This window comes from Bacillus marasmi (assembly GCF_902168435.1).
Lineage (GTDB): Bacteria > Bacillota > Bacilli > Bacillales > Cytobacillaceae > Bacillus_BU > Bacillus_BU marasmi.
Genome location: NZ_LR656170.1, coordinates 173,015 through 230,685 on the forward strand (window position 1 = coordinate 173,015; position 57,671 = coordinate 230,685).

Consider the following 57,671-nt stretch of genomic DNA (forward strand, 5'->3'; position numbering starts at 1 on the left):
TGATAGTGTTGTTTACCCTTTTCGTATAAATTATATCGATAACATAAAGATAACCTAGCGAAAACACACAAAAAACACATAAAAATGGCAGATAGGAAACAAATATGTTTACACTGTGTGAACTTTGTTACAGAATTTCGAAAAACTCTTTATGTAGCTAATACTACGAATCCAATCTCTCAATTTATATTGAAATAATACTAAAAAAGGAAGGTGGCAATCCTTTTCATCAAGATTACCACCTTCATAACTTATTTAGCTCAATCGCATTAACTCTTAAACCACGGTTATTTTGTAAATATCTAAGTATAATTCAACTGATATTTCCAAATCCTCGAATCATTATTCTTTTTACTCGGAATAAGAATTCACAAACTTCTTATTATTTCGTGATCATCTGTCTTTCTAAGATGGACTACAGAGATTCACCTTTGAAGCCTGTTCTGTGACAGTATTGGCAGTACACTTCATTTTGAGCTTTTACGTTTTCTTCCTTACCTTTGTCCTTGGTGCTCTCTACGGTTTGATCTCTGTCGTGACAAACGAAGCACTTCGCTTTATCATCATCTGTACGCGCTTGATCTGCGTGGTTGCCTGTCATCCATGTGTAACTATCAAGGTGACTTTCAGGACGTTTTTCATGGCAAGAGCTACAATATTTATTTTCACGCGCTTCTTTTTTCACAACAGTAACGTTTGGTGAATATTTTTCTTTTTCAGCGCTACCATTTAATAGGCTCTCAATGCTTTGTTTACCAAGTACCTTAATCCATTTTGAATCACTGTGACAGTTAATACACTGGTCAAGCTCTTGGATTGCTGCGCCGCCGTGGTTTTGTCCCCAATCGCCATTAGCATGGTTAGTAGGCGTATCTACTTCTTTATGACAAAGGCTACATTCCTGCGTAAGCTTAACATCAGTTTTTTGTGCATTTACTTTCTTAAGGACGATTTGCTGTTGATCATCCTTTTTCTCTTTCTTTTCTTCAGCTTTAGCTACGTTTTCGTCTTTCTTTTTACCATGTCCCTCATTAGGATTTTCTGGTAAAGCGTAATTTGGATCTTTCCAAGGCTTTTTACCCTCGTTCACTTGCGTATGGCAGTCAATACATGTACCCATATTTGGATTCATGTTTTCTTTGCCCATCAATTTATCTGCGTTAGCCGTTGTCCATGAATCATATGTTGTGGAATCATTAATGCCACGCTCAACTACTTTTGCGTGAGCCACACCACTATGACATGTGATACATGAAATACCTTCTTTTATGTGGTCATTATGAGCAACAATCAGGTCTCCATTTGGTGAAACTTCGCGTTCCATAGAGTGACACTGCTGACAGTTCACATCCAATACCGCAACAGTTTGGACGATTGGATCTGGTGGTCCAACAATATGGTAATATACTTCTTTAAGTGATTCCATTTTATGAAGAACCATCTCAACATTACCTGGTGCTATATGACAGGATACACAAGTTTGTTCACTGTGCGCACTGTTTACGAAGGTAACGTGTTCAGGCGCCATCTCGTGACACATTTTACAGAAGGATGGATTATTCGTGTACGCAATTGCTCCACCAACAAAGCCAATTCCACCAATAAATACAAAAAGTAATATTACAACTAACTTCCAGCGATTGACTGGATTCTTCCAATCGATATTCTTAATTCTTCGCCACAATCCTGGTTTTTTACCCTCTGGATTATCCTCAGACGGACCCTTCTTTCCTTTTTTCCAAAAAGCCATTTTACTCACCCCTCTTAATAAAAAATATTATCTCTCTATAACAATAGTATCTTACAAGATATGGTTACATATCCAATGGATATTTTGTGAAAACTTTCTCAATTCAGATAATTACATTATATGCACATTAAATACGTTGCAAAAATAGGAATAATTTTGGATTCTCATAACCTTTCACTTTTCTCAAATGAAACATTGTCAGGTACTCTGTAGTTCTAAATGTGAAAAGAATTTGAATCTTAGGTCAAACAAAACAAGATTCATCTATTCTTTATACAATCAATGCAGTCGTTAAGTTGTCACCCTATTTCGGAAGTGATAATATTAGTAAGAAATTACTCGATTTATTTTGAGAGGATTTAGCTCACTTTAAGCGAATCCTACAATGAATAACGGTTTTATTGAATTGAATCGAATAAAGGAGCGTACTAAATGCTTGGAATTTTAAATAAAGTATTTGATCAGAACAAACGTGACCTAAAGCGTTTAACTAAAATGTCAGCAAAAATTGAAGAATTGGCTGGTGTAACTGAAAAACTGACAGACGACCAACTTCGAGAAAAGACAGCTGAATTTCAGGCGCGTTATCAAAAGGGTGAAACGGTAGATGATTTGCTTGTCGAAGCTTTTGCGGTTGTACGTGAGGCTGCCCGTCGAGTCCTAGGCTTATATCCGTATCCTGTACAGCTCATGGGGGGCATTGCGCTTCATGAAGGAAATATTTCCGAAATGAAGACAGGTGAAGGTAAAACATTAACAGCTACCATGCCAGTTTATTTAAATGCCTTAACTGGAAAAGGTGTTCACGTTGTTACTGTCAATGAATACTTAGCTAGTCGTGATGCGACAGAAATGGGAAAACTTTATGAGTTCCTAGGTTTAACTGTTGGATTGAATCTAAATGGAATGTCTAAAGAGGAAAAGCAAGAAGCATACGCTTGCGATATCACTTACGGAACGAATAATGAATACGGATTTGATTACTTGCGTGACAATATGGTGCTCTATACTGAGCAAAAGGTTCAGCGCCCGCTTCATTATGCTGTAATTGATGAGGTTGACTCCATCTTAATTGATGAAGCCCGGACTCCGTTAATTATTTCAGGATCGGCGCAAAAATCAACTGCTCTATATATTCAAGCAAACGCCTTTGTCCGCACTTTAAAAAATGAAGCCGACTATACTTATGATGAAAAAACAAAGGGTGTTATGCTAACCGAAGAAGGAATCACCAAGGCTGAAAAGGCATTTGGAATTGATAACTTATTTGATTATTCTCATGTAACTTTAAACCACCATATTAATCAAGCGTTAAAAGCAAATGTTAGCATGCATTTAGATGTTGATTACGTCGTGCAAGAAGGCGAAATCATCATTGTTGACCAGTTTACTGGCCGTTTAATGAAGGGACGCCGCTACAGTGAAGGATTGCACCAGGCAATCGAAGCGAAGGAAGGCTTGGAAATTCAAAACGAAAGCATGACGTTAGCAACAATTACCTTCCAAAACTATTTCCGGATGTACGAAAAGCTTTCTGGAATGACTGGTACTGCTAAAACGGAAGAAGAAGAATTCCGTAACATTTATAATATGAACGTTGTCGTGATTCCAACCAATCGTCCGATTATTCGTGATGATCGCCCAGATTTAATCTATGCTTCTATGACAGGTAAATTCAATGCGGTTGTTGAGGATATTGCCGAGCGTCACAAAAAAGGGCAGCCTGTTCTTGTTGGTACAGTAGCAATCGAAACATCTGAATTAATTTCACAACTGTTAACGAAAAAAGGCATTCGTCACAATGTCTTAAATGCGAAAAATCACGGACGTGAAGCAGAAATCATTGCAGAAGCTGGTCATAAAGGCTCGGTAACGATTGCAACTAACATGGCTGGACGCGGTACCGATATTAAGCTTGGTGAAGGCGTACTTGAGCTTGGCGGCCTAGCCGTTGTTGGTACTGAGCGCCATGAATCGCGCCGTATTGATAATCAGCTTCGCGGACGTTCTGGTCGTCAAGGAGACCCAGGTGTAACGCAATTTTATCTTTCGATGGAAGATGAACTGATGCGTCGCTTTGGTTCAGACAATATGAAAAATATGATGGCCAAGCTTGGAATGGATGATTCACAGCCAATTCAAAGCAAGATGGTTTCTCGTGCTGTCGAGTCTGCGCAAAAACGTGTTGAAGGAAACAACTTTGATGCCCGGAAGCAGCTATTGCAATACGATGATGTCCTACGTCAACAACGTGAAATTATTTATAAACAGCGTAATGATGTATTGGAATCTGAAAACCTTCGTGATATCGTCCAAAACATGATTATCGCCACTATTTCTCGAAATGTAGATGCCCATACTCCGGAAACAGAAGATGAAGAAGCTTGGAACCTACAAGGTATTGTGGACTACTGTCATGCGAACTTGCTACGTGAGGGAGACATTACTGTAGCTGACTTACAAGGCAAAGATCCACAAGAGATGAAAGATACTATTTTTGAAAAAATCAAGCTGCGTTACGCTGAAAAAGAAGAGATGCTTTCAGTGGAACAAATGCGTGAATTCGAAAAAGTTATCGTGCTTCGCGCGGTTGACTCTAAATGGATGGACCACATCGATGCGATGGATCAGCTTCGTCAAGGAATCCATCTTCGTGCATATGGACAAATCAATCCATTAAACGAGTATCAAAAAGAAGGCTTTGCGATGTTCGAGGCAATGGTTGAGTCTATCGAAGAAGAAGCCGCTAAGTACATTATGAAGGCTGAAATTCGCAACAATCTTCAACGACAAGAGGTAGCACAAGGCCATGCCGTTAATCCTAAGGAGGATGGCGAGGCAGTTAAGAAAAAACCTGTCGTGAAGAAAAACACGATTGGCCGCAACGACCCATGTCATTGTGGAAGCGGGAAAAAATATAAAAACTGTCATGGTAAGTTTGAGTAATAGGTTTGGAAATTTTAGAAGCGGACTGTTCGGATAATCTCCCTACAGTCCGTTTTTTTGTTTAATTTTTGCCATTAGTGCCCTATTTTTGATGGAGACCTGAAAATAGGGTACTTATGTGGTCCATAAGTACCCTAATTAGTGTTACCCCGATGAATTGAGGGCACTTAGCCCACATATAAGTACACTATTTTCATTGTATATCCAAAAAGAGGACACTTATGATCTTGAATGAAAATTTCTAATTGAAATACACTATGAGGAAATGACGTTAGTAATGGAATACAGGAGCGTGATTTCATGGATACTGGATTATTACTGGAATATGGGTGGGTTTTATTAGTGCTAATCGGCCTTGAAGGCATATTAGCTGCAGATAATGCTTTAGTCATCGCTATCATGGTAAAGCATTTACCGCCAGTAACAAGAAAGAAAGCCCTATTTTACGGCTTGGCCGGGGCTTTCGTGTTTCGCTTTTTGTCGCTGTTTATCATATCTTTTCTTGCCGATGTGTGGCAGGTTCAGGCAATTGGAGCTGTTTATTTAATCTTCATCTCCGTGAATCATGTGGTGAAACGCTTTGTCCTAAGACAGGAAAAGTCTGAAAAAAACGCCAAACCGGTGAAAGAAAGTAGTTTCTGGATGACAGTTCTTAAGGTGGAATTAGCTGATTTGGCCTTTGCGGTTGATTCGATTTTAGCAGCAGTAGCTCTTGCTGTGGCATTACCAGCATCAGGACTACCTAATATTGGTGGACTGGACGGTGGCCAATTTTTAGTTATTTTTGCCGGAGGGGTCATTGGGTTGGTCATCATGCGATTTGCCGCAACCTTTTTCACAAAATTGCTCCATACTCGCCCTGGGTTGGAGACAGCAGCATTTCTAATTGTAGGCTGGGTGGGAGTAAAGTTAGCTGTCTATACTTTAGCTCATCCCGATATCGGAATGCTTGAGGAAAGCTTTCCAAAAAACCCGGCATGGAAGCTTAGTTTTTGGTTAGTCCTCTTATTAATTGCCATTGGTGGCTGGTTTTTATCTTCAGGGAAAAATGCACCAGCACTTGAGGGCCATTAATTATATTAGGATAGTTATTTCGAGCAAGTTATTTTCCACTACTGAAGTTTTATTTGCCGTTTCAGGCTGTTTATTTGCCGATTTTTAGTTTTATTTGCCAATTCCAGCTGTTTATTTGCCGATTTCGAGTTTTATTTGCCGTTTCAGCTGTTTTATTTGCCGATTACACAATTTGGACACAAATGCGAGTCAAACTCCACCCTCTTCTACCGCCCAAATTCATTAATACATTTCTAGCATTTGATGTTTTTGGGCATATTCGAGCCAATCGCGTTTATTGGTAGTGCCAAGCTTCTTACTGATGCTTCTTCGGTGGTTTTCAACTGTACGAATACTAATATTCATCGTTGCAGCTATATCCTTTTGGGTATAGCCTTTTAGCGTTAAGATAAAGGTTTCCTGTTCGCGCGGTGAAAATGGTGTTTCCCAAGCATCCGCTTCGACCTTTTTACCCCAAACCTGTTCATTGGCCACCTTTTTGCCATGGAGAATCTGTTCAATTGACTTTATAATCGCATCACTTTTTTGATTTTTCACAAGAAATCCATCTGCACCAAGGTCAAAAGCTTTCTTTTGATAAGCAATTTCATCATACATTGAAAAAACGATAATTTTGCCCTTCGGCACAAGCTTTCTCATTTCAGGCAACGCCAAAAACCCATCAAGTCCGTTTGGCATTGAAAGGTCCATTAACACTAAGTCCACATCGAAATTTGTTGCTTTTTGAATCGCCTCACGACCATCAGCCGCAAATAAAATAGACTCTATCGGAAATGCATCCTTAAGCAACAATGCCATGCCATCGCGAACAATTTCATGATCATCAACGATTAATACATTCATGCTTTTTTCCTCCTCCTCTGAGGTTTTTGAACAGAACCTATCTTTCTTTTATTAAAAATCATTCCTTACTTACTGCTCTTTATCGTAATATATCCTTCCACTCTGTTTGCTCCGTTATCTTTGCTGATCCATTTAATATCACCGTTCAGCATGTTTACTCTTTCCTTCATATGTTTTATCCCTAGTCCAGTTCCAGTAAGTTTTTTGAAGTTAAAACTCAAGCCGTTATTCGAGATTTGGAAATAGACTTCTTCATCTACCTTAAAAATATCGATGATAATAGCGGTAGCCTTTCCATGTCGGACAGCATTATTTACCGCCTCCTGAATGATGCGATACAGGTGTAAACCCTCGTCGTTATCAAACTTCAGGTCGTTTGGTAAATGAATATTTAAGGAGCATTGGATGTTATAAAGGGAGCACCAATCTTCAACCGAAGATCGCAAAGCTGATTCAAACCCCAAATTGTCATAAAGCTGCGGGCGTAATTCTTTTGTTAAACGTTTCAAGCACTGAAGTGTGTCCTCCATTACGACATTCATTTTCTCTAGTCGCTCTGCATATTCCGGACTATCGACGTGACGTTTGATTCCATCAAGCCCCAAATAGATGCTATAGACGCTTTGACCAATATGATCATGAAGTTCTCTTGCAATCCGTTTGCGTTCGCTTTCCTGAGCGAGCATCGTTTCGTGAATCAGCAGTTCCTGGGTTTTTACCTTTTCGACTTGATTCATTAAACTCGGATTCCGAATGATAAGCACTCTGTAATTTCCACCATCCATTTCGATTTTATTCATCGACATCTCAAAATCCGTTTCCGTATCAACGTAATTTGGCATATGAGAACGGAAACTTGGCAGAGCATTATCATTGGCGAGAATACAGCGCTCTTCATGCTCTGATACTTCACGAAGCTGGCAGTAGCTACAGTATGGTACCGATTCGCCAATTTTCCATCCAGTGATTTGATAGGCCTTTTTATTTATGTATTGTACTGTTCGATACTCATCCATGATGACAATTCCTTCAGCACACTCTTCAACAACCTTTTTAAAATGTTCATCTCTCACAAATATCACCATCCTAAAAAGACATAAATTTCCGATGTCACAACTATGTCACACTTTATTCACAACTTCAACTAAACAACGTTTACATAGGGGTAATAACGCATGGGGAATTTCTGCTTCAGTTATTAAAATTAGGATTAAGTTGAGGGGGCCACTTAACTTAAATATACACCTAAACTTTTGGCCAAGCGAAATATAATACTTATTTTTATGGAGGGATATAAATGGATGAGGTATTGTTGTTGAGCAGACTTCAGTTTGCAATCACAGTTATCTACCACTTCTTATTTGTACCGTTAACAATTGGATTAGTCATTTTAGTGGCAGTAATGGAGACAAAGTATGCTCGGACACTTGATCCACTATACCGCAGGATGGCAAATTTCTGGGGTAAATTGTTTACGATTAACTTTGTCTTAGGGATTGTCACTGGGATCACGATGGAATTCCAATTCGGAACAAACTGGTCCGAATACTCAAAGTACATGGGAGACATTTTCGGTTCTCCACTTGCAATTGAAGCATTAGTTGCCTTCTTCTTGGAATCTACGTTTATTGGAATTTGGATTTTTGGTAAAGATAAGGTTTCTCCAAAAATGAGAGCCTTCTCGATGTGGATGGTTGCGATTGGTACAAATATTTCAGCACTTTGGATTATTACCGCTAATGGCTTTATGCAAAATCCAGTCGGATATGTAATCCGAAACGGAAGAGCAGAATTGCAGGATTTCTTGGCTCTAGTTACCAATCCTTATGCTTGGCATATGTTTTTCCATACTGTAGTAGGTAGTTATATCGTTGGTTCATTCTTTGTAATGGCGATCAGCGCATACCATTTATTACGTAAAAACGAAGTACCATTTTTCAAAAAATCATTCAAATTTGCACTCATTCTAGGTTTAATCGCTGCAACTGCAACACCATTTATCGGTCATAAGAGTGGTACATTTGCTGCAGAAAAGCAACCAGCAAAGGCTGCAGCATTAGAAGCTGTTTGGGAAACTGAAAAGGGCGCACCTTTCCATCTTCTCCAAATTCCTGACCCTGAAAATGAGAAAAACAGCATTGAATGGTTAACCATTCCTAAACTAGGAAGCTTTATGTACACAGAAAGCTTTGATGGTGAAATTACAGGTTTAAAAGATATCCCAGAAGATGAAAGACCGAATGTAAATATGGTATTTTACAGTTTCAGAATTATGGTAGCACTCGGGATTTATTTCATGGCATTAACATGGTATGGAGTGTACTTATATAAAAAAGGTAAACTAGAAAACTCCAAAAAGTTCTTGAAAACCGTGCTATATTCAATGCTCCTCCCTTATGTAGCGATTAATGCTGGATGGGTGGTTGCTGAGGTTGGGCGTCAACCATGGGCTGTATATGGATTAATGAAAACGGAGGATGCCGTGTCACCAATCGCACTTTCACAAATTATCTTCTCAATTGGCGGACTCGTCTTGTTCTACACTGTGCTCATTATTGCGGATGTGTACTTGTTAAAGAAATACGCAAAACACGGACCAGCTCCTGAACTACAATCTGAGGAGGTTGTAACACATGTCTCATGATTTATTGGCAGTCATTTGGTTTGGCTTATGGGGATTGATTTGGACCGTCTATTTTGTTCTCGATGGATATGCACTTGGAACTGGAATGCTATTCCCGTTTATTACGAAAAATCGCCAGGAGCGCAATCAACTCCAAGAAGCAATCGGGCCATTTTGGGGAGGGAATGAGGTTTGGCTGATTACAGCGGGCGGTGCAACTTTTGCCGCCTTCCCGGAAGTATACGCCAACATGTTCAGTTATCTATATACACCATTTATGTTAATCTTATTTGCTTTATTTTTCCGAGCAGCCGGGCTAGAATTCATGCATAAAGACGATTCCCCTTTATGGCAAAAAAGCTGGAAATGGGCATTCTTTGTTGGAAGCTTTCTAGTCGCACTGCTGATCGGCGTCGCCTTTACAAATCTATATTACGGTCTATTGATCGGAGCCGATGGCTATGAAGGTAACCTATTATCATTATTGCATCCATACGGCATTTTAGGTGGGCTACTGTTTATTACGATGTTTATCGTGTCTGGGTCGCTTTGGCTTAGCTTAAAAGTCACAGGAATTGTAAAATCACGCGCGTTAGCGATTGCTAAAAAGGCAAGTGTTGTGAATATTTTACTGTTAGCTATTTTCCTATTAGCTACCAATAATCGCACTAATTTATTTGTTAATTTCGTCGAGCAGCCGCTATACTGGCTTGTTCCATCATTATCAGTTGTGTTTGCACTGCTAGTGTTCCCACTCATTTCGAAAAATCGAAACGGATTTGCGTTCGCATCACTTTCACTGTCAATCGCAACGCTTTCAGCAACCGGCTTTATCGGCTTGTTCCCGAATATGCTGCCTTCACGACTCGATGAAAGCTTTAGCACAACGCTTTATGCCGCTGCTGGTAGCGAACTAAACTTAAAAATCATGCTGATTGTCGCACTCATCTTTGTCCCAATCGTCATCGGCTATCAAATTTGGAGCTACACCGTATTTAAAGACAAAATCACAAAAGAAACCGCACAAGGATATCATTAACACTTTAACGCAGTGGGGGACTGTCCCCCACTGCGTTAATGTTATACCGTGTTAAAGGCAATAATTACGGAAGAAACAGTGAACGGCTCTATATGATATTGTTGTTGCACTGCTTACTGAGTGGGGGGAATGTCCCTCACTCAGTTTTTTGTTGTGGTGGTGTGTGCGGGTATGCGTGTGTGCGGCAAGGGGATTTGGAATGAGGGAGATAAGAGTCCTATTTTTCTGCCTTCCGTGAAACTAGGGTAGTTAGCCTTAAGAATATAGTTTAAGTACCCTAGTTTTCTGTCTTCCGTAAAACTAGGGTAGTTAGAGACCGTTTAAGTACCCTAGTTTCTGTACGCCTGTGAAACTAGGGTAGTTAGAGACCATTTAAGTACCCTAGTTTCTGTACACCTGTGAAACTAGGGTAGTTAGCCGTAAGAATATAGTTTAAGTACCCTAGTTTTTCTGTCTCCCGTAAAACTAGGGTACTTAGAGACCATTTAAGTACCCTAGTTTCTGTACACCTGTGAAACTAGGGCAGTTAGCCTTAAGAATATAGTTTAAGTACCCTAGTTTTCTGTCTCCCGTGAAACTAGGGTAGTTAGAGAGCGTTTAACTACCCTACTTTTCTACACACTCATGAAACTAGGGTACTTAGAGGTCTTATAAGCGTCCTATTTCTCTGCCTCCCGAAAAATTAGGGTAGTTAATACGAAAAATGGTGTTGCCTCACCCTCTCCTCCCGCCTACCTTAACTAATTAAGCACGCAAAAAAGAGACTCAAACACTTTTGAGTCTCTCGTCACCATTTACTATTAGTGCTTTGGCGGGAATAATGCTGCCTTTGCGATTTTAATATTTAAATAGACAAATCGAAGGAATTGGTAGCTATAGCATCGTCTAGCAAAAATTGTTCTCTTTGTCGGTTTCATTTCTTTACATAGTTCCATATCATTCACTCCTCAAATATTATTCAGGGATTACACTCCAACCTGGATTACCTTTCATTTTGTAAATGAACATGGTGTGCAGTGTACGCTTAATCCAAGCACCAGCAAGACCAACTTCCATGTCAGTAATTTTTAAATCACGACCAGTTTCTGGATAGCGCTCGAAATCAGGAACAACAGGATACATCACAATTGATGCCGCCGCACCGTTGGCAATTGATTTACCAATTGACGCGATACAAGCGCCTGGCATTGCTGCCATTGATTCGTGATGAGATGGTTTCTTACCATTAATCATATCGACGACATTTAACGCCGCAATTTTACCGATGATACCAGACGCCATACCAGTACGCGGTGCTGTTGCCGTAATCACAGTCCCATTTTTCGTCACATGCGGCTTAGAAATTGTACCTGGTGTCGCAAAAGCGATACCTGCCGCATAAATATTTTCATAGATTGGAGATTGATAAGTTGAAGGCCAATCAGAAGCCTTCAAGTCGTCCCATTTTTTACCGTATACGCCATCAACAAGGGTGAATCCACCAGGATTCGTCATTTTTGACGTAATATCATTGCCATCGCGGTCAACGTATTTAATTTTTGTACCAAGGAATTGAGGAATCAGCATAGCAAAATCAAACTCTGTTTCGCCTTTTTCCCCTTCATAATTTTCCCAGTAAGCTTTACCCTTCTCTACCTTTTGCACAGCTGTTTGTACTTGATAGTAGATTTCCTGCTCAGAAAACAATGATTTCATAAATGCTTCTGATTGCATGATATAGCCGTACTTAGAAGCTTGAAGTCCACCAACACCAAAATCACCTAGTTTAGGCTCGTTTGAAATCCACATGATTTTAGCTTTATCACGTAAACCACGCTTTTTAAGATCATTGTGGATATTAGTAATATATTCAAGTGCTGCTCCTTGACAAGTAGCTTGACCATGACCAGTACCAATAAGAAGTTTCACGTGCTCTCCATTTTCCATGCGCTTGACTTGTTCCAAATACGCATCGCGTGCCATTTTAGCATGGTGAATATTACAGATAGAATGAGAATTACCTGCATCTGGTCCAAGTCCTTCAGTTCCTTCAAAATTAAGATGTGGACCTGTTGCGTTAATAAGGTAATCATAAATGACTTTTTTCTTTTCGCCGTCTTTTGATTCTACTAATACAAATTGTTCCTCTGGGTGAATTTCTCTTGCCCAAGCTTGAATGAAGTTAATTTTATGTTTCTTTAGTACTGGTTCAAGCTCAAACATCGTTTTTTCTGGTTCCATTGCTCCAATCCCAACCCATACTAGAGATGGAATGTAAGTAAATCTAGGCCATGGATTAATAACAGTAATTTCGTGTTCTCGACCCAATTTCTTTCTTAAATAAAGTGCAGCTGTTTGTCCTGAAAATCCCGCACCAATTACAACTACATTGGCCATGAAAATTTCCCCTTTCATTATTAAATACCATTATGGGTATATAGGTGTATAAAAAATTTTTGATTGCCTTCTATCTATCTATTGGTCTTTCTAGTTCTAAGATACCATGTTTTTATTAATATAAAAGTGGTTAACTCGCAAATAGGGGTTAAACCCTAAATAGAATTTCTTTCGTGAAAAAATCGTGAATAACTATTGAAAATTTTGTTAAGGACATTGTAGAATGATGGTACAAAATACCCATAAGGGTATCAAACAAAGGGGGATTAATTTGAGAAAAAATTTAGGGGAAAATTATAATCCATTATATTTTCTGTCGGCATTAGGAAGTGGTGGATTAGGTATTTCATTTTTTATGTATTTAATGTTTATGGTAAAGCATCCAGGCAGACCAATGGCCAACTTCGAACATGTATATCCTGTTTTAACAGGAGATTTCTCGTTCTTACAAATTACTGTAGCGATCGCTTTAATCGGTATTTTATTTTTCAGCATTAAACATTTCCAATTGTTGTTTTGGAATATTAGCGAATTCAAGCTTTATAAACAAACAGCTGCTTATGCCAAATTAAAGAAATCAAACGCTGAGGTTACTTTAATGGCCATTCCGCTAACATTAGGAATGACCGTAAATGCAGTCTTTATTTTAGCAGGCGTCTTTATTCCTAATCTTTGGGATATCGTTGAGTATCTATTCCCATTTTCGTTACTTGCCTATGGTGCTGTCGGAGTTTATGCATTGGTTATTTTCAAAGGCTACTTTACACGGTTCCTGATTCATGGAGACTTCGATTATGCAAGCAATAGCAACCTAAGCCAAATGCTTGGTGTATTTGCCTTTTCAATGGTAGCCGTAGGCTTTGCGGCACCTGCAGCAATGAGTCATACCCTTATCGTATCGGCAATTGGAACTGTGTTAGCCGTCTTTTTCGGTAGTGTTGCCGTATTACTTCTAATAGTAACAATGGTTCTAGGTTTCAAATCAATGTTGAAACAAGGAATTGATAAAGCAGGTAGCCCATCAATTTGGATGATCATTCCAATCCTAACCTTACTAGGTATTACTGTTGTTCGACTTTATTCAGGCATCAACCACAATATTCTTCATGTCGCAGAACCAGCAGCTATTCATTTATTCATTCCATTAACTGTGTTCGTATCAATTCAAGTACTGTTTGGTTTCCTAGGTTACAGCGTGTTGAAAAAGCTTAATTATTTTCAGGATATGATTCATGGTTCCGAAAAAAGCCCAGGAAGCTTCTCATTAATTTGTCCTGGAGTTGCCTTCTTCGTACTTGGCATGTTCTTCGTCCACTGGGGCTTTGTGAAAACAGGTATCATTACCCAATTCTCAGCTACTTACTTTGCTGTACTCTTACCGTTCATTATCGTTCAAATGATTTCGGTTAAAACGATCTTAAAGTTAAACAAAAAATTATTAAGCGCATCTGGAAATCCTTCAGTTTCCACTAAAGCAATGTAAGAACACGCATGTAGGAAAACGCCAGCTTCAATAAATGAGGCTGGCGTTTTTTATTTGGCTGATTTGTTTTTTTAGCGGACACTGAATACCTTATTTTCATTCAAAATTCTTCATTTGCGAGGTTTACGGACACTAGGAACCTTATTTGGTCAAAAACCTAAAAGTTTGACCACTTTTTGGGCAAATAACGGCTTCTATGTCCGATTACGCCTCAAAAATGCTTGTTTTATTACAAATAACGGATTGGATGTCCGCTATCGGATGATGCCGGTGATTAAGCGGACACTGAATACCTTATATGTAGTCAAATGCTTTGATATAAAAATTTTGCGGACACTAGGGTCCTTATTTGGTCAAAAATCTAAAAGTTTCAACGCATTTTGGGCAAATAGCGGCTTTTATGTCCGATTACGCTTCGAAAATGAATGTTTTAGCAAAAATAACGGATTGGATGTCCGCAAAACTTGGGCAAAAATTAAGCCAAGAACACGGCCCCGTAAACTAGCGCGCCTGCAATGACTATAGCGGGATGAACCTTCAGTTTTTCCATTAATACAAAACTCAGCGCTGCAAGAAAGAGGGTTTGAATCCAGCCTGAGCTATCATACGCCGAGAAAAACATTTCATACGTCATAATTCCTAATAAAACAGCAATTACCGGACGCACAAACATCGTCATTCTTTGAACTTGCGGTGAGTTCTTGAACTTCATTAATAAACTCAGTAGCGCAATCATCAAGATAAGCGACGGTGCTACAGTTGCAAATACAGCCACAATCGAACCTAGCACACCCGCAACGTCATAGCCGATATAACCAGCCATTTTGGTGGCAATCGGCCCCGGCAGCGAGTTCCCTAACGCAAGCACTTCACTAAATTCACTCACGGTCAGCCAATGATTGCGGTCAACCACCTCTGCCTCAATGAGTGGTATTGACGCTGGACCACCGCCATAGCCTAGGATTCCAGGAAGGAAGAAAGCCCAAAATATATTAATATAGATCATTTGCTGTGCACCTTCTTCATTGTATCGGTAGGGGCTTTTTTATTTTTATAAACGAGCGCGCCGAATAATAACGCAAAAATTATGATTGCTGGATGCAGACCTATTACCTGTAGGAGAATTGTACTGACTACAATAAAGCCCATTGTCCAGCCCCAACCTAGCTTCGATTTGGAAGACTTCTTCACAAAATCCCATGTTAATGTCGCTAGCATCACGGCGACGACTGGTACTACTGCTTTCGACATCCCACTAACCCATGGTCGATCCTTATAGGCATTGAGTACAGTTAATAATAAAATCATTAAAATAATACTTGGAACCATTGTGGCAAATAGCGCGTTAATCATACCGAAAACGCCGCCAACACGAAAGCCAATATAACCTGACATTTTCGTGTTTATCGGGCCTGGCAGTGCGTTCCCAAGCGCCAAGACATCGCTAAATTCATCAGAACTCATCCATTTATATCGTTCTACAACTTCCTTATGTACAAGCGGAATAGAGGATGGTCCCCCTCCGTACCCAAGTATTCCCACTCTAAAAAAAGCTAAAAATATGTCTACTTGCTTCATAATAGCTTACTCATCCCTTCTTTTCCTTGGCGGGAATTCTGTGTTGCTTTGCCATCTATACAATATATTACTAAAAGATACCATTATTATTATAATGACTATTGTCCCAGATAACCATGTTGATTTGTTGAAATTATGGTATGGTGGGAAGTTGCTTGTTTAGTTTTGCAATAGGAGGCGCTTTTTATTAGAGTTGTTATTTAGTACACAAAAAGACACAGCCCTCAAAATTCAGGGCTGTGTCCTCTTATTCGAATTATTTTATTGAGCTTCAATTAACCCATAACGTCCGTCTTTACGCTTGTAAACTACGTTTGTATTGTGAGTTTCCGCGTTTGTGAATACGTAGAAGCTGTGCCCCAATAAGTTCATTTGAAGAATTGCTTCCTCACTGTCCATTGGCTTAAGGTCGAAGTGTTTTGTACGAACTACCTCTAAATCCTGGTCATCTTCTTCAACAGGAACTCCTTTGTTCTCTTCAAGAACAGTGAACATTGAAGTAAGTCCGCCTTTTTCACGGAATTTTCTGTTAACTTTAGTTTTATGCTTGCGAATTTGACGTTCTAATTTATCTGCAATTAAGTCAATCCCTGCATACATATCTTCATTAGCTTCTTCAGCGCGTAAGACTAATTGAGTCATTGGGATAGTTACTTCTACTTTAGACTTCTTGTCGCTATATACTTTGAGGTTAACATGCACTTGTGCATTTGGTGTCTCTGTGAAATAACGCTCCAATTTTCCAATTTTTTTCTCGACATATTCTCTTATCGCTGGAGTAACCTCAATGTTTTCACCACGAATGTTGTAGTTCATAAGTAACTCCTCCTTTTGTTAATGGCATAGCTTATGATTAGAGTATACAACTTGTCAGCAAGACCTGCCAACTTTTAACCCGAATCATTTTTCTATGCTTTGTGTTTAAGCTATGTATACTATTTCTATTTTGCCCAGGTTAAATCCTCCCATAACCCTGTAAAATTGTGTCTAATTTCCGAACGACACCACTTTTCATAAATAATTCAATTCAACGACCAAATTAGTGTTGATTTTACGCTATTTCACCAGAAAGACAGTACCATTATTTCCCCCTTCCAAAGAAAAACGGAGTTTAATTTATGGGATTTATTGGTAAGTATTCCTATGCTTAACTATTTTATGACTAATCCATTGTGATTTATGTTCTTTTTTTTAACAAAAAGTTACAAATAGCACAAACAATACTGTCCCCCTCTTGCCAACGTGAGAGATGATACATTTGCGGCACCCGCCTGCTTCAGCACTTTTGCAGCATGACGCAATGTTGATCCTGTTGTATAAATATCATCTACAAGTAGGATACTCTGATTCCTAACATCTATTACATCAGGAATGAACGTGAAAACCTGTGGAACGTGAATTCGCTCTGCTCGGGATTTTTTTGATTGTTTTTCGGTATGAAGCCTACTTAGCAAATGGGTTGGATTGTATCCAGCTTCCCTTATTAGCGCTTCAGCTTGATTAAACCCCCTTTCATACAAGCGTTCCGTACTAAGCGGAATAGGAACGAGAATATTAGGCATAAGCTCCTTCAGCTTTCTTTTTATAAAAATAGAAAAGGCATGGACGATCATATAATCTCCGCGGAATTTAAAGGTCGCCAACACTTGCTTCAAAAAATCATTATAGGTGAAAATTGATGTATTACAGGCGAGTTGATTGGACCACTCTAGATTTTCCTCCCAACGAATACAGTCGAAGCAAAGCTCCTCTCTCCTAAATAAATATTCCCCATTTTCAAAAGAACGACCACAAATCGAACAAGTTTCTCCGTGAATTTCAATTAATTTGTTTAAGCACGTTTTACATAACAACGTTGCAGTTTCTTTGGAAAATAGCTGACCCCAGCTCATTTGATAATCCATGTCCTCATGACAAACGACACAGCGCGGATTGTGAAACATCTCTTTCAATTCCAGCATAATATCGATCCTTTCGTTTTTAAAAAAGTTCCTAGTTAATCGACTAGGCCCCGCTGTTTCGCCTCACGATTCATATCAATGATTTGCTGTCTCGCCCGCACCATTGCTTCTGTTTTTCCGTAATGGAAAAAGCTGATTGTTCCTGATGGACAATCTGCACTTCGACCTACACGACCAGCGATTTGGACCAAAGCACTTTCCGTAAAAATCCGATCTTCTGCCCCGAGCACGGCCACGTCAATATTTGGGAAAGTTACACCTCGTTCGAGAATAGTCGTAGTTATAAGCAGCGATGTTTCTCCATTTCGCATCCTTATTACCTTGTTCTTGCGGTCAGGGTCCTCTGCATGAACACCCTCGATGTTTATGCCCGGAAAAGCTTCGTTAAGAATTCGGAGCACGTTTGGAAACAGGTCAATTTTTGGAATGAAAAGCAAAGCTTGCTTTCGAGGATGAGTTGCAGAGATGCGCTGTTGGAGCCAAAGAAGGAGTTTTTTCGGGAGTGCCTGGCTTTTATTTAGCATTTTGTTCCAGTTTCCACACCAGATGAATTCCGGAATCGGCAATGGATGGCGATGATAGCGAGCAGGAATCTTCACATGTTTCAATTTGCCATTGCGGCATAGCTTTTGCCATTTGGGACTTGGTGTTGCAGTTAAATAAACGAGTGCGGATTGAGGCTTTCTTGCCTGTTTAACAGCATATTGGAGTGCATCATCTGCGGTAAAAGGGAATGCGTCCACTTCATCAACGATGACACTGTCGAACGCTTGGTAGAAGCGGAGCAGCTGATGTGTGGTTGCAATCGTCAGTGGAGCGAGCATATGCCTGTCAGGACTGCCACCGTACAAAGAGGCAACATTAATCGTTGGAAAAGCTTGCTTCAGGCGTGGCGTGAGCTCGAGGACAACATCTGTTCTTGGGGTGGCGATACACACTCGTTGGCCACTTATCAGAGCCTGATTTATTCCGGAAAATAACACTTCCGTTTTGCCGGCGCCACACACGGCCCAAACCAATAATTCAGTTTGCTGAAGGAAAGCAGCTTCAACTTTAGAGGATGCATATTTCTGGCCTTCGGATAGTGTGCCTGTCCAGGCTAACAGAGAGCTAGTACTCCGAGCTTCATTTACTAGGGTTAAAGATGTTTCGTGTTCGTGATTAATTTGAGCTTCACGTTCAAGCATTGGTGGCTCAGGTCCACTCCAGCTAATCAATTGGGTACAAGAGCTAATTCGTCCCATCATGAGGCATTTCCGACAATAGATACAGGTTTGTCCACAGCGTGCACACGGAAAAACACCAAACCAAGATGGGTCATGGTTTCCACAGCGAACGCATTGGGTCTGGACTCTAGTTTTTGTGAGTCCATTTCTGAAGGTAATAAAGCCATTTTCAGCATGTTGTTGAATTTCGGTTGAAGGAAAAGGAAGATCATCAATTAGGAGTTGCTTTCCGAAGGTCATTCTTTGAAGGTCAACATTGAAGGGAAGCAAAAAAACTCACCTCACTCAATTTTCAACTAAATATAATTTAACGCACTAAAGCAGTGGGGGACAGTCCCCCACCACGTTAGCGCGGTAAAGCTTTTATTTTTTGGACCAGCCCATACCCATGGCACCTTCACCTAGGTGGGTACCGATAACGGCACCAAAGTAGCTAATTGTAAATTCTACATTTGGAAACTTCGGCTGTAGCTCTGCCAGCCAATCTTTCGCATCTTCTTCCCGATTCGCATGGATGATGACTGCTTCAAATGGTTCTCCACCTTTAACAGCCTCTGCTAGTAATTCCTCAATTCGCTTCATCGCCCGCTTTTTTGTCCGGATTTTTTCAAATGGAACAATCATCTTATCAACAAAATGCAGCAACGGCTTCACTTGAAGGAGACTCCCGATTAGTGCTTGAGCACTTGAAAGTCGACCGCCCCGTTGTAGGTGCGATAAATCATCAACCATAAAGTACGCCCGAACATCTTTCTTCATCTCTTTAAGACGTGCCATTATTTGCTCCGGGTCATTCCCCGCAAGAGCCAGTTTTGCCGCTTCAATAACGTAGAACCCCTGCACCATGCAGCTCACCTCAGAATCGAACGGATAAACAGTCAATCCATCGACCATTGTGCCAGCCGTAATGGCTCCTTGATACGTTCCGCTGATTCCACTTGAAAGATGGACACAGATTACTGCATCATAGTCCTTCGAAAGCGTCTCAAATAGCTCAACAAATTCACCGATTGGAGGTTGTGAGGTAGTGGGCAGCTCCCGATCCTTGACTAATTTATAAAAATCGCCAGGACCTAGCTCCTTTTCCTCTTGATATGCCTCATTACCAAAAATTACATTTAAAGGAATCATATTTATATTTAATTTTTCAAGAATGTCTTTCGGTATGTAAGCTGTACTATCTGTTACAACTGCAGTTCTCATATATCTGCCTACCATCCTAACTTCGTTTTCTTCTAATTTATGTCTACTGTCCATTTTATATGATAACCTTTCAAATTGCATTAATTAGGGATGGTCTAATTTTAGAACAAAAGCGCAAGCGCCTTGATCAGGGGCGACAGGCACAAGGCGAGCCCTTCCGGAAATCCTGATTTCCGGAAGGGATTGACTTGTGACCCCGAGCCCCTAGGCGCTGGAGCTGGACGTGTATAACGTTGTGAAACTTATCCACAGCATTACAATTTATAATTTCCAAAACAATCAAAAATAAAAACGCTGCATTGCTACAGCGTAATTGTCTTAGTTATATTGATTTTGCTAGAACCACATCAAGCCCTCTTTGCTTGATTTCAGCAAATATCGTATCGATAAATTGTTTTTCTAATTGATATTGTTGTGCTTTAAAATATACTTCCAGCAAGTCCTGATCAGTAAGAATTCGCAACGATGACATGGATAATTCACTCCATTCATGTAGATATACTACATTTTCACAAATAAGTGAAAATCAGTAAATAAATGGAGGTTTGATGTCATAATCTTTTCAATGTTCTGTGAATATTTTCTTAACATTATTATTTTTGTGATGAAAGTACTTGATTATTTGAAATCAAAGTTGATATTTTTATTTTACAATAATAGTTAGTCGCACAAATGAGCCTTTAGTACTATTAATTTCGTCAATAATGCATTTCCTGCTACTTATCTAACCTCTACCCAACCGTTCTTTATCGCGACAACAACAGCTTGTGTACGATCATTAACATTCATTTTCTGCAAAATATTACTGACATGGTTTTTTACAGTTTTTTCACTAATAAATAGGGTTTCACCTATACCTCGATTACTTTTCCCATCCGTTAATAGCTGGAGTACTTCACATTCCCGGCGCGTTAACAGATGAAGCGGTCGTCTAATTTCCGCAGCAGAAAATGCTGAAGGTCGTACTTCCTTAACTTCAACGGTCGCAGCCACTAAACGACGATACTCATTCACCAAATTATGGGTAACCTTTGGATGAAGATAGCTTCCTCCTGCCACCACAACTTTAACGGCCTCGATGAGCATCTCGGCATCCATTTCCTTCAAAAGGTAACCACTAGCACCAGCTTTTAATGCAGTCATCACTGAATTTTCATCATCATGATACGACAGGATAATAACCTTTGCTTCCGGTTGCTTCTCAATTAACAGCTTTGTAGCTTCAATCCCATTAATATTTGGCATGTTAATATCCATTATGACTACATCCGGTTTATATGTATCAATTAAGGTAAGGGCATCTTGTCCATCCTGACCTTCACCTACAACTTTAAATGTTGGTTCGAATTCAAGTATCCGTTTTACACCTTCTCTAAACAACTGGTGGTCATCCACAATAATAATATTCGTTGCCATTTCCCCTCGCCCCCTTATCGCGATTTTCCTTGTAATAGTTCGTGGATCTATTCTCAGCTCCTGATCCGATTTGGGAGTTTTCTACCTCGCCCCGTCTAAACTCTCTTTTCTTTTCCAAGAGGCAATTCCTACTCGAAAAAGAAATATGTTACACGCTGTTATATTGTTCGAAACTTATGTATCCCTTTTGAGGGTAAATAATAAATGAATCAAGATAATATAACTGTGTAAATCTGCTATTCCCGCATCCCATCTGCCAAAATATTCCCGATACAAACACAAGTTTTTTCTAATTTTTACCTTTTCAGAATGTTTCAATTATAACACAAAACACTTTCATATTAGGGCAAATTTTATTACAATCATCTAGGAAGAAACTGTCTTTTTATTGGATTTACCATCAATTTCACTCGGCTTTTGTCAGCCGTTGATGATTTTTGCAGAAATTTCTTTTATCACATAGATTGGAGGGGTTCAAATGCTACCTCATTACCATACAGTTAAAGGTGAAGGCGAACACGAAATCGTCATTCAAAAGTCCCGATTCATTGCTCATGTAGCCCGGACAGAACGCGAGGAGGAAGCACAAGCATTCATCCAACGCATTAAAAAACAGCACTGGAATGCGACGCACAATTGCTCTGCCTATCTTATCGGCGAAAATGACCAAATCCAAAAAGCAAATGATGATGGCGAACCGAGCGGAACAGCAGGCGTCCCAATTTTAGAAGTCCTAAAAAAACGAAAGCTAAAAGACACCGTAGTCGTCATTACCCGCTATTTCGGCGGGATTAAGCTTGGAGCAGGCGGTCTTATACGCGCATATGGAAAAGCTACCTCTGAAGGGCTCGATGTAACCGGCATTGTCGAGCGCAAACTCATGCGTATCATGCACACGACAGTTGAATATACATGGCTAGGCAAGCTCGAAAACGAGCTCAGATCCTCCATTTATGAAATTAAGGAAATTCATTACCTCGAAAAAGTTGAAATTGAAACGTCTGTAGAAGATGGCCAAATCCAAGTCTTCACTGATTGGATGGTGGAATTAACGAATGGTCAAGCGGAAATAATACAAGGAAATACTGTATATCAGGAAATCGACATTTAGCATTCATCACAATTCTCCAAAACTTTACTAGAAATTCGCTAAAAATACATTTTACGCAGAGATGGATTCATTGTAAAATGGAGGTTAGTCTATTAGTATTTTTGTACCATTAATAGGAATAGGATAAGGAGAATAATATATGTCTCAAAAAATTTACTCTTCCAGACTTGATAGGAAGAAAAAGAAAAAAGGCAAAAAAATTCTAATGTGGATCCTTTTCCCATTATTGGCTTTTGCCCTTAGCGCAGGTGTTTACGGTACAGTCCTATATAAAAAAGCTGAATCAGTAGTAAACGATTCATATAAACCGGTAAAAACAACTCAGAAAAGGGTTGAAAAGGCTGATCCCAAATTAGACAATATCTCAATATTATTAATTGGCGTCGATGAAAGTGATACAAGAAAATTTGGTGAAGGATCACGTACCGATGCTTTAATGGTGGCCACGCTTAACGAAAAGGATAAATCAGTAAAACTAGTCAGTATACCTCGTGATTCATACGTTAAAATACCTGGTAGAAAATACAAAGATAAAATCAATCACGCTCATGCTTTCGGTGGGGTTGAGCTAACCATCGATACAGTTCAAGAGTTATTTGATATTCCAATTGATTATTATGTGAAAATGAACTTCAATGCATTCATAGATGTTGTGGACTCACTTGGCGGAGTTGAAGTTGAAGTTCCTTACGATTTATATGAGCAGGATTCAAAGGATCGCGCGAACGCCATTCATTTAAAGGAAGGTCTTCAATTGCTTGACGGAGAAGAAACTTTGGCGCTAGCAAGAACAAGACACTACGATAATGATATTGAACGCGGTAAGCGCCAGCAAGAAATCATGAAATCTGTTCTGAAAAAAGCTGTATCATTAGAATCCATTCCAAAACAAGCTGACTTAATTGAAGCTGTTGGTAAAAATATGACAACGAACCTAACTTTTGCTGAAATGACTTCATTAATTGATTACGTTACAGCTGGCACTAATTTAAATATTGAATCCTATGCACTTGCAGGCAATAATTCAATGATTAACTCGATTTATTATTATCAATTAGACGAACAAGCATTATTAGATGTTCAATTACAGTTAAAAACTCATTTAGGGTTAATTCCGAGCACAGAACAGAGCAGTGAACAGGGTTCAGACCCAACGACCACCGCAAATCGAAATCAGAGCGAATTAAAAGCACAGGGAGATATCAATTAAACAACGTTTAGCTAAATAATGTATTACAAAAAGAGGTATAACCCAAAATTTCACGGGCTATACCTCTTTTCTATACTATATCGAATTGATTCAAACAATTTTAAAATTGGCCGATAGTTTTTCCCCGCTAGTCCAATAAACTCTGCGAATAATTCAATCATTAAGACTAAAAACAGAATTAATGCGTAGCCACCCCATAAATTTACTTTCGAAAAAATAATGCCTACTATTCCAAATAATGCTGCCATCGCATAAATAAGTAATACAGTTTGACGATGAGTAAATCCAGCTTTTAATAAACAATGGTGTAAATGTGATTTATCCGGAGCAGATAAAGGTTTCTTATTAACAACCCTACGTATGATTGCAAAAAATGTATCAGAAATGGGCACACCAAGAATAATCACCGGAATAATGAATGAGATAAACGTTACGTTTTTAAAACCTAACAACGACAGCACAGAAATCATATACCCTAAAAATAGCGCTCCCGTATCACCCATAAAAATTTTAGCCGGATGAAAATTATACAAAAGAAACCCTAGCGTACTGCCTAATACAATTAATCCAATCATTAGTACATATAAGTCCCCCATTGTAAAAGCCATCCAGGAAATCGTAACCAATGCAATGCAACACACTCCAGCTGCCAATCCGTCTAAACCATCAATTAGATTGATCGCATTAGTTATACCTACAATCCAAAGAATCGTTAATGGGATACTTAGTACACCCAATTCAAACTGTCCCCCGAAAGGTAAATTAATTACATTTACTTGGATTCCCCCAACGATTACCACAGTAAAAGCTGCTAATAACTGCCCAATAAGTTTGTATCTTGCTGACAATTCAAGCACATCATCTAAGAATCCAGTAATTACAATAAAAACACTGCCCATAAGGATATAGATTGAGTAGTGACCAATCGGTTTAAATAACAATATCCCAATGATGAAACTAATATATATTGCTAATCCACCAAGTCTGGGCATGACTCTTTGATGGACTTTCCTTTGACTCGGACGATCTGTTGCTCCAATTTTAAAAGCAAGTTTTCTTACTACAGGTGTGAATAGGATTGAAGAAAGTAAACAACTGAGCAAAATAAACAATATCATTGAAGCTCCTCCTCGCGTTTATTATTCCCATCAAAGGAGGAAAGAAACATCAAATTTTTCATGAATTAGTCAAAAATCTTTCTAAAAAAAGCGTATATTTTTTATATACTTTTTAAAAATAAAAAAGAGCCTAAAATGAAGCTTTTAGACTCTTAATCTATTATCTATTTTTCATGTTTACCGGCCTTAAGCCTTTAACAAATTTTATTAACGGTTTATAATCCTCGCGAATCAACCCAATCTTTTCAACAATTAATTCAATAGCCAAGACAAGTGCTGCAATCACGATTAACGAGCCCCAAACTGTAGCCTGAGAGAAAATAAATGCTGCTAATCCAAAAATCGCACTCATTACATAGATTAATAGAACAGCTTGTCGATGTGAAAACCCTACCCTCAATAAGCAATGATGCATATGTGACTTATCTGGAGCAGATAATGGCTGTTTGTTTACCAATCTCCGGACGATTGCAAAAAATGTATCAGAAATAGGAACTCCGAGAATAATAACAGGGATAACTAAGGAGATAAACGTAATCCCTTTAAATCCAAGCAGTGATAACACTGCAATAATAAAGCCTAAGAATAACGCTCCCGTATCACCCATAAAGATTTTTGCTGGGTAAAAATTGTAAAATAAAAACCCGATTGTTGAAACTGCAACGATTAGTGCAACGATCATAACGTATGTTTGCCCCATTACTCCTGCCATAGCAGCAATTGTAAATAAAGCAATTGTTGATACACCACCCGCTAAACCATCAAGTCCATCAATAAGATTAATAGCATTGGTAATTCCAACAATCCAAATCATTGTAAGCGGGATACTAAGCACACCGAAATTAATTTCCCCACCGAATGGTAGATTGATAAATTCAACATTCAAATCTCCCATTACTACAACGATGTATGCCGCTAACACTTGCCCCGCTAATTTTACCTTAGGGGAAATTTCCTTAACGTCATCAATCGCTCCGGTAAGAATAATAATGAAACTTCCAAGTAAGACTTCCCAGTGAAACGCAACATTAGGATGAAGGACAAACATCCCAATCAGGAAACTTAAAAAGATGGCTAATCCGCCAAGTCTTGGCATGATATTTTGGTGAACCTTACGTTTATTTGGTTTATCAGTAGCTCCAATTTTGAAGGCAAGTTTTTTTACTAACGGTGTTAAAAGTATTGACGCAAAGAAACAAAGAATCAATGTGATATATAACATAATGCCCCTCCGCATATCATTTCTTGTCTAAGAATAATAGATTTTATCAACTAAACTACATCTTTTTGGATTATAGCACACACAAAATTAGAAAGAAACATTTTTTTATACTGTCTGTTTATACACCTTATAGACACTTTCAGCAAAAGCCTCCACAGAAAAATGACTGGCGGTATAGTGATAAAACCTTGCTCCCATTTCTCCCAGCTCACCAGTTTTTTTCAACTCTATTGTCTTCTTAATTGCAGCCGAAATCGTCTCAACCTGATCGTCCCTTAAAATCAACCCGTATGTATGATTTGGAATCATTTTCTGCACTCCACCAACATCCGTTGTAATGACCGTTTTCCGCTCTCTTGAAGCTTCAAGTAAAACCAATGGAAAGCTCTCCGTTTTCGAAGTCAATATACCAACATCTGCCAATTTAAAATAATCAGCGATATTTTCCTGATATCCCAAAAAGATAACATGTTGTTCAAGCCCCTGTTGATTAACGTATTCCTTGATTGATGGTTCAGTCGGCCCATTTCCAATTAGTAATAATCTCACATTTTGTTCACTATTTAACACAGATTTAACTGCGGAAATTGCCAACTCGTGTCTTTTCACCGGGTCAAAACGTGCTACCATTAATAAGACGAAATCATCTTGAGAAAGTTTCAAATCTTTTCGCGAAATTATTGATTTAGTTTTTTGGTTAAAATCAATACCATTTAATATAGTAGAAATTTTATTTCTACTCACACCAAATTCAACCAACATCTCAGTAAATCTGTCTGAAATGGCAAAGTAATGATCTGGCTTTTTCAAAACCATCAAATTAAGTTTAGTGAAAATGTTGCCGATGATACCTCTTCCTAAAAAGTCGTTGCGCGGGTCACTGTGAATCGTCGTCATCCACGTAATATCCGTAAATTTGCTAATTAAATATCCATATAAATTTGCCCTCGCACCATGTGTGTGTAAAATATCAATTTGCTCTTTCTTAATGAAGTTAATAATTTTTGACAAGACGCTAAAATCATAGCGTGAAGATTGTTCAAAAGTTAACGTTCTAATTCCGAGTCCAATAGCCTTTTGTTCAAATACTCCTTTTTCCAAAAGACCCAGATAAAACTCTTCGCGATTAAATTGATTTAACAAGGATAAAATATGGACCATTCCACCGCCGGTTTCATTTCCGGCATTCAAGTGTAAGACCTTCATATATATTACGCTCCTGAAAGAGTTATGAATTTATTTAATGTTTATTTTTCTCAAACAAGACTTTAATTATGAAATCAGGCAATGCCAGCATTCTTCTCCATCTGCTTGGCTGCTTTAACAAACGATAAAACCATTCTAAATGTAATTTTTGCCAAATTTCAGGTGACCTCTTTACGTGACCTGAGAGGACATCGAAACTACCACCGACACCCATAAATAATCCTTTATTAAATGAGGCGAAGTGTTTTGCAATCCACATTTCCTGTCGAGGGAAACCTAGCGCAACAAAGATTAAATCAGGTTGCTTTTTTGCAATTTCATCTGCAACTTTTGAGGACTCCCAGTTGAAATATCCATCATTCCAACCGACCAATTTAAGCTTAGGGTGACGTTCCTTTACATTCTCTACTGCCTTCTCGATTACATCTTTCTTTGCACCTAGTAAATAGACACTCCATTCATTTTTATTAGCCGTTTCTAACAAATCCTGCATCAAGTCAAAGCCAGGAATTCTTTCAGGTAGTGGAGTACCTAACATTTTCGATCCAATAATTACTCCAATACCATCCGCAATGGTATAATCTGATTTATTTACTATCGATAAGTATTCAGGATCGCTATTTGCATACATCACAATTTCGGGATTTGCTGTAACTACAAAGGTTTTATCTCCCTTCGTAATCCTTTCGGTTAATTCATTTAACAATAATTCTCGTGTAGTATTTTGAAAATCTACATTAAGTATCTTAACTTTATTTCCTGTCATCATGTTAACCCTCTCTATGTTTAAAAACTATTTATCATCACTCTAGTGAATTTATAGATACATTTTATGAAAGTATTTATATATAATAGTGGTTGTAATATTTGTCGAATCTTGGTGCATCATCAACTCAAAACTTAATTATATGCTATTTTTCCACATTTGACAAAAGGATATAAGATTAGAATACACTCATGACGAATCAGGTTGTATTGACGAGTAAGACTACGTAAAATATACTTTAAAGCGTTAATTTATAAAGGGACTGATTTCACATTGGAAAAAATTATGTTTGTATTAAATTATACTGGTGATGGTGGGACCGAGAAATATGTTCTAAATTTAATCTCTGCCCTTGGGAAGGATAAATGTGTATTTGTATACTCCGAAAAGGGGCCATTTTTCGACAAATTCAAAACTCTTGGTATGCCCATTTACCAAGTTTCAATGAAAAGTCCTTTTGACTATTCCGCAGCAAAACAAATAAAAAAAATCTGTTTAGCAGAGGGAGTAACATATATTCACGCTCAATTTTTAAGAGAAAATTATATTGCCTTACTTTCTTCCGTACTAGGTTCAAAGGCTAGAGTGATTTGGACATACCATGTAAATGTCCCTATGCCTTCTTATATAAAATTTTCCAATTCGCTAATGTGTAGACTTAATCATAAAGTCATCGCAGTGGCTGAATTTATGAAAATTGAACTATTACAAAAAGGCGTACCTGAAGAGAAGATTAAAGTGATTTACAATGGAATTAGGGACCCCTATAGAGGTCATACTCGTCCGAAGGTTACAAATGAGAAGATCATATCAGTGGTCGGACGTCTAAGTCCTGAAAAGGGGCATCAATATCTCTTTAATTGCTTAGCAAAAGTAAAAAAAGAACGTCCGGATTTATTATGGAAGTTAAATATTGTTGGTGACGGAGGCTTGAAACAAGAGCTTAATGCTTTAGCGATAAATTTAGGGATAGATGATAATGTTGTTTTCAAGGGGTTTGTGAATGATATGCAATCGGAGTACGAAAATAGTGATATCATCGTAATGCCATCCCAGAACGAAGCATTTCCTTTTGTCGCCATTGAAGCTTTGGCGAACCAAAAACCCGTAATCTCAACGAATGTGGGTGGTTTACCAGAAATAATTAGGCACAATGAGACTGGATTATTAACCACCTACGGCGATGTCCATTCACTTTCTGAAAGTATTATTAAATTATTAGAAGATGAGACTTTAGCCAATAATTTAGCAGAAAATGGTAGAGAATACTTTCTACAAACTCTTACGTTTGACGAGATGCTAAATAAGACACTCTCGGTTTACAATTTATCAAGAGAAACAATTAAAATAAATAATTAGAGGTTAAATAGAATGAATTTATCATTAAACAGATTTCACATAATGTTAGCTGGGATTCTATTATTAATTATTGGCTTATTTATTCCAAACTCAATCGTTGGTATATTAATTTGCGTCACTTTAGCAGCTGCGGCTTTTTATGATGAAAGAATCGGCATTTATTTCTTAATTATCACAATTCCTATCCGACCTTTTATCATTTTGTATAATACCGGATATAAGTTTATTGGCGATATCTTGATTCTTTTTCTGCTATTGAAAATTGCCTATAATAACCGGAAAAAGATAACATCCTTGTTCCGTCTTAGTTTTCTAGAAATATCATTTTTGCTTTTTATTGCAGTAGGTGTTGTATCTGCATTCCTAACAGGAGTATCTCTTCCTGCAATTATTATGCAAGTCCGAGCGTTTCTGCTGTTCTTCTTACTATTCTATATAGTAAAAAGAATGACTATTTCTCAGAAAGATACTTATGATTTTGCTTTAGTAACTTTTGTTACTGCAACCATTTTATCCATTCAGGGGATTATCGAGAAAGTATCAGTGCGGACATTGCTATTACCAGAGATTTGGGAAAACATGGAACTTGCCGTTACCAATAAAACAAGGGTATACGGTTTAATTGGTGGTCCAAATGAACTAGCTCTTTATTTAGCCATTTCATTTATTATTAGTTTTTATTTGTTAATGAACGCCACTGGACGATTCAGAATTCTAATCTATACTGGTATGACATTAATTCTTGCTGTCTTCTTTTTAACGTATTCACGAGGAGCTGTGTTAGGGGTTGCAGCCTTCCTTATAATGTATCTGCTTATTAATCGTAAGCTTGCAAATTTCAAATCATTAATGGTGATCTTAATCTCGTCTGCTGTCCTATTTCTCGGAGTTGTGACTACTACAAACTACGTAGAAAAATATTTAGAGCAGCAATCCATTGAGGATGCGAAAAATCCAGACAAAAATAAAGAAAAAACGCCAGAAAAGGGACTAAACCGATTCACTGGTGCATTTTCCGACGAAAATATGGCACTTAGTAATGAGGATGGAAGAGTTTATTATGTAAAAAAGGCGATTGAAGTATTTAAGGATCGACCAATTAATGGTTATGGTTTCGGTACTTTTGGTGGAGCAGCAACACAAACCTACTCTTCTCCAATTTATAAGCAGTATAAAATTGCCTGGAATTTCTATTCCGACAATCAATATATTCAAATTCTTGCTGAGACCGGATTAGCTGGTACAATCTTTATTTTATTATCAGTTCTAGGTATGGGAAAGATGACATGGTCATTACGAAAAGGCTATATCTTCTCCGCCTTACTAATCTTTTTCTTCGTTACAGCAATTGTAAGTGGTGTCGTGTATAATATTTTGGAAAATGACGTATTCACGATGTACTATTTTATTCTCCTTGGTTTTGCTCATCACTTTTTAGCTGGCAAAAAGGGCAAGGATTCAACTCTTTAATTGGCAAAATTTCATAGTAAGGCACCTCCTATTTTTCTTCAAAACAAAGAGTTAAATATGAGGTGTCTTTTTGCTATACTAAGTAAGTTGGCTTACTTTAACACCTCTGCAAATTCCAAAAATAAGGATGGATTAATAATGAAAAAGGTATTAATTTCAATCGACAGTTTAGGTGGTGGCGGAGCAGAGAAAGTGCTCATCAACCTCTTAAAACACCTAAATAAAGATAAATATGAGGTCACATTGCTATTGCTTTTTAATGAGGGAATCTATCTTAAAGAAGTACCAAAACACGTAAAAATAAAAACAATATTCAACCCGAAAGGCAATATTCATCGTAGAATTCTCTATAAACTATTTAAGTTTTTTTCTGCTGAAAGATTATATAAGACATTTATTCAAGAAAATTACGATGTTGAGATTGCCTTTTTAGAAGGAAGCACAACGAAATTGATCTCGGGGTCGCCGAATTCAAAATCAAAAAAGATTGCTTGGGTTCATACTGATTTTGCAAATTACCATTGGTCAAAACATTATTACAAAAATAATGAGGAAGAAAAAAAACAATATAAAAAGTTCAATGATATTATCTTTGTTTCAAATGATTCATTGAAGGGATTTGAAAAAACACTACTCATACACGATAAGTTAAGTGTTATTTATAATCCTATCGACGCAGACGAAATCTCAAACAAATCGAAACAGGACAGCATTAAAAATGATATGCTTACTGTCATCTCCGTTGGAAGATTAATTGAACAAAAAGGTTATGACCGATTAATAAAGGTCCATAGTCAGTTAATCAAGGAAGGTATTGAGCACAAACTTGTATTAATTGGTGAAGGTGAAGAAAAGACTAAACTAAACCAACTATGTGATGATTTACATGTTAGTAAGAGCGTTGTGTTCGCTGGTTTCCAGACTAATCCTTATAAATACGTTAATGCAGCAGATGTATATGTTAGCTCCTCTAGAGTGGAAGGGCTTCCGTTAGTGGTAGCAGAAGCATTGATATTAGGTAAACCTATTTTATGCACAAGATGCAGCGGACCGGTAGAGCTTCTTGACAACGGGAAATATGGGATGATTGTAGATAATTCTGAACAGGGAATTTACGATGGGCTTAAAGAATTGCTGTTAAGCGAAGATACAAGAAAACAGTATGCTAAACTCGCCTTGCAGCGTAAAAGCTTTTTTGATATTAATAAAATCATCTGCCAAATTGAGCAGTTAATTGATGATAAATAGAACGAAACGGGGAATGGATATGTCTTCACCATCGATCAGTATTATTGTACCCGTGTATAAAGCTGAGTCCTTTTTACACCAATGTATACAGTCCATATTGAATCAAACCTTTAAGGATTTTGAGCTTATTCTTGTAAATGATGGATCGCCCGATAACAGTGGAAAAGTTTGTGATGATTTTGCCTTAAAGGATGAAAGAATAAAGGTCATCCACAAAAATAATGAAGGCGTGAGTAAAGCAAGAAACACAGGTATTGATGCCAGTATTGGTAAATACTTAATGTTTTGTGACGCCGACGACTTTGTTGAACCAACCTGGTGTGAGGAAATGATCAACAAGGTTAAAGACCATTCAGTGGTAATATGCGGACACTACTTAAATAATCAAAAAGCTAACCAAAATACCATCTCACCAGTTTTATTAGGAAATGATGGTGACTATTTTTCTTTTAAAAAGAAAGATATTTTCCCTTATTATCAGAAGCATTTTATTAATTCACCGTGGAATAAAATTTTTAATGCGAAAATGATTAAACAAAATCAAATTCGATTCAATGAAAGTCTAAGCATTGGTGAAGACCTACTGTTTAATCTTGACTATCTCAAATTAGTAGACGAGGACATAATTGTCGTTAATAAGCCTTTGTATCATTATGTTTTAAGAGACACTGACAGTCTAACAATTAAATACCATGCGAACCAATTTGACATTTACAAACAGTTATTTACTGAAGTGTATAACTGTTTTAAATTATTTGGGGTCAACCTTAACGAGATTAAACCAGTATATTTCAACTTATATTTACATGCGCTAAACCACGTGTTTGAGCACAAATTTTTCAAGGAATCTAAACTATCATTTTTCAAAAAATGGAAGTATAACTCCATGGTATTAAAAAGTAAGGAATTTACTGAGTGTCTTCAAAATGCACAAATTACAGACATGAATAATTTATATGTTTCCTTATTAAAGTCTCAAAACTATCTACTAGTTTACTTATACAATTACCTACGTCATGTAAGGAATCATTAAGGAGTATTTATGAAAGCCAAACGTAGCATATTAAACATCATATTCGGACTCACCAGTCAGCTCATAATTATTTCCCTTGGTGTTGTAATTCCTAGACTTTTCCTCGTAAACTTCGGTTCAGAGGTTAATGGTTTTTTATCTTCAATCACGCAAATAATGGTGTATATGACGCTTTTTGAAGCGGGAGTTGGTGCCGCATCCTTACAAGCCTTATATAAACCTATTTCTGGCGGGGATAAACAAGGAATTAATTCTATATTAGCAGCAACTTCAAAGTATTATCGTAAAACGGGAATTTATTATTTTATTACCGTTATTATTATTTCAATCGGTTATCCTCTGGTTGTTAAAACTAGTTTGCCGACTTCAACGATCGTTCCTGTAATATTATTAACCGGTCTTGGTGGTGCGCTAAATTATTATTTTGTTGGTAAATACAGGATTTTTCTCGTAGCTGAAGGAAAAAATTACATTGAGACATCAATCGTTACGGTCATAAATATCTTGATTAATGTTGCGAAAATTGTATTGCTGTTAAACGGTTTCAGCATCATCGCTGTTCAAGCAGCTTATCTTATTTTATCCATCATCCAAGTAGTCGTCTTTCTTATTTATATTAGAAAAAATTATCAATGGCTCGACTTAAGTATCAAGCCAGATTTTGAAGCCATTAGCCAAAAAAACTCGGCATTGGTTCATCAATTTTCTACCTTGATATTTAGTAATACGACCGTGCTGATTCTAACACTCTTTACAAACTTAAAGGTTGTTAGTGTGTACGTTATGTATAATTTATTATTCAGTATTATCGACAATGTCATAATCACGATTAATAGTAGCTTAACCGCAGCGCTTGGCCAGACTTACCATGAAAGTCGAGAAAGATTTTTAAAATTTTATGATGTATATGAAACCTATTTTATGGCAATTATCTACGCGTTGTTCACCATTGCCTATATATTAATTTTGCCATTTATGAAACTATACACGGCGGGAATAACGGATATCAATTATATCGATACTATACTCCCAGTGCTATTTATTATCATAAAATTATTAGGTAATGCTAGGATTTCATCTAATAATGCAATAAACATTGCTGGACACTTTAAGAAAACGCAAAATCGTTCTTTGTTAGAATCCGGCATCAATATTGTATTTACTTTAATATTTGTGCAAATTTGGGGAATCTACGGAGCATTAATGGGAACAATCACGGCACTATTGTATCGCTCCATTGACATGATTGTATACTCAAGCAAAAACATCTTAGAGAGAAGTCCATTAATTACTTCGAAAAGATGGTTTATAAACGTGTGTTTATTTTTATTGATTATTTTCATTGCCGGAAAATTTGATATCAACCCAACATCATATATAGGAATAGTAGGTTGGGCAAGTCTACTAGTTGCCACAATATTACCAACTTATTTAATAGTATCATCAATTTTTGAAAAGGAAGTTTTCCTTTATTCAAAAGCGTTTTTTAATAGTTATTTTAATAAATCAAAACAAAATTAAGAGAAGCTCCTATATTGTTTGAAGTATAAAGTTTTTCTCTAAGGAATAGTTGAGAGGTGCATCATGGAAATAGCAATATTAATTCCTTGTTATAACGAAGAACAAACGATTGGAAAAGTAATTGATGATTTTAGAAAAGAACTCCCTCATTCAAAAATATATATTTATGATAATAATTCCTCTGACAAAACCTATGAGGTTGCAAAGCTTCATGGAGCGATTGTCAAAAAGGAAATCATGCAAGGAAAAGGGAACGTTGTTCGCTCTATGTTTAGAGATATTGACGCAGATATTTATGTGATGGTCGATGGTGATGATACGTACCCAGCAGAGTTTGTTCATGATTTAATGAAGCCGGTTATCACTCAAGAAGCCAATATGGTGATTGGGGATCGGCTTTCTAATGGAACATACTTTAACGAAAATAAACGATTGTTCCACAATACTGGAAATAACTTAGTCAAGGGTTTAATTAATCTTCTGTATAAAAGTCAGATAAAAGATATTATGACTGGCTATCGTGCGTTTGATCGATTGTTTGTTAAATCAATGCCTGTGATGAGTCCAGGCTTTGAAATCGAAACAGAAATGAGTCTCCATGCGCTTGATAAAAGATTCAAAATAAAAGAAGTGCCAATTGATTACCGTGACCGACCTGAAGGAAGCGAATCAAAGCTTAATACTTTTTCTGACGGTTTTAGAGTACTAAATATGATCTTCACATTATTTAAGGAATTTAAGCCGTTCCAGTTCTTTAGTATTTGGGCCGTGGTGTTTTTTATGCTAGGACTTGCAGTCGGAATTCCAGTCATATATGAATTCTTTAAAACAGACTATATTACAAAGGTCCCATCGGCCATACTTGCAGTAGGATTAATCATTCTTGCTGTACTATCTTTTGCTTGTGGATTAATTTTGGATACCATTTCATCGCAAAATAAAAAACAATATGAACTAGAACTTAATCGTTTATCATCTAATCTCGGAGGGGAAAAATGGAAGGGAAAATAGCATACTTAACCTTATGCCTAACTGCTCTAATTTCAACATTTGGGATATTTTTCTTCTATTTTCCAATCAAAAGCGTTCCAATTTTTATTGTGTTAACTGGCTTTTGCATCGTTCTTGCCCTTTATGTCATCTTTTATCGTTTGTATTTTCACGATTTGCGTGAGCTTCCGTATAAGCAACGGGGATTATTAATCTTTTTTTCTTCTTTGTTAGCTATATTTTTTTTGATTAGCTCAAGCGGGAATCAAGATTATTTAAGCGATAATTCCTTCGTTATCGTTATGCTGACTTACTGTGGTAGCTTTTTATTCATTTCTTTTCTTATCATATTTGTTACGATGTTTGCTTTAAGCAATATCGCTAATTCTAATGTACAAAATGCGAGCCTCAAGAACTTTGCCGTATATTTTATGATGATCTTTCTTGCAGGAATTTTTTATTGGGCTGCTTTTTATCCAGCAGCTATGTCTTATGATTCAATGTGGTCGTGGAATCAGGTCCATACGAAGGAATTCAATGATTGGCACCCTATCATGTTCACATGGCTCATCTTAGGACTTACTTATGTCTGGGACTCTCCAGCAATGGTGACAATATTTCAGATTGTTATTTTAGCCCTTATTTATGCTTATTCCTTTAGTCAATTACAAAAATTAGGATTAAATAAGTATTTATTGGTGTTTACGTGTATTTTACTAGCATTTTCCCCACCCTTCGGAAACTACACGATTGTCATTTGGAAGGATGTACTTTACAGTGGATGTTTATTGTTTTTTACAGTACACCTTTTCTTAATCGTAAGATCTAAAGGTAGCTGGCTTATCAGTAAGGGGAATATAGCCCTTTTTATATTATCATCCTTTGGAGTAATATTTTTCCGCCATAATGGGTTTCCAGTCTATCTACTAACGATGCTTATCTTGTTTTTATTTTATTGGAAATACGTATTTAAGCGAGCATTACCCTTATTTCTTTGCTTGGTCATTTTCCATCAAATCTTGACGGGCCCAATCTTTACTTATTTTAATATCGAGTCATCTGATCCAAATGAAGCATTAGCTATTCCGACCCAACAAATCGGGAACGTCATTAAAAATGATGGAAAACTTACGGAACAACAGCTCGAATACTTTAATTCAATCATGCCAATCCATTTATGGAAGGAGAATTATTATCCACATACTGTTGACTATATTAAATTTCATGGTGAATATGATCGTGATGTGATCATCGAAGATTATCCTTTATATTTTAAGATGTGGGGAAACACTGTGCTTCAAAACCCGAAACTAGCACTTGAGGCATTCTTTAACCAAACTTCGTTAGTTTGGCAAATTCGGACACCAGAAGGTTTTTCATTAACCTTTTTTACCGATATGAGTGAAAATGACGTAGGACTGGAAAGGAAACCATTAAGTTCGTTTCTGTCTGAAAAACTTACTAGTTATTTAGAGTTCTCGAGAGCAAATCCAATCCTTAATTTTGTATGGCGTCCTGCTTCTTACGCTTTTATCATTTTTGTATTTGCCATTGCATTTTTTATGAAAAACGGCTGGAAAGCTGGCGTTGTCCTCTTGCCATTTTTACTAAATATGCTCTCAGTTACAGCAGCCTTACCTGCTCAGGATTTCCGCTACTTATTTGCCAATGTATTGATTAGCTTTATTTTCCCTTTAATGGCGCTAATAAAACCCAATATTAAGGAGGAGTGAAGCTATGGAACAAAATACGAATACTCAAAATAAAACTTATCTTGGAATCATCTTAATGATATCTGCTGCTGTATGTACTTCATTTGGTCAATTATTTTGGAAATTATCCGAGGCTAATTTAAATATAGAATTAATATTCGGCTTCTTCCTATACTTTTTTGGTGCAGTCTTAATGATAGTAGCATTTCGTTTTGGGAAACTGTCTATATTACATCCACTATTAAGTATAGGTTATGTATTCAGCACCCTATTAGGTTCATTTTTTCTGAATGAAGTCATCAGTATTAGCTCGATTATGGGGATAATTTTTATTATGAGCGGGGTTATCTTGATTGGTGGTGAAACCAATTAATATATTATTGTTAATTTCAATGACTATTTTCGGTTCCTTTGGTGGTTTCTTTTTTAAAAAAGCCAGTTCACCTTTGGAGAACAGCAAAAAAATTAGCTCATTATTAATGTTTCTTGCGATTGGTGGGTTTTTTTATATTTCAGGAGCGGTAGTGAATATTATTTTATTGAAGAAACTCCCTTATTCAATCGTTTTTCCACTTACATCAGTGACCTATATTTGGACAATGATTATTTCTAAAATATGGCTTAATGAAAGGATTACGTCCAGAAAGCTTTTAGGGGTTACACTTATACTGATTGGATGCGTCCTACTATCATATAACAAACTAAATTGAGCAATAAAAAACCTAATATTGCATTTTTAATAGAACAAAAAGGTCCCAAAATTGGGACCTTTTTTATTAGCGATTGATAAAATTATAGAACTCCTGCATGAAATAGCCGATTTTTCCAGCCCATGCTTCATCAGAAGCATATTGATGCCAGCTATTATCAAAACGCATGTTATCCACGGTTGGTTGATAATACGGAAGTTTATCATCTGTATCCCAAGCTCTAATGACATAATTACTACTAATCCAGCTAGCACCGGCAATGATTCCGCCTTCAGGTGTCGTATAATCATATGCACCCTCAGCAGGCTTAGAATCTATCGCACCGATTCCATAGAAATTATATTTTGTTTTAGAGATGGCAGATGTTCCCCAACCTGTTTCTAAACCTGAATGAGCTAATAGGTAAACAGCATTCAAGCCACTTTGCTCTTGAGCTGTCAAATACGCATATCCCATACCTGACATTAAGGTCGTTCTTCCTTGAGTCTTATAATTAATGAAACTATTAATTTGCTCAGCGGTTACGGTTGCTTTTGAATTAAGTGGCGTAAAAATTGAAACCTGATTAGTAAACTGACCTGTTTTATGAAATTCGTATTTGATTAAGTTATAGCCAGAATTTCCATCAGTGCTTATTGCTCCCCATATCCAGCCTCGTTGTCCAGATTCTGTTTGAACATAATACCACTCAGAATAAGTGTTACCAGGAGTTTGAATATAAGAGATTATTTTTAATTTTGCTTTTGCAGGTACAGTTCCTATAGCTTGAGCACTAGAATTTGAATCACTTCTTAATGTGCGTGCCTCTTTTAATAGCCAGTAGTCTTCAGTAAGATTGGTTTCTAAATAATCTTTATGAACCCAACCAACTCGTCCATCCGTAGTCTGTATTCGTGCCGCATACGATGATTCTTCGATTACATAAACAATATCACCATATTTAAGCTCGAAGAATCTAGTATAGCTTGGATTATAGTAGGTTAAGTGTTTAGTATAATCCTTTAACTCATCCAAACTGCGGTATACTGGTAATTTCACAGCACTAATAAATTTAGCATTCTGCGAAGTAAGGTCAACAATATCAACTTTTAGCTCTGCACCTTGAAGATTATCATAGTATTCTACTTTAATCTCATGGAAACCTGCCTCTAAATTGATAATACTATCCTTGTAATCTGTTGAACTATCAACCCAAGAATCAATAATTCTATTTCCATCAACATATACTCTTATACCATCGTCAGACCAAGTTTTAATTTGGTAAATTCCAGTATTAAAATAAGCCTTTTTAATAAACTTTGCCGAGAAATTATCAGCAGGTATGGAGCTATGTGGCTTACCTGTTCCCCAATTAAAGTTTAGTGATGTTAACGGATTGACTGAACCTTTCCCTCCAAGCAGGATAGCGTTCCCAGTTAAATCTTGTTTCGGATACAAGTATCCAACCCATTGATCAGTACTTGTTACGTCACTTAAAGGTTGAATAAACATTTCCAAATTACTCGATCCACTCATTTCAAGATACTGAACTTCAATCCAATGCACATCTTTTTCACTTGGGTTTGTTACATTTCTATCACTTACAGTAAATGGAATACTTGTTTCCTCATTAAACGAGCTACTTGTCCATTTATCGTATACTAACTGACCGTCTACTAATACTCGAATGCCATCATCTACTCGCGTCCGCAGTACATATTCACCAGCAGGTAGTCGCTTTGCTGTACGATATTTAGCAGAGAACTGATCCACTGGAATTTTTTCTGACGGGCTACCTTCTCCATTATTATCGACTAACATTTTACTGTTCCCAGTTGGAGCTATTGCCTTAACAAATCCAGGCTTTCCACTCAACGCATTATTCGGATAATAATAGGCTGCCCAACTATCAAACGGTAAAATATCGGAGTATAAAAATGCATTTCCGACATTTTCATAATACTTAGTAATAATTTTATGGTCACCCGGTTGAACATTCAGCATTAACGCTTGGTCCACTATGCCATTCGAATTAGAATCAGACCATCGATTAATTTTAAGTTGATCATTCACTAATACTTGAACACCATCATCAGCTAATGTTTGGATAAAATAATCTCCTCCCGCTAAATAACGAGACTGATCAAAGTATCCTTCAAATCCATCGGCAGGTAAAGAACTATTAGGGCTTCCTGTTCCCCAATCATAACGAACAGTTTCACCGTAGTTATAGAAGAGCTTTTTGTTGCTTATCATATTGTAATCAACTTTTAATAAAGCTCCACCAGTATCTTCTCTGTATTCAACCACAATTTTGTGGCTACCTTTCTCCAGATACACTGCCGCTTTTTTAGGCTTAAACACATTGTCATTTACCCAATAATCTGCAATTAACTGATTATCCACCCATACTCTCACGCCGTCATCAGCTAACATAGTAAATTCATAGGTGCCTGCTTCAAACTGCTCTTTTTTAGTAAAGCGCATAGCGAAGTTGTCTTGAGGGAAATTGATCGTTGGTGCTTTAGTTCCCCAATCCATATTGATGCTGTCAATCATGCTTGAGGAGTTTTTTCCACCAATGATTTTAGGATTCCCTTGAAAAGTTGTATTAGAATATAATTCTCCAAGCCAAGTACCTTCACTAGCAGATTCATAAGGTTCAATATTGAACTCTAACTGACTGCTTCCAGCTCCTTCAAAGTACTGTACTTCGATCCAATGGACCTCTTTTTCCTTTGAATTAGATGTTTGGTTATCCTTAATCTCAACTTTCACGGCATCCTCATTGCCAGCGCCTAATGTCCAACGATCAATGACTACTTGACCGTCAATTAAGACGCGAATACCATCATCAGCTTTTGTTCTTATAATATAATCCCCTGCTGACATTCTTTTAGCTGTTGTATATTTGGCTGAGAAGTTATCCGCCTGATATCCGCTAACAGGACCATTAGTACCATGGTTTTCAGCTAGCTTATTTTGACTATTAGGAGAAACTACTTTTGCTGCAGTTGGTAATCCCGCTAAATTTTGATTTGGATAATAGTAAGCTAACCATGTATCAAATGGTACAACATCTGAGAATACCGCTGCACTACCAGTGCCTTCATAATAATGCGTCTTAACTCTATGCTCACCTTCACTAACATCCAGCCACAGTGCACGATTTATTTCTCCACCTGAGTCTGACCAGCGATCAATTAGCCACTTACCATCAGCTTCAACTTTAATCCCATCATCAGCTAATGTTTGGAAGAAATAGTCACCCTTTTCAAATGACTTAGACTGATCGAAAACAGCTGTGAAGTAATCTGCTGGCGCACCCACTTTTGGACTATTATTTCCCCAGTTAAAGTGCACAGCCTCACCTTTTTGAGTTGGAAGTTTGTAGAAACTAGCATAATTAAACAACAAATGTGCTGCTCCACTATTTTCGAAGTACTCTACTTTAATCGTATGCTCACCTTGGGACAGATAGATTTTACCTGTCTTTAGTTGCCTACCATCGCTATCCTTCCAAACATCAATAACCTTTTCATCATCCACATATACACGTACACCATCATCGGCTCTTGTTTCAAATTGATAAGTTCCATCTTCTAAATAAACCTTCTTAGTATAACGTGCAGAAAAGCGATCACCTGGAACCTTAGCTAATGGTGAGGAATTACCCCAGTTAAAGTCGATATTTTCTACTTTATTACTAGAGTTTTTACCTCCAATTACATAAGGCGTTCCTTGAAGTTCCATATTTGGATAGATTTCTCCAACCCATGAATTGTCAATGGCTTCTTTAAAAGGCTCAACGAAAAATTCTACCTTTGCAGCTCCCTTCGCCTCATAGTATTGAACTTCAATCCAATGCACATCTTTTTCAGCCGCGTTTGATACGTTACGGTTTTCAATAGATACCTTAGCTGCATCTTCTTTGCCATCACCCGGTGTCCATCTATCGATGACGAGTTTTCCATCAACGTAAACTCTTACACCATCATCAGCTTTCGCTCTGAAAATATAATCACCAGCAGGCAAGCGTTTAGCCGTTGTATATTTTGCTGAAAAATCATCAGTCTTAAAATTACTTTCAGGACCAGCTACATCAAAATTTTCATAGAGCTTTTTTAAACTGCCATGCGGAGAAATCACTTTGGCCTTTGTAGGAAGTCCACCAAGATTTGGATTAGGATAATAATACGCTACCCACGAGTCCAACGGAACAATATCAGAAAATACGGCTGCATCACCACTATTTTCATAGTAATGAGTTTTTACGGTTTGTTCGCCTTCATTGACTCCTAACCATAACGCACGGTTTATATCTCCACCGGAATCAGTCCAGCGATTAATTAACCAATTACCATTAGCTTCTACCTTAACCCCATCATCTGCTAAAGTTTGGATGAAGTAATCACCGCTACTAAAGCTCTTAGTTTGGTCGAAAACTGCAGTGAAAAAGTCATTGCCAATCCCGTTCCCAGGACTTCCGGATCCCCAATTATAATGAACTTCTCCACCTTTTTGGGTTGGAAGCTTTGCATAGCTACGATAGTTTACATTAAGCTGTGCGTGACCACCATTCTCAAAATATTCCACCTTGATAGTGTGTTCACCTTTTGAAAGTGTAACCCTTCCGGATCTCAAATTGTTCATTCCACTATCTTGCCAAGAATCGATTACTTTTTCGCCATCAACCCATACTCTAATGCCATCATCGGCACGTGCTTCAAATAGGTACATTCCTTCTTCTTGGAAATACTCCTTTTTCGTAAAACGCGCTGAGAAACGGTCGACAGGTACTTTTGCATTCGGAGATGAATTGCCCCAATTTAGATCAAGTCTATCTATCTTAGAAGCCGAGTTTCTTCCACCAATAATATATGGAGTTCCTTGTAGATTCATATTTGGATAGATTTCTCCAACCCATGAATCCTCAATTTCTTGCTTAAAAGGTTCCATGAAAAACTCGATTTTGCTAGCTCCCTTAGATTCGTAGTACTGTACCTCGATCCAATGGACATCCTTCTCTTCTTGATTCGAAACAGTCCGGTCATCAATAGAAAGTTTAATGGCATCCTCACGACCATCGCCGTCCGTCCAACGATCAATTACTAACTTCCCATCAACGTAGACTCTTACACCATCATCAGCTTTAGTCCTTAAAATATAGTCTCCTGCGCTGAGTCTTTTCGCCGTTACGTATCTTGCAGAAAAATCGTCTACCTTAAAGCCGCTTGTTGGTCCCCCTAGATTATGGTTCTCATAAAGCTTTTTAAGTGCTCCCTCAGAAGGTATAACTTTTGCAGCATTCGGTAAACCTGCAAGATTCTTATTAGGATAATAATAAGCAACCCAAGAATCAAAAGGCACTATATCAGAGAAAACCGCTGCTTCTCCACTATTCTCATAATACTCGGTCTTCACATTGTGTAATCCGGCATTAACATTTAGCCACAATGCACGATTAATATCCCCACCGGAATCAGTCCATCGATCAATCAAATACCTTCCATCGACCTTGACCCTTACACCGTCATCCGCTAAGGTTTGCAGGAAGTAATCACCTTGCTCAAACGAACGTGATTGATCAAATTCAGCTCTAAAATTATTTAGAGGGAAGTTTGCTGGTGAGCCCCCACCCCAATAATAGTGAACAGGTTGCCCTGGTGCTGGCTTGAAGGTTGCTATTTCACTAGCATTAGAATGGATTGTCCAACTGATTAGAGCCGCTGCCGTTAAGCCGATTCCCGCACCTCGTATTAAATTTTTGTGTTTCAATTTAAGAATCAACCCCAATCTTATTAATGAAAACTATAAAGATACCAATGTATCCCATTTAATATATTAACATATTAATATGTTGAGTTTTACCTTTTTCGACCATTTGTTTGCTATAATTCGCAACATCTTACTTTATTATTTCAACATAGAATAACTGTTATCTCAACATTAAAGTTTTTTCCAACATGCTGTAAGCCAATAGGCATTTAAGGTGGGAAAATAAGTAAAAAACACAACTCATCAATGAGTTGTGTTTTTTACTTATTTTTTAAAATGGTTTTTCCAATAGTATTGGCTATGCAAAAATTCATTAACCTTTTTTTGACTATCTGATGGTAATTTCTCAGTCAATTCTTTTGATTGAACATAGCGACCACTACTATGAATAGCGTCGACTACTGAACGAACTTCATTCGCTTGCTTCATAAACTCATTTCCTTCATAGCCTGCATAATCGAAGAATACATTCATGAGAAAATGTGGACCAATTGTGGGCCCTTTGTCATTAAGATCGTTATTGAGTACTTGATTTGCACTGTCATTACCCCAAATTAGATATGGAGTATTATAATAATTATAAAATCCTTCTTCATTGCTTGTGTCGAGATCAATACCTAATTTCTCATAAATGGTATTATTATCAGCTAACCATGGATTATGATCACCGAACAAAATGATCACAACTGGCTCTTCCTCATTTCTGAAATGGTCAACTAATTTTTTTAATTCCTCATTAGTACTACGTATACCAGCTAAATAATTATTAAAAATATTAAATTCTTCTGTAGTTAAACCTTCATTTAGCACAAATTTCTCCTCATACGTTCCACCATGAGGATATGGACCATGATTTTGATACGTAACATTAAAACTAAAGTATGGCTTACCGGTTTTCTTATTTTTTTCAAAGAGCTTAATTATTTGTGGAAATACTATGTTATCATTTGCAATTTCTCCATTTGCAAGCTCAGAATAATAATTCTCAAAGAAATAATAGTTTTCAAATCCTAGAAATTCATTCACATTTTTTCTGTTATAAAACCAATCATAGCAAGGATGACTTCCTTCCACTGTATAACCCTGCTCCTTAAAATAACGAACGTAAGAGTTTACATTGCTTCTATAACTAGTATCAGTTCTTGCAAAGCCAGTCAGAAAAGATCGTTCAGTATCCACTGTACCACCAGCAAATATATTCGTTATCAATTCACCAGAAACAGATTCTGACTGTAATTGATGAAAATATTCATAAACAGTCTCATTTATCTCAACTTGATCAAATTTTGTAAAATCATTGTAAGCTTCTAGCATAATCGAGATAACATTAACTTTTTTATCCATAGCTATATCCGAATAGTCGTATGCGGATAACCTCTTTTTAGTTTCCTTTTCATTATATCCTTCTGGCTTTTTTTCAAATGAGGTTTGAATACTATAAATAAATGGATACACAAAACCTTTTGAAATATACACTTGTGTCGATGACCATTGATTGATTATGCCTAAATTTTCTGTTTCAGAATAAACTTTACTGTTAGAGTACACATATTTATAAGAAATGGCACATATCAGAAGAACGATAATAATACCAATTAATCTTGATTTTAATTTTTTTATTTTTCCCTTAAATAAATACTTTCCAATTATCGTCCCCAATACACAAGCCACTATTACTGAATTTATTTTCCAATCAGAGTTAATCTCATATTTACCCATCATATCTTGGGCTTCAGAGAACAACCTCAAATCAGCTACAAGTAATGGATCATTCCTAATCATCAGCTTAAAATAATTAATCCATGTAAAACCTAAAGTTATGATGGATGTTAGTAAAAAACTGACCCATACTCGATTAAAAATGAAATATAATAAAAATATCAAGGAAATAACTGGGAATATATTCAAAAACGGAAGATATTGGATTTTAAAGTAAGAGAGAAACATCGGCATTATGTAATGAGCTGCACCAAAATACATACTGATAAGTCCTAGACATAATCCCATTAAGAAAATGATCAAAAAAGTAAATGGCCATTTTTGCAACATATGAAAAATATTCTTTAAGCTATTTTTTGAATTTGACATTACTAATTCCCTTTCATAATATAACTATTGAATTATTATATCATAAAATTATATCTATATAACGAATCAACCGCATTTCTAAACTCTCAATGCTTGGTAAGCTGCTGTTTAACATAAATATATACATACGGAGGAATTACACTTATATGCAAAAATACGCCTATTTAATAATGGCTCATAATAACTTCAAAGTTCTTGAGAAGCTAATCAAACTTATTGATTATGAAAAAAATGATATCTATATTCACGTAGATAAAAAGACAAAAGATTTTGATAAGGACTACTTCAGTACACTACCAAAGAAATCTAATATATATTTTGCACCTAGAATTGAAATCAATTGGGGAGGGTTAAGTCAAATCATATGTGAATTATCCCTATTAGAAATGGCTTGTGCTAAAAATTATAGCTATTATCATCTTTTATCGGGTGCAGATTTACCATTGAAATCTCAAGAATATATTCATGAATTCTTTGATAAACACCAAGGCAAAGAGTTTGTAGGATTTATTGAAGATTGGGATCAGAGCAGGATCAAGTATTATCATGTTTTTAATGAGGTAGGTAGAAATACGGATATCCCTTCGCGTATAAAAAGAAAAATGAATAACCTATTAGTAAAATCTCAGAAGCTGTTAAATGTTAATCTTGCCTCAAATAGAAATTTTGCTAAAGGAGCAAACTGGTTTAGCATCACCTCCAATTTGGCTCAATATATTCTTGAGAAAAAGCATGAGATTTTAAAACAGTATCGACATGCTGTTTTTGCTGATGAAGTTTTTTTACAAACTCTAATTATTAACTCAGAATTCAAGGATCATCTATATAAAGATATATACGAGGATGAATATGAAAATAATTTAAGACATATTGATTGGAAACGTGGAGGTCCCTACACATTCACGAAAGAAGATTATCACGAGCTTATGAATTCAAATAAACTGTTTGCAAGGAAATTCGATGAAAATGTGGATTTTGATATTGTAAACACGATTTATCATACTTTAAAAAATTAAGATTGTTCTGACGCTCTTTTATAGCAGTAACGCAGGTATATCTAGGCACATGGACGGAAATGATACATTCTATGAGTATAGATATGAACTGTGGAGGGCTTTATGGCAAAGAGCATAATAGTAGTAATACCTGCCTTTAATCCAGATAATAAGTTAGTTAACCTTGTGAATGAATTAATAACTGCTAACTTTAATCAAATTCTTATTGTAAATGACGGCAGTAAATCGAATAGTAAAGCCGTTTTTGATCAATTACATCATTTAAAAGAATGCACTATTTTGAATCACGCTGTTAACCTTGGAAAGGGCAGAGCTTTGAAAACTGCGTTTAATTATGTATTAAACTATTTTGCTGATTCAGTTGGAGTAGTAACAGTTGATGCCGATGGTCAGCATTCTGTTAAGGATATTAGTAAAGTGGCACACAAATTATTAGATTGTGAAAACAGTTTGGTTTTAGGAGTTAGAAATTTTTCTTTAAAAGACATTCCTTTTAGAAGCCGTTTTGGAAATTTGATTACCATTAAGGTTTACAGCCTAGCATCAGGAATAAAGATAGCTGATACTCAAACTGGTTTAAGAGGAATACCTAACCACTTTATGAAGATATTAATGAATCTTAATGGAGAAAGATTCGAATACGAAATGAATATGCTGCTTGAGTGTAAATCGAAAAATATTACGATAGAACAAGTGGAAATTGAGACAATTTACATTGAAGCTAACAAATCATCACATTTCAACCCGATTATAGACTCAATCAAAATATACTCGTTATTTTTAAAATACTTGTTTTCATCACTACTTTCCTTCGGGATAGATATTTTACTATTTTCAGTACTGTTAATGTTATTAAAAGGGATATTACCAGCATATTATATTATTGGTGCAACCATTGGAGCTAGGATACTATCATCTCTATTTAATTATTTAGTAAATAGGAATATTGTGTTTAACTCTAACTCCCAAAGTGCAATTATTAAATATTACACGCTTAGCATTACGCAGATGTCAGCATCTGCCTATGGAGTGTTCATTTTCTACTCACTCATCGGTCGTAACGAAGTATTAATAAAGATTGCAGTTGATGCTGTATTATTTTTATTGAGTTTTTATATCCAAAGAGAATGGGTATTCAACAATAAAACCATTCCGTCTAGTCAGGTGGTACAAAGTGACTGATTATCTTAACTTTGGATTACTCTTTTTGTCCTTTACCGGATGGGGAATGTTTATTCACCATAAACTAAAGATATATCCAGCGTTTATCCCCTTATTTCTCTTTTCAATGATAACCTGCACTGTTTTCGGTGCAGGATTATTACATTTCATGCCTGAAATGGTCGTATTTATTTTCTATTTTGGCTTGCTTTTATTTGTTGTATATACCTACTTACTTTTCAAAGGGGTCATTCAGTTAAGAGCATTGGCATTACCTTCAATTGTAATATTTATTTTATTTTCCATATACAGCACATTACTACTAAAAGGTGTCTCCTTGCTTCATTATGATAATTTTAGCCATTGGGGATTAGTTGTAAAAGAAATGTTTAGAATTGACGCATTACCCAATGATTCAACGATTGTATCATTCAGAAATTATCCTCCTGGCAGTGCAGTCTTCATATACTTTGTTTGTAAAATTATTGGGTATAGCGAGAGCCACACCTTAATGGCACAAAGTTATTTAATTGCCGCAAATTTATCTGTTTTATTTACATTTTGCACATGGAAAAAATACGCCTATACAATGATAAGTTTTGTAGTAAGTATTATATTATTGTTGATTATCAAAAATAATATTTATGATTTATTAGTGGACACGTTATTAGCATTAGTTTCCCTATCTGTTTTTGTTGTAGCTTATTATTATCGTAATAACTGGAAGAAGAACTTATTAGTGAACGTATCCTTACTAATATTGTTAGTGTTAATAAAGGATAGTGGGAAAATATTTCTCATTTTTGATCTTATACTTATTTTAGGGATTATGATTTTCCAAGTTACGACACAGGAGAAAAGTTTCTTCTTAAACATAAAAAAACTAAGTATGGGACTATTATGGTTACTTATAGCTCCATTATTTATTAATTTTTTATGGACGAAGTATGTGGAAAATGCCTATCCGGCAGTTGGTGTTGAGAACAATAAATTTGCATTAAGCACAAATAAAATTACCGAAATAAACAAATCTGAGGAGTTTATTTCCAATTTAGCTCCCATGGTTATTCGTGCATCAACCGATTTAAGCCATAATAACAATTTTAAGAGTGTGCTATTATTGACCGCACTCTTAATAATATTTATCATATACATTTTCATAAAAAACAGAAAAATACCGAGACTTTTATTAGCATCTACTATGTATTCGATTTTCATTTATATATGTTATATTTTGCTTTTATATTTTATGTACCTGTTCTTAATGCCTGAAGTTGAAGCAAATTTCTTAGCTGGGTTCGAACGCTACCAATCGACAGTTGTAATCTTCATTTCTGGATTACTTATGTTTTCTATCTCACTGGAATGGTCTAGAATGGTACATCTACAAACATTTCATTATCAAAAATTGATAAGTTCCCTACTGCTTATTTTCATCTTCCTTTTCCCATTCTACGAAAACGCTGAAACACTGATTAGAAGGCCTGACATTAGCAATTCAATTAGACTCCAGGTTAAACAGGAATTTGAAAAGATTAAAAGTACCGGTATTTCCAACCCAAAGGTAATATACTATAGTCCAAGGAGTACGGGCGATCAGGGATATCTTTACAATACGTTAATTTACGAGCAACTTTCATTTAATTTCGCTTATTTCACGGGTATTCCTAACGAACAAGATCGTGATCAACTTTTAGCTTCCATTAAAGCATCAGATTTTTTGGTTGTAATAGATTCAGACAAAGACTTTAATAAATATTTTCCGCACCTTTTTACGGAAATTACTACAATACCGAAGGGTACATACAAAGTGATTCACAACCAAGATCGCATAGCTCTAACGCCTTTGAATTAATGTGAACAACACAATATAAAAAAGGGAAGCATAGTTTGGACCATGCTTCCCTTTTCGATATTTAAGCTTTCTTTATAACCTTTTTTAGACTTCCTTTAATTAGTTCAAATAATATAAATATCCCATAACTTTGGAGTATGATAAAACACGGCATAATGAAATATCTGTACCTTGTTTGTATTTCAATCAATAGGTGGACTGCAACATAGCCTAAAATTAATAAGAAAACTAGCGCAAGCTCCTTCCTAGAGAACTTATTAATCATTATTTTTACGAGTGATATTATCCCGAAGAAAATCATCACTAAATACATAAGTCTTTCTAATTTGAACAGATTATTAATGATTGGAATTCTTTCGGCATGCCCCAAACTCCACTCTAACGCTCCATCAAATCCAGACCACATCGAGCCTAACTTGGCCCAAAACAGCTTAAGTAATTTTTGTTTATCAGCAATTCTTTCATTTATTAATTCTGTTTCAGCTTTCTCTCTTTCATCACCTACAGGATATTGACCAACGAATTCTGCATCCTCATTGCTATACCAACCACCTGATTCATGGTTAAAACCTAGCACAAATTTCCATTGCGGATCACGATTAGACAATGGATATTTTGTTATATCCATTGCTATAAACAACTGACTAATAAAGAAATGTATCAGGAAGTATGTTACTAGAATTCCGGCAACTTTTTTTATCGTATTAAGTTTCCTTTGCTTATCTGCACCCAAAAATTGTGTCAAGAAGAGGTAAATTCCTATTGCCAATAAAATAAGGCTTCCCAACGGACGAATAATATCTCCAAGCGCTATTAGAACAGCTGAATAAATCCATAATGGCCTTTTTGATTCCTCATTTAAAATCAAAAGATAAAACCCTAAATAAAAGAGGAATGTGGCAAGATGCTGATTAGTTAACACGGAAGACATCACAATGCTTGGAATAAAGGCAGCATAAATAATCCCAGCAATTCTACCAGTGGTCTCATTAAAAATTTTCGCAGAAATTTTATAAACTAATACGGTTGTTCCGACTGAATAGATAATATTTAGCAGCTTAAGTATAAAAGGCCCCTCACCAAATAATTTAATGATAACGGCTTGATACATTGTAAATCCTAATTGATATACCCATGTAATAAAATAAGGAGTATCTGTGAATTGAAAATTCCCCTTCGAGGCATCAATCGCCCCCTGATACATAACCGAAAAATCAGATATTATCGGGGTATTTACATTTAAAACCCAGACAAGTCTAGTGACAAAGGCAATTAGCACCAAAAAGACAATAAACAAAGTCTTGTTCTTTAATACATGATTTACGATAAGTGGAACTAGTAATAAAAAAAGGCTAATTAAAGCCAAATCATACATAATGGTTCCATTAAATCCATAATTATTTCTCACAAATGTAAATACATTATAAAATGTAATAATAAAGAAAAGGATCGTTAATCCTTGTAAGAATCTATGTGAAAATATTTGAAACTTGGTTCCTTCATTAACCACTCAGTTCACCCTTCTTGTTCTCAAATTAAATATGGACGCCAAATTGTATCCATAATTAATATCAATTGTTATGAGACCCTTTTTTAAAGACAAAATATTTACTTGCAAAATAATTAAAAACGATCACTAGAATATTGGCAAAGATTTTTGAAAACAAGTCGTCTAATTTGAAATATTCTATTGCAATAATCATCGTTACAATATCAAGAAAATATGACAATAACCTAAAAAACGTAAAGGTCATCATCTCTTTCATTACAATAATGAAATTCATTTGTTTGCTTCTAAAAACATAAAGCTTGTTAGTGATAAATGCAAAAATCACAGAAATAATCCAAGCAATCGTTGTTGCAACTTTGTAGTCGAGATTAAATCTTACTAATATTGCATAACTAATAATGTTTATCAGTGTTGTTAGAACCCCAAAAAACACATAGCTAATTACATCATTTTTCTTTGCTAATGATAATGACATACGTCTAAAACTCCATATAATTTACTTAGTTTCGATTTGCAGAATAATAATATTCAGTTGCTTGCTTTTTGTTTAAAGCTTTTTCATCATTATATTCATCTACAAAATATAATGGTCTTCCCTTCGTTTCATTAAAGACTCTTCCTAAATACTCCCCAATAATTCCAAGTGAGATTAATTGAATACCGCCTAGGAAAAGAATGATAGTCATTAACGATGGATAACCCGCAACTGGTTCACCCATGATGATTGTTTTAAGAATAACCCAAATCATATACATAAAAGCAAAAATTGATACCGTAAAACCGAAGATTGATGACAATCTCAACGGATTGGTTGTAAATGAAGTAATTCCTTCAATAGCTAAATCCACTAATTTAATATAGTTCCATTTCGTTTCTCCAGCTGCTCGAGGATCTCTATCAAATAAAATTTCCTTTTTATTATAGCCAATCCAACTAAACATCCCTTTAGTATATCGTTGTGTTTCACGTAATTGCTTTAATGCTTCAACACACCGACTGTCTAAAAGCCTAAAATCACCTGTATCCTCTTGAATTGGGACCCTTGTTATCTTTTGCAAGACACGATAGAATGCACGAGATGTCCACTTTTTTAACCAACTCTCACCAGCTCTACTCTTTCTCTTTGCATAGATATCGTCATACCCATCTTCCCAATAACTTATCATTTCAGGAATTAATTCTGGGGGATCTTGGAGATCTGCATCTAAAATAATTACGGCATCTCCCAACGCATAATCCAGTCCAGCAATCATCGCAATTTCTTTCCCAAAGTTTCGCGAAAGATCAACATATGACACTCTGTTGTCTTGTTTTCTCAGAGATTTAATAATATTTAGGGTTTCATCCTTACTACCATCATTTACAAAAAGCAATTCAAAACGATAGCGAGGAAGTTGATTTATTACTGTGCTTAAGCGATTATATAGTTGATATAGTACATCCTGCTCATTATACGCAGGAATAAGTATCGTTATTTTTTTCAAATTAAATCCTCCTGAACATAATAAAAAAGTCTTATCAGAAAAAAATATTGATAATATTTACATCATTTCCCTATGGACTACTTTTTAGTACCTCTAATAAATAATATCAATATACTATCTTAGAACTTCAAAGGATGATTATACATTAAGTATTCACCTTTTAAAAGCACTGTTTATCACCCGTAAAAACAGATAAATATGGATTATTTCATATTTCTCATAAAAACGACAATCAACTGCAATGTGTTGCTTGTGAAAAATGATATTATCCTACAAAACTTTATTTTAACATAGAAATGGTTTTCATTCGAATATCATTTTAGTTCTAGTTGTTTATCTGATATTATCAAAGGTGACAATAATCTTATTTATATTTAATATCGTACAGAAGAATGAAGATTCCTACGTTTTGGAGGTTTATGATGAATAATAACAAAATAAAGGTTATGACCGTTTTTGGTACAAGACCGGAAGCAATTAAAATGGCACCACTTGTTAAAGAGTTAGAGAAACACACTGACCACATTGAATCAATCGTAACTGTCACTGCTCAGCATCGACAAATGTTGGATCAAGTATTAAATATCTTTGAAATTGTTCCAAATTATGATTTAAACATTATGAAGGATCGACAAACGTTAGTCGATGTGACAACCCGCTGTTTAGAAGGGCTAAACCAGGTTATTCAAGAGGTGAAACCAGATATAGTCCTTGTACACGGTGATACTTCTACCACATTCGTTGCAAGTTTAGCAGCGTTTTATAATTCCACCATGATTGGACACGTTGAAGCTGGCTTACGTACAAGAAACAAATATTCTCCATATCCAGAGGAAATGAATCGACAACTAACAGGTGTGTTAGCTGATTTACATTTTTCGCCAACTAGCCAATCAAAAAACAATCTTCTATCCGAAAACAAACTGGAAGATACCATTTTCGTAACAGGAAATACAGCGATTGATGCATTACAAACGACTGTCAAACCACAATACTCCCATCCTGTATTAGAAAAGGTTGGTAGCGATCGCTTAGTCCTAATGACCGCACACCGTCGCGAAAATACCGGTAAACCAATGGAGAATATGTTTACAGCTATTAGAAGATTAACAGAAAAACATGATGACATTCAGGTAGTTTATCCTGTACATATGAACCCAGTAGTTCGTGAAATCGCCAATCGAATCCTAGGAGAAAATGATCGAATCCATTTAATTGAACCGCTTGACGTTATTGACTTCCATAATTTCGCTTCTAGAGCTTATTTGATATTAACGGATAGTGGCGGAGTTCAAGAGGAAGCACCTTCATTAGGGGTACCGGTGTTGGTATTAAGAGACACTACGGAGCGACCAGAAGGCGTTGCAGCTGGTACTTTAAAGTTAGCAGGAACTGACGAGGAAACAATCTTTGAGCTTGCAGATGAATTACTGAACGATAAGACTGCACATGATAAAATGGCGAAAGCATCAAATCCATATGGTGATGGGAAAGCATCTAAACGAATTGTCGAAGCAATTCTTTATCATTTCAAGGTTACAAACGAAAGACCCAAAAACTTCGGGTAAAATTAACATTTTTTAGGTTCACCATATAAAAGGAGTGCAATCACAAAAATGATTGCACTCCTTTTTTCTTTTACATTTCAATCTGTTAACAAGCTTAATGGAACTAAATTATTGATTTTCTCTTAATTTTTCTTCCATGAATTTCAACAAGTCATCTCTTAGTTCTTTCTTCTCTAAAGCAAATTCGATAGTGGTTTCAATAAAGCCCAATTTCTCTCCAACATCGTACCGTTTCCCTTCAAATTCATAGGCAAATACGCGTTGAATTTGGTTTAAGTTCTCGATGGCATCGGTAAGCTGGATTTCCCCGCCTGCTCCAACCTCCTGCTTATCTAAAAACATGAAGATTTCAGGTGAGAATACATATCTTCCGATAATCGCTAAATTGGAAGGTGCAGTTCCCAGTGCAGGTTTTTCTACAAAGTTACGGACCTGGAAGGAACGGCCAATCTGCTCAATTGGATCAATGATTCCATAACGATTTGTCTCATCATCTGGGACTCTTTTTACACCAATAACGGATGAATGAGTTCGATTATACTCATTCATTAATTGCTTTAAGCAAGGAGTTTCCGCTTGGACTATATCATCACCTAGTAACACAGCAAAAGGCTCGTTACCGATAAAGTTACGTGCACACCATACCGCATGACCAAGACCTCTAGGTTCTTTTTGTCTGATGTAATGGATGTCAACCATTTTCGATGTCTCTTGGACAGCTTCTAATAATTCTAATTTCCCTTTATCCAGTAAGTTTTGTTCAAGTTCAAAAGCGTGGTCAAAATGATCCTCAATTGCCCGCTTTCCTTTACCAGTAACAATAATAATATCTTCAATTCCAGATTCAATTGCTTCTTCAACTATGTATTGAATAGTCGGTTTGTCGACAATTGGTAACATTTCTTTTGGCATCGCTTTTGTAGCTGGTAAAAAACGAGTACCAAGACCTGCAGCAGGAATAATGGCTTTTCTTACTTTTTTCAATGTTGATTCTCCTTTTTCAAAAGTTTATGTATTTTATAATCTAGAACAACTTCATTTGAATATATTTCCTCACGATACATACAACCAAAATTATTCCATAACCTGAGAAAATATTCAACCAACCACTTAGTGAAATGCTACTCGCAAACATTTTTTATTTTATCAGAATAACATTATTTGTATGCACCCTCCTTTCCCATTGCAAAAAACTCCTATTTCCTTCCATCATTTCATAGTACAATAGTCCTGTTGGAATTTTTTCAGAAAGGTTGATAAGATGCAAAAATGGTACCGTATTAAGAATCGCATTATATCCAATGCACTCATACTGCTAACTAGCGGTCTTTTAATTTTTTTAGCCACAGAGATTTTCGCTGTGAAAAATAAACTTGATAACCCCACCCAAACGTTATTTTTAGATAGCAACAACAAACAAATTAATAAAAGAAATGCAAAGAACCAGCACGAAACGCTTTCACCGAAAATATACTCATATTTAGCTAAAGAAATAGACACCGCTTCTCTTTCAGATCAAAGCTTTAGCTCCAATCCATTTCGACGTTCAATATGTAAGCTGTTATTGACTTCATTCTATGATGATAGGGATTTAGTTAATATTGCTCTTGACCAACTATATTTGGGTAACGGAAACATCGGAATAGATTCTGGTGCAATCTATTACTTTAATAAGGAACTTAAGCAAACTTCCGAATTAGAGCAGCTATTCCTTTTGTCAAAAGGAATACACGAAAATAAGGCAGGATCGACAGCTGAGCAATTTAAAAAATTTATCAGTCAGCTTGATGGTTTACAATATTCTGATGAACAAATTGATAAACTGCTTCATTCACTTTATCATGAGCAATCCTACGCGCAATCCTATCTTCAGCAAACCATTACGGAGGCGACATCAATTTTAAATATTTCAGAAGAAGCCTTAATCCGGAGTGGATATATTATTGAAACGAACCTTAATAAAACCATTCAAAGGGAAATTCACTCACAATTTGCTCAAAAGCATAATTTCCCCGAGCAAGAAGGCTTTCATGTTGAAAGCGGCATGGTCATTCTTGATCGAAATACCGGGGCTACTGTTGCTTTAATGGGCGGAAGGAATTATCAGCATAATTCTTTAAATAGAGCAAGTGACATCAAACGTCAGCCTGCATCAACCTTTAAGCCATTAATCGTTTATGCTCCCGCACTAGAACAGGGCTGGGCTCCTACCGATCAATTAATGGATGTGCCATTAAAAATAGGCGACTTTAAACCGAGAAACTACGACCATACATTTAGACAGCAAACTTCATTAGAGGAAGCTTTAGTCCATTCCTATAACGTACCAACCGTGTGGCTTTTATATAAAATTGGACTTAAAAATGGACTAGATTATTTAAAGAAATTCGATTTATTTGAAATCGACGAAATGGATGGCTATCAATTAGCGTTAGGCTATTCAAGTAAGGGGTCTAATCCACTTGAAATCGCTCAAGCCTATACCATTTTCCCCAATGAAGGAACGATGTTTGTAGCTTCAACCATCCGGACAATTAAGACTACATCTGGGAAAGCTGTATATAAAGCAAAGCCAAATAAAAAGTCTATTATTACAAGTAAAACCGCAAAAACTATGGATAAGCTTCTTCAAGAGACGGTAAAGACTGGAACAGGAAGCAAAGCGTACATCGAGGGACAGACTATTGCCGGAAAAACAGGAACGACTTCTTATGATGGCTGGTTTGTTGGATATAACAAGGAGTTTGTATCAGCAGTTTGGATGGGTCCGGATGAAGTCAATCCAAAGAGAAAAATTAGTGTAGATGGCGGTGGCTATCCAGCACTCCTTTTCAAAAAGGTCTTCACCGAAATATCAAAATAATGATCTATCTACTCATATTCTTCATGAATTAGCTAGATTGAAAGAACAGGAGAGATTGTTCAATGCAGTGGGCAATTTTTATCGTATTATCGATTATCTTTTTCATAACACCTTATCAAAAGGGTCTTTATTTTTCTTATAATCTATATTCGACAGGAATTATCCTTTCGATTCT

General features: G+C 36.5%; 44 protein-coding genes (1 of these 44 cut by a window edge). 22 read left to right on the plus strand and 22 right to left on the minus strand.

Annotated elements, in window-relative coordinates; translation table 11 throughout:
• Positions 1-415 precede the first annotated feature (415 nt).
• Positions 416-1,750 carry a NapC/NirT family cytochrome c gene (locus FXW34_RS11385; protein ID WP_147534115.1) on the minus strand — a complete coding sequence of 445 codons (1,335 nt, stop codon included), beginning with the start codon at positions 1,748-1,750 and terminating at the stop codon, positions 416-418.
• A 432-nt stretch (positions 1,751-2,182) separates the two neighbouring features.
• On the opposite strand from FXW34_RS11385, the gene secA reads away from it, so the two are divergent.
• Positions 2,183-4,696: a preprotein translocase subunit SecA gene (gene secA, locus FXW34_RS11390; protein ID WP_147534116.1), complete on the plus strand. Its 2,514-nt coding sequence runs from the start codon at positions 2,183-2,185 to the stop codon at positions 4,694-4,696.
• A gap of 300 nt (positions 4,697-4,996) precedes the next feature.
• Positions 4,997-5,770: a TerC family protein gene (locus FXW34_RS11395; protein WP_147534117.1), complete on the plus strand. Its 774-nt coding sequence runs from the start codon at positions 4,997-4,999 to the stop codon at positions 5,768-5,770.
• A gap of 222 nt (positions 5,771-5,992) precedes the next feature.
• Here FXW34_RS11395 and FXW34_RS11400 read toward each other — a convergent pair whose 3' ends face one another.
• Positions 5,993-6,613 (minus strand): response regulator transcription factor, encoded by a 621-nt coding sequence (locus tag FXW34_RS11400; protein ID WP_147534118.1) that lies wholly within the window; start codon positions 6,611-6,613, stop codon positions 5,993-5,995.
• A 65-nt stretch (positions 6,614-6,678) separates the two neighbouring features.
• Positions 6,679-7,686 (minus strand): sensor histidine kinase, encoded by a 1,008-nt coding sequence (locus tag FXW34_RS11405; RefSeq protein WP_187118919.1) that lies wholly within the window; start codon positions 7,684-7,686, stop codon positions 6,679-6,681.
• 224 nt (positions 7,687-7,910) lie between these two features.
• Here FXW34_RS11405 and FXW34_RS11410 point away from each other — a divergent pair, with 224 nt between their 5' ends.
• Both FXW34_RS11410 and cydB read left to right on the plus strand, forming a co-directional pair.
• A complete protein-coding gene (locus FXW34_RS11410; protein ID WP_147534120.1) occupies positions 7,911-9,257 on the plus strand; it encodes a cytochrome ubiquinol oxidase subunit I in 1,347 nt (448 codons plus the stop codon).
• Positions 9,247-10,275: a cytochrome d ubiquinol oxidase subunit II gene (cydB, locus tag FXW34_RS11415; RefSeq protein ID WP_147534121.1), complete on the plus strand. Its 1,029-nt coding sequence runs from the start codon at positions 9,247-9,249 to the stop codon at positions 10,273-10,275. The genes FXW34_RS11410 and cydB overlap by 11 nt, the downstream gene beginning before the upstream one ends.
• Positions 10,276-11,229: 954 nt before the next feature.
• Here cydB and FXW34_RS11420 read toward each other — a convergent pair.
• A complete protein-coding gene (locus tag FXW34_RS11420; protein WP_147534122.1) occupies positions 11,230-12,651 on the minus strand; it encodes an NAD(P)/FAD-dependent oxidoreductase in 1,422 nt (473 codons plus the stop codon).
• A 271-nt stretch (positions 12,652-12,922) separates the two neighbouring features.
• Between FXW34_RS11420 and FXW34_RS11425 the strand changes: the two genes are divergently transcribed.
• A complete protein-coding gene (locus FXW34_RS11425) occupies positions 12,923-14,134 on the plus strand; it encodes a TsoY family (seleno)protein (RefSeq protein WP_222705325.1) in 1,212 nt (403 codons plus the stop codon).
• A 475-nt stretch (positions 14,135-14,609) separates the two neighbouring features.
• On the opposite strand, the gene FXW34_RS11430 is transcribed toward FXW34_RS11425, so the two are convergent.
• The 8 genes from FXW34_RS11430 to FXW34_RS11465 form a co-directional block, all read right to left on the minus strand.
• Entirely contained in the window at positions 14,610-15,140 is a 531-nt protein-coding gene (locus tag FXW34_RS11430) for a chromate transporter (RefSeq protein ID WP_147534123.1), read from the minus strand.
• A complete protein-coding gene (locus tag FXW34_RS11435) occupies positions 15,137-15,712 on the minus strand; it encodes a chromate transporter (protein WP_147534124.1) in 576 nt (191 codons plus the stop codon). The genes FXW34_RS11430 and FXW34_RS11435 overlap by 4 nt, the downstream gene beginning before the upstream one ends.
• A 261-nt stretch (positions 15,713-15,973) precedes the next feature.
• Positions 15,974-16,528, minus strand: coding sequence for a ribosome hibernation-promoting factor, HPF/YfiA family (gene hpf / locus FXW34_RS11440; RefSeq protein WP_147534125.1), 555 nt, complete (start codon positions 16,526-16,528; stop codon positions 15,974-15,976).
• Positions 16,529-16,914: 386 nt separating this feature from the next.
• Positions 16,915-17,673: a ComFC family protein gene (locus tag FXW34_RS11445; RefSeq protein WP_246140994.1), complete on the minus strand. Its 759-nt coding sequence runs from the start codon at positions 17,671-17,673 to the stop codon at positions 16,915-16,917.
• A 35-nt stretch (positions 17,674-17,708) separates the two neighbouring features.
• Entirely contained in the window at positions 17,709-19,139 is a 1,431-nt protein-coding gene (locus tag FXW34_RS11450) for an ATP-dependent helicase ComFA (RefSeq protein WP_147534189.1), read from the minus strand.
• Positions 19,140-19,262: 123 nt separating this feature from the next.
• Complete coding sequence (locus tag FXW34_RS11455) at positions 19,263-20,102, minus strand: DegV family protein (RefSeq protein ID WP_147534190.1); 840 nt, start codon at positions 20,100-20,102, stop codon at positions 19,263-19,265.
• Between the two features lie 322 nt (positions 20,103-20,424).
• Entirely contained in the window at positions 20,425-20,574 is a 150-nt protein-coding gene (gene sda, locus FXW34_RS11460) for a sporulation histidine kinase inhibitor Sda (RefSeq protein ID WP_246140996.1), read from the minus strand.
• A 248-nt stretch (positions 20,575-20,822) separates the two neighbouring features.
• Complete coding sequence (locus tag FXW34_RS11465; protein WP_147534126.1) at positions 20,823-21,518, minus strand: response regulator; 696 nt, start codon at positions 21,516-21,518, stop codon at positions 20,823-20,825.
• A 478-nt stretch (positions 21,519-21,996) separates the two neighbouring features.
• Here FXW34_RS11465 and FXW34_RS11470 point away from each other — a divergent pair, with 478 nt between their 5' ends.
• A complete protein-coding gene (locus tag FXW34_RS11470; RefSeq protein ID WP_147534127.1) occupies positions 21,997-22,629 on the plus strand; it encodes a YigZ family protein in 633 nt (210 codons plus the stop codon).
• Between the two features lie 139 nt (positions 22,630-22,768).
• Positions 22,769-23,839 carry an LCP family protein gene (locus tag FXW34_RS11475; protein ID WP_187118920.1) on the plus strand — a complete coding sequence of 357 codons (1,071 nt, stop codon included), beginning with the start codon at positions 22,769-22,771 and terminating at the stop codon, positions 23,837-23,839.
• A gap of 50 nt (positions 23,840-23,889) precedes the next feature.
• Here the strand turns inward: FXW34_RS11475 and FXW34_RS11480 are convergent, their stop codons facing one another.
• The 4 genes from FXW34_RS11480 to FXW34_RS11495 form a co-directional block, all read right to left on the minus strand.
• The gene (locus FXW34_RS11480; RefSeq protein ID WP_147534128.1) at positions 23,890-24,957 is read right to left on the minus strand and encodes a glycosyltransferase family 4 protein; all 1,068 of its coding nucleotides are present in this window, start codon (positions 24,955-24,957) and stop codon (positions 23,890-23,892) included.
• A 160-nt stretch (positions 24,958-25,117) separates the two neighbouring features.
• A complete protein-coding gene (locus FXW34_RS11485; RefSeq protein ID WP_147534129.1) occupies positions 25,118-26,179 on the minus strand; it encodes a glycosyltransferase family 4 protein in 1,062 nt (353 codons plus the stop codon).
• 105 nt (positions 26,180-26,284) lie between these two features.
• Positions 26,285-27,385: a glycosyltransferase family 4 protein gene (locus FXW34_RS11490; protein WP_147534130.1), complete on the minus strand. Its 1,101-nt coding sequence runs from the start codon at positions 27,383-27,385 to the stop codon at positions 26,285-26,287.
• Positions 27,386-27,419: 34 nt separating this feature from the next.
• Complete coding sequence (locus FXW34_RS11495; RefSeq protein WP_342780714.1) at positions 27,420-28,154, minus strand: WecB/TagA/CpsF family glycosyltransferase; 735 nt, start codon at positions 28,152-28,154, stop codon at positions 27,420-27,422.
• Between the two features lie 282 nt (positions 28,155-28,436).
• Between FXW34_RS11495 and FXW34_RS11500 the strand changes: the two genes are divergently transcribed.
• The 9 genes from FXW34_RS11500 to FXW34_RS11540 all read left to right on the plus strand — a co-directional run bounded on the left by FXW34_RS11500 (position 28,437) and on the right by FXW34_RS11540 (position 38,194).
• A complete protein-coding gene (locus FXW34_RS11500) occupies positions 28,437-29,510 on the plus strand; it encodes a glycosyltransferase family 4 protein (protein ID WP_246140998.1) in 1,074 nt (357 codons plus the stop codon).
• Positions 29,511-29,522: 12 nt separating this feature from the next.
• The gene (locus tag FXW34_RS11505) at positions 29,523-30,980 is read left to right on the plus strand and encodes an O-antigen ligase family protein (RefSeq protein ID WP_147534132.1); all 1,458 of its coding nucleotides are present in this window, start codon (positions 29,523-29,525) and stop codon (positions 30,978-30,980) included.
• A gap of 138 nt (positions 30,981-31,118) precedes the next feature.
• A complete protein-coding gene (locus FXW34_RS11510) occupies positions 31,119-32,228 on the plus strand; it encodes a glycosyltransferase (protein ID WP_187118921.1) in 1,110 nt (369 codons plus the stop codon).
• A 19-nt stretch (positions 32,229-32,247) separates the two neighbouring features.
• A complete protein-coding gene (locus FXW34_RS11515; protein ID WP_147534134.1) occupies positions 32,248-33,261 on the plus strand; it encodes a glycosyltransferase family 2 protein in 1,014 nt (337 codons plus the stop codon).
• 9 nt (positions 33,262-33,270) lie between these two features.
• Complete coding sequence (locus FXW34_RS11520) at positions 33,271-34,782, plus strand: MATE family efflux transporter (protein ID WP_147534135.1); 1,512 nt, start codon at positions 33,271-33,273, stop codon at positions 34,780-34,782.
• Between the two features lie 63 nt (positions 34,783-34,845).
• Positions 34,846-35,793 (plus strand): glycosyltransferase family 2 protein, encoded by a 948-nt coding sequence (locus FXW34_RS11525; protein WP_147534136.1) that lies wholly within the window; start codon positions 34,846-34,848, stop codon positions 35,791-35,793.
• The gene (locus FXW34_RS11530; protein ID WP_147534137.1) at positions 35,778-37,505 is read left to right on the plus strand and encodes a DUF6020 family protein; all 1,728 of its coding nucleotides are present in this window, start codon (positions 35,778-35,780) and stop codon (positions 37,503-37,505) included. The genes FXW34_RS11525 and FXW34_RS11530 overlap by 16 nt, the downstream gene beginning before the upstream one ends.
• 4 nt (positions 37,506-37,509) lie before the next feature.
• On the plus strand, positions 37,510-37,857 hold the full coding sequence (locus FXW34_RS11535) for an EamA/RhaT family transporter (RefSeq protein ID WP_147534138.1): 348 nt from the start codon (positions 37,510-37,512) through the stop codon (positions 37,855-37,857).
• Between the two features lie 19 nt (positions 37,858-37,876).
• Complete coding sequence (locus FXW34_RS11540; RefSeq protein ID WP_147534194.1) at positions 37,877-38,194, plus strand: EamA family transporter; 318 nt, start codon at positions 37,877-37,879, stop codon at positions 38,192-38,194.
• Positions 38,195-38,260: 66 nt separating this feature from the next.
• On the opposite strand, the gene FXW34_RS11545 is transcribed toward FXW34_RS11540, so the two are convergent.
• Positions 38,261-43,951, minus strand: coding sequence for a PA14 domain-containing protein (locus tag FXW34_RS11545; RefSeq protein WP_147534139.1), 5,691 nt, complete (start codon positions 43,949-43,951; stop codon positions 38,261-38,263).
• 264 nt (positions 43,952-44,215) lie between these two features.
• Positions 44,216-46,039, minus strand: a complete 1,824-nt coding sequence (locus tag FXW34_RS11550; protein WP_147534140.1) for an LTA synthase family protein — start codon at positions 46,037-46,039, stop codon at positions 44,216-44,218.
• Between the two features lie 146 nt (positions 46,040-46,185).
• On the opposite strand from FXW34_RS11550, the gene FXW34_RS11555 reads away from it, so the two are divergent.
• The 3 genes from FXW34_RS11555 (at position 46,186) to FXW34_RS11565 (ending at position 50,071) form a co-directional block, all read left to right on the plus strand.
• The gene (locus FXW34_RS11555) at positions 46,186-47,055 is read left to right on the plus strand and encodes a beta-1,6-N-acetylglucosaminyltransferase (protein ID WP_187118922.1); all 870 of its coding nucleotides are present in this window, start codon (positions 46,186-46,188) and stop codon (positions 47,053-47,055) included.
• A gap of 102 nt (positions 47,056-47,157) precedes the next feature.
• On the plus strand, positions 47,158-48,237 hold the full coding sequence (locus tag FXW34_RS11560; protein ID WP_147534142.1) for a glycosyltransferase: 1,080 nt from the start codon (positions 47,158-47,160) through the stop codon (positions 48,235-48,237).
• A complete protein-coding gene (locus FXW34_RS11565) occupies positions 48,230-50,071 on the plus strand; it encodes a hypothetical protein (RefSeq protein ID WP_147534143.1) in 1,842 nt (613 codons plus the stop codon). The genes FXW34_RS11560 and FXW34_RS11565 overlap by 8 nt, the downstream gene beginning before the upstream one ends.
• Before the next feature lie 61 nt (positions 50,072-50,132).
• Here FXW34_RS11565 and FXW34_RS11570 read toward each other — a convergent pair whose 3' ends face one another.
• From FXW34_RS11570 to FXW34_RS11580, 3 genes are all read right to left on the minus strand, one after another.
• The gene (locus FXW34_RS11570) at positions 50,133-51,581 is read right to left on the minus strand and encodes a glycosyltransferase family 39 protein (RefSeq protein WP_246141000.1); all 1,449 of its coding nucleotides are present in this window, start codon (positions 51,579-51,581) and stop codon (positions 50,133-50,135) included.
• A gap of 61 nt (positions 51,582-51,642) precedes the next feature.
• Positions 51,643-52,056, minus strand: coding sequence for a GtrA family protein (locus FXW34_RS11575; RefSeq protein WP_147534144.1), 414 nt, complete (start codon positions 52,054-52,056; stop codon positions 51,643-51,645).
• A gap of 25 nt (positions 52,057-52,081) precedes the next feature.
• A complete protein-coding gene (locus FXW34_RS11580) occupies positions 52,082-53,065 on the minus strand; it encodes a glycosyltransferase family 2 protein (RefSeq protein WP_147534145.1) in 984 nt (327 codons plus the stop codon).
• A 422-nt stretch (positions 53,066-53,487) separates the two neighbouring features.
• Between FXW34_RS11580 and wecB the strand changes: the two genes are divergently transcribed.
• Complete coding sequence (wecB, locus tag FXW34_RS11585; protein WP_147534146.1) at positions 53,488-54,633, plus strand: non-hydrolyzing UDP-N-acetylglucosamine 2-epimerase; 1,146 nt, start codon at positions 53,488-53,490, stop codon at positions 54,631-54,633.
• Between the two features lie 108 nt (positions 54,634-54,741).
• On the opposite strand, the gene galU is transcribed toward wecB, so the two are convergent.
• Positions 54,742-55,617: a UTP--glucose-1-phosphate uridylyltransferase GalU gene (gene galU, locus FXW34_RS11590; RefSeq protein WP_147534147.1), complete on the minus strand. Its 876-nt coding sequence runs from the start codon at positions 55,615-55,617 to the stop codon at positions 54,742-54,744.
• Positions 55,618-55,894: 277 nt separating this feature from the next.
• Here galU and FXW34_RS11595 point away from each other — a divergent pair, with 277 nt between their 5' ends.
• Positions 55,895-57,496: a transglycosylase domain-containing protein gene (locus FXW34_RS11595; protein WP_147534148.1), complete on the plus strand. Its 1,602-nt coding sequence runs from the start codon at positions 55,895-55,897 to the stop codon at positions 57,494-57,496.
• Between the two features lie 62 nt (positions 57,497-57,558).
• Positions 57,559-57,671 carry the start of an O-antigen ligase family protein gene (locus tag FXW34_RS11600; protein WP_147534149.1) on the plus strand. The gene runs 2,176 nt beyond the window's last position, so the window shows 113 of its 2,289 coding nt (coding positions 1-113); it begins with the start codon at positions 57,559-57,561; the stop codon falls past the right edge of the window.

What these genes read in the sequence shown, in the direction of transcription:
- FXW34_RS11385 (WP_147534115.1), bottom strand. Translation starts at nt 1,750, where the DNA reads ATGGCTTTTTGGAAAAAAGGAAAGAAGGGTCCGTCTGAGGATAATCCA.
- secA (WP_147534116.1), top strand. Translation starts at nt 2,183, where the DNA reads ATGCTTGGAATTTTAAATAAAGTATTTGATCAGAACAAACGTGACCTA.
- FXW34_RS11395 (WP_147534117.1), top strand. Translation starts at nt 4,997, where the DNA reads ATGGATACTGGATTATTACTGGAATATGGGTGGGTTTTATTAGTGCTA.
- FXW34_RS11400 (WP_147534118.1), bottom strand. Translation starts at nt 6,613, where the DNA reads ATGAATGTATTAATCGTTGATGATCATGAAATTGTTCGCGATGGCATG.
- FXW34_RS11410 (WP_147534120.1), top strand. Translation starts at nt 7,911, where the DNA reads ATGGATGAGGTATTGTTGTTGAGCAGACTTCAGTTTGCAATCACAGTT.
- cydB (WP_147534121.1), top strand. Translation starts at nt 9,247, where the DNA reads ATGTCTCATGATTTATTGGCAGTCATTTGGTTTGGCTTATGGGGATTG.
- FXW34_RS11420 (WP_147534122.1), bottom strand. Translation starts at nt 12,651, where the DNA reads ATGGCCAATGTAGTTGTAATTGGTGCGGGATTTTCAGGACAAACAGCT.
- FXW34_RS11430 (WP_147534123.1), bottom strand. Translation starts at nt 15,140, where the DNA reads ATGATCTATATTAATATATTTTGGGCTTTCTTCCTTCCTGGAATCCTA.
- FXW34_RS11435 (WP_147534124.1), bottom strand. Translation starts at nt 15,712, where the DNA reads ATGAAGCAAGTAGACATATTTTTAGCTTTTTTTAGAGTGGGAATACTT.
- hpf (WP_147534125.1), bottom strand. Translation starts at nt 16,528, where the DNA reads ATGAACTACAACATTCGTGGTGAAAACATTGAGGTTACTCCAGCGATA.
- FXW34_RS11445 (WP_246140994.1), bottom strand. Translation starts at nt 17,673, where the DNA reads ATGCTGGAATTGAAAGAGATGTTTCACAATCCGCGCTGTGTCGTTTGT.
- FXW34_RS11450 (WP_147534189.1), bottom strand. Translation starts at nt 19,139, where the DNA reads ATGACCTTCGGAAAGCAACTCCTAATTGATGATCTTCCTTTTCCTTCA.
- FXW34_RS11455 (WP_147534190.1), bottom strand. Translation starts at nt 20,102, where the DNA reads ATGAGAACTGCAGTTGTAACAGATAGTACAGCTTACATACCGAAAGAC.
- sda (WP_246140996.1), bottom strand. Translation starts at nt 20,574, where the DNA reads ATGTCATCGTTGCGAATTCTTACTGATCAGGACTTGCTGGAAGTATAT.
- FXW34_RS11465 (WP_147534126.1), bottom strand. Translation starts at nt 21,518, where the DNA reads ATGGCAACGAATATTATTATTGTGGATGACCACCAGTTGTTTAGAGAA.
- FXW34_RS11470 (WP_147534127.1), top strand. Translation starts at nt 21,997, where the DNA reads ATGCTACCTCATTACCATACAGTTAAAGGTGAAGGCGAACACGAAATC.
- FXW34_RS11475 (WP_187118920.1), top strand. Translation starts at nt 22,769, where the DNA reads ATGTCTCAAAAAATTTACTCTTCCAGACTTGATAGGAAGAAAAAGAAA.
- FXW34_RS11480 (WP_147534128.1), bottom strand. Translation starts at nt 24,957, where the DNA reads ATGATATTGTTTATTTTGCTCAGTTGTTTACTTTCTTCAATCCTATTC.
- FXW34_RS11485 (WP_147534129.1), bottom strand. Translation starts at nt 26,179, where the DNA reads ATGTTATATATCACATTGATTCTTTGTTTCTTTGCGTCAATACTTTTA.
- FXW34_RS11490 (WP_147534130.1), bottom strand. Translation starts at nt 27,385, where the DNA reads ATGAAGGTCTTACACTTGAATGCCGGAAATGAAACCGGCGGTGGAATG.
- FXW34_RS11495 (WP_342780714.1), bottom strand. Translation starts at nt 28,154, where the DNA reads ATGATGACAGGAAATAAAGTTAAGATACTTAATGTAGATTTTCAAAAT.
- FXW34_RS11500 (WP_246140998.1), top strand. Translation starts at nt 28,437, where the DNA reads ATGTTTGTATTAAATTATACTGGTGATGGTGGGACCGAGAAATATGTT.
- FXW34_RS11505 (WP_147534132.1), top strand. Translation starts at nt 29,523, where the DNA reads ATGAATTTATCATTAAACAGATTTCACATAATGTTAGCTGGGATTCTA.
- FXW34_RS11510 (WP_187118921.1), top strand. Translation starts at nt 31,119, where the DNA reads ATGAAAAAGGTATTAATTTCAATCGACAGTTTAGGTGGTGGCGGAGCA.
- FXW34_RS11515 (WP_147534134.1), top strand. Translation starts at nt 32,248, where the DNA reads ATGTCTTCACCATCGATCAGTATTATTGTACCCGTGTATAAAGCTGAG.
- FXW34_RS11520 (WP_147534135.1), top strand. Translation starts at nt 33,271, where the DNA reads ATGAAAGCCAAACGTAGCATATTAAACATCATATTCGGACTCACCAGT.
- FXW34_RS11525 (WP_147534136.1), top strand. Translation starts at nt 34,846, where the DNA reads ATGGAAATAGCAATATTAATTCCTTGTTATAACGAAGAACAAACGATT.
- FXW34_RS11530 (WP_147534137.1), top strand. Translation starts at nt 35,778, where the DNA reads ATGGAAGGGAAAATAGCATACTTAACCTTATGCCTAACTGCTCTAATT.
- FXW34_RS11535 (WP_147534138.1), top strand. Translation starts at nt 37,510, where the DNA reads ATGGAACAAAATACGAATACTCAAAATAAAACTTATCTTGGAATCATC.
- FXW34_RS11540 (WP_147534194.1), top strand. Translation starts at nt 37,877, where the DNA reads ATGACTATTTTCGGTTCCTTTGGTGGTTTCTTTTTTAAAAAAGCCAGT.
- FXW34_RS11550 (WP_147534140.1), bottom strand. Translation starts at nt 46,039, where the DNA reads ATGTCAAATTCAAAAAATAGCTTAAAGAATATTTTTCATATGTTGCAA.
- FXW34_RS11555 (WP_187118922.1), top strand. Translation starts at nt 46,186, where the DNA reads ATGCAAAAATACGCCTATTTAATAATGGCTCATAATAACTTCAAAGTT.
- FXW34_RS11560 (WP_147534142.1), top strand. Translation starts at nt 47,158, where the DNA reads ATGGCAAAGAGCATAATAGTAGTAATACCTGCCTTTAATCCAGATAAT.
- FXW34_RS11575 (WP_147534144.1), bottom strand. Translation starts at nt 52,056, where the DNA reads ATGTCATTATCATTAGCAAAGAAAAATGATGTAATTAGCTATGTGTTT.
- wecB (WP_147534146.1), top strand. Translation starts at nt 53,488, where the DNA reads ATGAATAATAACAAAATAAAGGTTATGACCGTTTTTGGTACAAGACCG.
- FXW34_RS11595 (WP_147534148.1), top strand. Translation starts at nt 55,895, where the DNA reads ATGCAAAAATGGTACCGTATTAAGAATCGCATTATATCCAATGCACTC.